This is a genomic window from Nocardioides limicola (genome assembly GCF_016827675.1).
GTDB lineage: Bacteria > Actinomycetota > Actinomycetes > Propionibacteriales > Nocardioidaceae > Nocardioides > Nocardioides limicola.
Genome location: NZ_JAERJA010000003.1, coordinates 402,265 through 459,260 on the forward strand (window position 1 = coordinate 402,265; position 56,996 = coordinate 459,260).

General features: G+C 68.4%; 53 protein-coding genes (1 of these 53 running past the window's edge). 9 read left to right on the forward strand and 44 right to left on the reverse strand.

The window, feature by feature from the left end; genetic code table 11:
- Nucleotides 1-4 precede the first annotated feature (4 nt).
- The 3 genes from JKG67_RS08990 (at nt 5) to JKG67_RS09000 (ending at nt 3,839) form a co-directional block, all read left to right on the forward strand.
- Nucleotides 5-1,834 (forward strand): SigE family RNA polymerase sigma factor, encoded by a 1,830-nt coding sequence (locus tag JKG67_RS08990; RefSeq protein ID WP_203336941.1) that lies wholly within the window; start codon nt 5-7, stop codon nt 1,832-1,834.
- A gap of 144 nt (nt 1,835-1,978) precedes the next feature.
- The gene (locus tag JKG67_RS08995; protein WP_203336942.1) at nt 1,979-2,479 is read left to right on the forward strand and encodes a SigE family RNA polymerase sigma factor; all 501 of its coding nucleotides are present in this window, start codon (nt 1,979-1,981) and stop codon (nt 2,477-2,479) included.
- Entirely contained in the window at nt 2,472-3,839 is a 1,368-nt protein-coding gene (locus JKG67_RS09000; RefSeq protein ID WP_203336943.1) for a hypothetical protein, read from the forward strand. The genes JKG67_RS08995 and JKG67_RS09000 overlap by 8 nt, the downstream gene beginning before the upstream one ends.
- A gap of 96 nt (nt 3,840-3,935) precedes the next feature.
- Here JKG67_RS09000 and sucD read toward each other — a convergent pair whose 3' ends face one another.
- Together sucD and sucC are read right to left on the reverse strand one after the other, a co-directional pair.
- On the reverse strand, nt 3,936-4,820 hold the full coding sequence (gene sucD / locus JKG67_RS09005) for a succinate--CoA ligase subunit alpha (RefSeq protein WP_203336944.1): 885 nt from the start codon (nt 4,818-4,820) through the stop codon (nt 3,936-3,938).
- A 14-nt stretch (nt 4,821-4,834) separates the two neighbouring features.
- On the reverse strand, nt 4,835-5,998 hold the full coding sequence (gene sucC / locus JKG67_RS09010) for an ADP-forming succinate--CoA ligase subunit beta (RefSeq protein ID WP_203336945.1): 1,164 nt from the start codon (nt 5,996-5,998) through the stop codon (nt 4,835-4,837).
- Nucleotides 5,999-6,321: 323 nt separating this feature from the next.
- Here sucC and JKG67_RS19065 point away from each other — a divergent pair, with 323 nt between their 5' ends.
- On the forward strand, nt 6,322-7,284 hold the full coding sequence (locus JKG67_RS19065) for a M23 family metallopeptidase (protein WP_203336946.1): 963 nt from the start codon (nt 6,322-6,324) through the stop codon (nt 7,282-7,284).
- A 36-nt stretch (nt 7,285-7,320) separates the two neighbouring features.
- On the opposite strand, the gene JKG67_RS19205 is transcribed toward JKG67_RS19065, so the two are convergent.
- Nucleotides 7,321-7,428 carry a hypothetical protein gene (locus tag JKG67_RS19205; RefSeq protein WP_372442054.1) on the reverse strand — a complete coding sequence of 36 codons (108 nt, stop codon included), beginning with the start codon at nt 7,426-7,428 and terminating at the stop codon, nt 7,321-7,323.
- A 739-nt stretch (nt 7,429-8,167) separates the two neighbouring features.
- Between JKG67_RS19205 and JKG67_RS09020 the strand changes: the two genes are divergently transcribed.
- Nucleotides 8,168-9,073: a hypothetical protein gene (locus JKG67_RS09020; RefSeq protein ID WP_203336947.1), complete on the forward strand. Its 906-nt coding sequence runs from the start codon at nt 8,168-8,170 to the stop codon at nt 9,071-9,073.
- Nucleotides 9,074-9,093: 20 nt separating this feature from the next.
- Here the strand turns inward: JKG67_RS09020 and pcrA are convergent, their stop codons facing one another.
- The 7 genes from pcrA to JKG67_RS09055 form a co-directional block, all read right to left on the reverse strand.
- Complete coding sequence (gene pcrA, locus JKG67_RS09025; protein ID WP_203336948.1) at nt 9,094-11,442, reverse strand: DNA helicase PcrA; 2,349 nt, start codon at nt 11,440-11,442, stop codon at nt 9,094-9,096.
- Nucleotides 11,442-11,798, reverse strand: coding sequence for a hypothetical protein (locus tag JKG67_RS09030; RefSeq protein WP_203336949.1), 357 nt, complete (start codon nt 11,796-11,798; stop codon nt 11,442-11,444). The genes pcrA and JKG67_RS09030 overlap by 1 nt, the downstream gene beginning before the upstream one ends.
- Before the next feature lie 75 nt (nt 11,799-11,873).
- Complete coding sequence (locus JKG67_RS09035; RefSeq protein WP_203336950.1) at nt 11,874-12,758, reverse strand: RNA polymerase sigma-70 factor; 885 nt, start codon at nt 12,756-12,758, stop codon at nt 11,874-11,876.
- Nucleotides 12,751-13,347: a carboxymuconolactone decarboxylase family protein gene (locus JKG67_RS09040; RefSeq protein WP_203336951.1), complete on the reverse strand. Its 597-nt coding sequence runs from the start codon at nt 13,345-13,347 to the stop codon at nt 12,751-12,753. The genes JKG67_RS09035 and JKG67_RS09040 overlap by 8 nt, the downstream gene beginning before the upstream one ends.
- A gap of 102 nt (nt 13,348-13,449) precedes the next feature.
- Entirely contained in the window at nt 13,450-13,884 is a 435-nt protein-coding gene (locus JKG67_RS09045) for a TA system VapC family ribonuclease toxin (RefSeq protein WP_203336952.1), read from the reverse strand.
- Nucleotides 13,881-14,162 (reverse strand): hypothetical protein, encoded by a 282-nt coding sequence (locus tag JKG67_RS09050; RefSeq protein WP_203336953.1) that lies wholly within the window; start codon nt 14,160-14,162, stop codon nt 13,881-13,883. The genes JKG67_RS09045 and JKG67_RS09050 overlap by 4 nt, the downstream gene beginning before the upstream one ends.
- 38 nt (nt 14,163-14,200) lie before the next feature.
- Complete coding sequence (locus JKG67_RS09055; protein ID WP_203336954.1) at nt 14,201-15,262, reverse strand: NAD(P)-binding domain-containing protein; 1,062 nt, start codon at nt 15,260-15,262, stop codon at nt 14,201-14,203.
- Nucleotides 15,263-15,329: 67 nt separating this feature from the next.
- Here JKG67_RS09055 and JKG67_RS09060 point away from each other — a divergent pair, with 67 nt between their 5' ends.
- Entirely contained in the window at nt 15,330-17,036 is a 1,707-nt protein-coding gene (locus JKG67_RS09060; RefSeq protein WP_307816486.1) for a fumarate hydratase, read from the forward strand.
- Nucleotides 17,037-17,049: 13 nt separating this feature from the next.
- A complete protein-coding gene (locus JKG67_RS09065) occupies nt 17,050-17,598 on the forward strand; it encodes an NUDIX hydrolase (protein ID WP_307816487.1) in 549 nt (182 codons plus the stop codon).
- A 262-nt stretch (nt 17,599-17,860) separates the two neighbouring features.
- On the opposite strand, the gene JKG67_RS09070 is transcribed toward JKG67_RS09065, so the two are convergent.
- The 7 genes from JKG67_RS09070 to JKG67_RS09100 all read right to left on the reverse strand — a co-directional run bounded on the left by JKG67_RS09070 (nt 17,861) and on the right by JKG67_RS09100 (nt 24,980).
- Nucleotides 17,861-18,316 carry a DoxX family protein gene (locus tag JKG67_RS09070; protein WP_203336956.1) on the reverse strand — a complete coding sequence of 152 codons (456 nt, stop codon included), beginning with the start codon at nt 18,314-18,316 and terminating at the stop codon, nt 17,861-17,863.
- A gap of 70 nt (nt 18,317-18,386) precedes the next feature.
- Nucleotides 18,387-19,601 carry a 2-oxoadipate dioxygenase/decarboxylase gene (gene hglS, locus JKG67_RS09075; RefSeq protein ID WP_203336957.1) on the reverse strand — a complete coding sequence of 405 codons (1,215 nt, stop codon included), beginning with the start codon at nt 19,599-19,601 and terminating at the stop codon, nt 18,387-18,389.
- Nucleotides 19,598-21,103 carry an L-piperidine-6-carboxylate dehydrogenase gene (gene amaB / locus JKG67_RS09080; protein ID WP_203336958.1) on the reverse strand — a complete coding sequence of 502 codons (1,506 nt, stop codon included), beginning with the start codon at nt 21,101-21,103 and terminating at the stop codon, nt 19,598-19,600. The genes hglS and amaB overlap by 4 nt, the downstream gene beginning before the upstream one ends.
- Nucleotides 21,100-22,176, reverse strand: coding sequence for a saccharopine dehydrogenase family protein (locus JKG67_RS09085; RefSeq protein ID WP_203336959.1), 1,077 nt, complete (start codon nt 22,174-22,176; stop codon nt 21,100-21,102). The genes amaB and JKG67_RS09085 overlap by 4 nt, the downstream gene beginning before the upstream one ends.
- 115 nt (nt 22,177-22,291) lie before the next feature.
- Nucleotides 22,292-23,578 (reverse strand): DUF445 domain-containing protein, encoded by a 1,287-nt coding sequence (locus JKG67_RS09090; RefSeq protein WP_203336960.1) that lies wholly within the window; start codon nt 23,576-23,578, stop codon nt 22,292-22,294.
- On the reverse strand, nt 23,575-24,291 hold the full coding sequence (locus JKG67_RS09095) for an Abi-alpha family protein (protein ID WP_238998229.1): 717 nt from the start codon (nt 24,289-24,291) through the stop codon (nt 23,575-23,577). The genes JKG67_RS09090 and JKG67_RS09095 overlap by 4 nt, the downstream gene beginning before the upstream one ends.
- Nucleotides 24,291-24,980 carry an Rv1363c family protein gene (locus JKG67_RS09100; protein WP_203336962.1) on the reverse strand — a complete coding sequence of 230 codons (690 nt, stop codon included), beginning with the start codon at nt 24,978-24,980 and terminating at the stop codon, nt 24,291-24,293. Before JKG67_RS09100 ends, JKG67_RS09095 begins: the two co-directional genes overlap by 1 nt.
- Nucleotides 24,981-25,161: 181 nt before the next feature.
- Here JKG67_RS09100 and JKG67_RS09105 point away from each other — a divergent pair, with 181 nt between their 5' ends.
- A complete protein-coding gene (locus tag JKG67_RS09105) occupies nt 25,162-26,568 on the forward strand; it encodes a wax ester/triacylglycerol synthase family O-acyltransferase (protein ID WP_203336963.1) in 1,407 nt (468 codons plus the stop codon).
- 45 nt (nt 26,569-26,613) lie between these two features.
- Here the strand turns inward: JKG67_RS09105 and JKG67_RS09110 are convergent, their stop codons facing one another.
- From JKG67_RS09110 to JKG67_RS09240, 27 genes are all read right to left on the reverse strand, one after another.
- Nucleotides 26,614-27,696 (reverse strand): MCE family protein, encoded by a 1,083-nt coding sequence (locus tag JKG67_RS09110; RefSeq protein WP_203336964.1) that lies wholly within the window; start codon nt 27,694-27,696, stop codon nt 26,614-26,616.
- Nucleotides 27,693-28,805 carry an MCE family protein gene (locus tag JKG67_RS09115; RefSeq protein ID WP_203336965.1) on the reverse strand — a complete coding sequence of 371 codons (1,113 nt, stop codon included), beginning with the start codon at nt 28,803-28,805 and terminating at the stop codon, nt 27,693-27,695. Before JKG67_RS09115 ends, JKG67_RS09110 begins: the two co-directional genes overlap by 4 nt.
- Nucleotides 28,802-29,872 carry an MCE family protein gene (locus JKG67_RS09120; RefSeq protein ID WP_203336966.1) on the reverse strand — a complete coding sequence of 357 codons (1,071 nt, stop codon included), beginning with the start codon at nt 29,870-29,872 and terminating at the stop codon, nt 28,802-28,804. Before JKG67_RS09120 ends, JKG67_RS09115 begins: the two co-directional genes overlap by 4 nt.
- Before the next feature lie 5 nt (nt 29,873-29,877).
- Nucleotides 29,878-30,840 (reverse strand): MCE family protein, encoded by a 963-nt coding sequence (locus JKG67_RS09125; protein WP_203336967.1) that lies wholly within the window; start codon nt 30,838-30,840, stop codon nt 29,878-29,880.
- Complete coding sequence (locus JKG67_RS09130) at nt 30,837-31,895, reverse strand: MCE family protein (RefSeq protein ID WP_203336968.1); 1,059 nt, start codon at nt 31,893-31,895, stop codon at nt 30,837-30,839. The genes JKG67_RS09125 and JKG67_RS09130 overlap by 4 nt, the downstream gene beginning before the upstream one ends.
- The gene (locus tag JKG67_RS09135; RefSeq protein WP_203336969.1) at nt 31,892-33,007 is read right to left on the reverse strand and encodes an MCE family protein; all 1,116 of its coding nucleotides are present in this window, start codon (nt 33,005-33,007) and stop codon (nt 31,892-31,894) included. The genes JKG67_RS09130 and JKG67_RS09135 overlap by 4 nt, the downstream gene beginning before the upstream one ends.
- 4 nt (nt 33,008-33,011) lie before the next feature.
- Nucleotides 33,012-33,842 carry an MlaE family ABC transporter permease gene (locus tag JKG67_RS09140; RefSeq protein WP_203336970.1) on the reverse strand — a complete coding sequence of 277 codons (831 nt, stop codon included), beginning with the start codon at nt 33,840-33,842 and terminating at the stop codon, nt 33,012-33,014.
- Nucleotides 33,843-33,849: 7 nt separating this feature from the next.
- Complete coding sequence (locus JKG67_RS09145) at nt 33,850-34,707, reverse strand: MlaE family ABC transporter permease (RefSeq protein WP_203336971.1); 858 nt, start codon at nt 34,705-34,707, stop codon at nt 33,850-33,852.
- Nucleotides 34,708-34,817: 110 nt separating this feature from the next.
- Nucleotides 34,818-36,026, reverse strand: coding sequence for an NAD(P)/FAD-dependent oxidoreductase (locus JKG67_RS09150; RefSeq protein WP_203336972.1), 1,209 nt, complete (start codon nt 36,024-36,026; stop codon nt 34,818-34,820).
- Complete coding sequence (locus JKG67_RS09155; RefSeq protein ID WP_238998156.1) at nt 36,023-36,238, reverse strand: ferredoxin; 216 nt, start codon at nt 36,236-36,238, stop codon at nt 36,023-36,025. The genes JKG67_RS09150 and JKG67_RS09155 overlap by 4 nt, the downstream gene beginning before the upstream one ends.
- 10 nt (nt 36,239-36,248) lie before the next feature.
- Nucleotides 36,249-37,007, reverse strand: a complete 759-nt coding sequence (locus JKG67_RS09160) for an enoyl-CoA hydratase/isomerase family protein (RefSeq protein WP_203336973.1) — start codon at nt 37,005-37,007, stop codon at nt 36,249-36,251.
- Nucleotides 37,008-37,011: 4 nt separating this feature from the next.
- Complete coding sequence (locus JKG67_RS09165; RefSeq protein WP_203336974.1) at nt 37,012-38,247, reverse strand: cytochrome P450; 1,236 nt, start codon at nt 38,245-38,247, stop codon at nt 37,012-37,014.
- Nucleotides 38,248-38,264: 17 nt separating this feature from the next.
- Complete coding sequence (locus tag JKG67_RS09170) at nt 38,265-39,410, reverse strand: acyl-CoA dehydrogenase family protein (protein ID WP_203336975.1); 1,146 nt, start codon at nt 39,408-39,410, stop codon at nt 38,265-38,267.
- Nucleotides 39,407-41,011: an AMP-binding protein gene (locus JKG67_RS09175; protein ID WP_203336976.1), complete on the reverse strand. Its 1,605-nt coding sequence runs from the start codon at nt 41,009-41,011 to the stop codon at nt 39,407-39,409. Before JKG67_RS09175 ends, JKG67_RS09170 begins: the two co-directional genes overlap by 4 nt.
- Nucleotides 41,008-41,385, reverse strand: a complete 378-nt coding sequence (locus JKG67_RS09180) for a Zn-ribbon domain-containing OB-fold protein (protein WP_203336977.1) — start codon at nt 41,383-41,385, stop codon at nt 41,008-41,010. The genes JKG67_RS09175 and JKG67_RS09180 overlap by 4 nt, the downstream gene beginning before the upstream one ends.
- Nucleotides 41,382-42,545, reverse strand: coding sequence for a thiolase family protein (locus JKG67_RS09185; protein WP_238998157.1), 1,164 nt, complete (start codon nt 42,543-42,545; stop codon nt 41,382-41,384). Before JKG67_RS09185 ends, JKG67_RS09180 begins: the two co-directional genes overlap by 4 nt.
- Nucleotides 42,542-43,342 carry a crotonase/enoyl-CoA hydratase family protein gene (locus JKG67_RS09190; protein ID WP_203336979.1) on the reverse strand — a complete coding sequence of 267 codons (801 nt, stop codon included), beginning with the start codon at nt 43,340-43,342 and terminating at the stop codon, nt 42,542-42,544. Before JKG67_RS09190 ends, JKG67_RS09185 begins: the two co-directional genes overlap by 4 nt.
- Nucleotides 43,343-43,398: 56 nt before the next feature.
- Nucleotides 43,399-44,259, reverse strand: coding sequence for an alpha/beta hydrolase (locus tag JKG67_RS09195; RefSeq protein WP_203336980.1), 861 nt, complete (start codon nt 44,257-44,259; stop codon nt 43,399-43,401).
- Nucleotides 44,256-45,701 carry a wax ester/triacylglycerol synthase domain-containing protein gene (locus tag JKG67_RS09200; protein ID WP_203336981.1) on the reverse strand — a complete coding sequence of 482 codons (1,446 nt, stop codon included), beginning with the start codon at nt 45,699-45,701 and terminating at the stop codon, nt 44,256-44,258. Before JKG67_RS09200 ends, JKG67_RS09195 begins: the two co-directional genes overlap by 4 nt.
- On the reverse strand, nt 45,698-46,729 hold the full coding sequence (locus tag JKG67_RS09205) for an NAD(P)H-dependent glycerol-3-phosphate dehydrogenase (RefSeq protein ID WP_238998158.1): 1,032 nt from the start codon (nt 46,727-46,729) through the stop codon (nt 45,698-45,700). Before JKG67_RS09205 ends, JKG67_RS09200 begins: the two co-directional genes overlap by 4 nt.
- A complete protein-coding gene (locus tag JKG67_RS09210) occupies nt 46,711-48,156 on the reverse strand; it encodes an HAD-IB family hydrolase (RefSeq protein WP_203336982.1) in 1,446 nt (481 codons plus the stop codon). The genes JKG67_RS09205 and JKG67_RS09210 overlap by 19 nt, the downstream gene beginning before the upstream one ends.
- On the reverse strand, nt 48,153-49,928 hold the full coding sequence (locus JKG67_RS09215) for a lysophospholipid acyltransferase (RefSeq protein ID WP_203336983.1): 1,776 nt from the start codon (nt 49,926-49,928) through the stop codon (nt 48,153-48,155). The genes JKG67_RS09210 and JKG67_RS09215 overlap by 4 nt, the downstream gene beginning before the upstream one ends.
- Nucleotides 49,928-50,776 carry an alpha/beta fold hydrolase gene (locus tag JKG67_RS09220; protein ID WP_203336984.1) on the reverse strand — a complete coding sequence of 283 codons (849 nt, stop codon included), beginning with the start codon at nt 50,774-50,776 and terminating at the stop codon, nt 49,928-49,930. Before JKG67_RS09220 ends, JKG67_RS09215 begins: the two co-directional genes overlap by 1 nt.
- 14 nt (nt 50,777-50,790) lie before the next feature.
- Nucleotides 50,791-51,789 (reverse strand): lipase family alpha/beta hydrolase, encoded by a 999-nt coding sequence (locus JKG67_RS09225; protein WP_203336985.1) that lies wholly within the window; start codon nt 51,787-51,789, stop codon nt 50,791-50,793.
- Entirely contained in the window at nt 51,789-53,444 is a 1,656-nt protein-coding gene (locus JKG67_RS09230; protein WP_203336986.1) for an AMP-dependent synthetase/ligase, read from the reverse strand. Before JKG67_RS09230 ends, JKG67_RS09225 begins: the two co-directional genes overlap by 1 nt.
- 16 nt (nt 53,445-53,460) lie before the next feature.
- Complete coding sequence (locus JKG67_RS09235; protein WP_203336987.1) at nt 53,461-54,990, reverse strand: aldehyde dehydrogenase family protein; 1,530 nt, start codon at nt 54,988-54,990, stop codon at nt 53,461-53,463.
- Complete coding sequence (locus tag JKG67_RS09240; RefSeq protein ID WP_203336988.1) at nt 54,987-55,391, reverse strand: SCP2 sterol-binding domain-containing protein; 405 nt, start codon at nt 55,389-55,391, stop codon at nt 54,987-54,989. The genes JKG67_RS09235 and JKG67_RS09240 overlap by 4 nt, the downstream gene beginning before the upstream one ends.
- Nucleotides 55,392-55,474: 83 nt before the next feature.
- On the opposite strand from JKG67_RS09240, the gene JKG67_RS09245 reads away from it, so the two are divergent.
- Nucleotides 55,475-56,996 carry the 5' portion of a GMC oxidoreductase gene (locus JKG67_RS09245; protein ID WP_203336989.1) on the forward strand. It continues 134 nt past the right edge of the window, so the window shows 1,522 of its 1,656 coding nt (coding positions 1-1,522); its start codon is at nt 55,475-55,477; its stop codon lies beyond the right edge, outside the window.

Sequence of the window (56,996 nt, forward strand, 5' to 3'; positions counted from 1 at the left end):
AGTCATGGGTTTCGACGACTTCTACGCGCGTACCCGGTCCGGGCTCCTGCTGGAGACCTACGCGCTGACCGGTGACCTGCCGGCCGCACGCAGCGCGGTCCGTGAGGCGTACGTCGTGGCCTGGCACCACTGGCGCAAGGTGTCCCGGATGCCGGACCCGACCGACTGGGTCCGGTCGAACGCCTGGCATGGCGCGAGCCGTCGGCACACCGCCCGGATCTGGCACCGGGACAGGTCGTTGGATCCGGATCTGAAGGCCACCTTCGACGCCCTCGCCGAACTGTCGTCGGTGGAGCGGCGGATGCTGATGGCGAAGCTCACCGACGTGGAGATCGACTTCGTGGCCCGCGAGGTCGGTCTGACCCGAACCGTGGCGATGAACACCTTCGAGGATGCGGCGGCCCGGTTCGCCCTGCATCGCGACATCGATCGCCGCGACGTGAGCGAGACCCTGGCGGCGCTGGCAGGTCCGGTGGCCGATGTCCGGCTGCCCCGGTCGACGATCATCCGCAGGGCCGGCACCCGCCGGCGGCGGACGCACACCCTGGTCGCCTGCGGTGCGGTGCTCGCGGCGTTGGTCGGCACCGGTGTCCTCGTCTCCGGTGGCGAGGACGCCCGGGTGGTGTCGCTGGCCGCCGATGGTGCCGGGACCGGACCCATCGCCCTGCGCGCTCCGCAGGCCGAACGCCAGCCACGGCTCGCCCGACGCCACCTGCTCACCGCGGAGCAGATGAGCAGGCTGGCCCCCCGTCGGACCTGGCGGGCGACCAGCACCACCGACAACACCCTCGGCGACGGGATCGTGCTGCCGTGCCAGCGGAGTCGATTCGCCGACTCCGAGGGGCGCGGGTCGCTGGTGCGCACCTACCGGGGCGGCCGCTCCGAAGGTGCGCCCCGCATCGACGGCATCGAGATGATCGAACTGTCGGGCTCTCCGGCTGCCGCCGAGGAGGCCTACCGGACCAGCATCAACTGGTACTCCGCCTGCACCGCCGCCGACGTCCGGGTCGAGGCGGTCCACGAACTGAGCGGCGTCGGCAACGAGGCGGCCGTGCTCGTGCTCAGAGAGCGCAACGAGCGACAGCGCGTGCACACGGTCGCGGTGGCCCGCACCGGGCAGATGCTGGTGACGGTCTATCGCGGGGCCGAGGACCGCAATCCCGCCTCCTGGGCGGTGGCCACCACGCTGTCCGCGGGCGTCAACCGGTTGTGCGGCGTGCACGGCGCGGATGCCTGCGGCGGGCCCGCCGAGCTGGTCGAGGTGGACCCCTATCCGGCTGGCGCGTACCCCGGTCTGCTGGCCACCGTGGACCTGCCCCCGATCCAGGGGGTCACCCAGCCGTGGGTGGGCACCGAGGCCCGTGAAGCCGTCCTCAATGTGGCCTCCACCCGATGCGACCGGGCCCGGTTCGATCGTCCGGCCATGTCGGACAACCTGACCCGCTCCTTCCTGGTGCCCGAGGCGCCCCGCCTCCCGGAGACGTTCGGGCTGACCCAGACCATCGCGACGATGCCCAATGCCCGCCGCGCCTCCGCGTTCGTGGCCGAGATCCGGCAGCGGATGGCCGGATGCGGCAGCGAAGAGCTCACCGTCGACGTACGCCGGATCGCGCAACGTGACAGCGGCCGGACCCAGCTGTCGGTCTGGGAGGTGGCGATCGAGGTCTCCGAGGACGAGACCGTCAACTTCCTCATGGCCTTCGGTCGGCGCGGCAAGGATGTCGTCCAGATCGGTTTCGTGCCGGCGCCGAGGGCCACCATCGCGGACCGGGCGTTCGTGGACCTCGCCGAGCGGGCTCTGGTCCGGCTGTCGCAGCGGGACGCTGGCTCCTAGACGCTGGCTCCTGGAAGGGGGCTCGTGGAAGGCCGGGGCCGCTCCGACTCCGCGGAAGAAGTTGCCGCACACTGGCAACCTTTCGGCTGCCACCGGCGTATACCGGACAGTGGCCGAGGTGGCCACCGGACGGGAGGAGCGCGCATGCAGGAGGCTGAGTTCGACGCCTTCTACGACCAGGCCTACCCACGACTGGTGCGGCAACTGGCTGCCCTGATCGGGGACGTGGTCGAGGCGCAGGACTGCGTCCAGGAGGCGTTCGTACGGGCGTGGTCCAACCGGGGCAAGCTGGACGCCTCCGAGCACCCAGAGGCGTGGGTGCGCACCACGGCGTACCGGCTGGCGGTGAGCCGCTGGCGACGCACCGTCCGCAGCCGTCGGACACCCGATCGGGCACTGCAGCAGGTCGGCTACGCGCGGGGCCCGTCCGAGGACCATGTCGCGCTGGTGGCGGCGCTGCAGCAGCTGCCGGCGGCACAGCGTCGGGTGCTGGTGCTGCACCATCTGGCGGACCTGCCGGTCCGTGAGGTGGCCCGCGAGGTCGGGGTCGCCGAGGGCACCGTGAAGGCTCACCTGTCCCGTGGCCGCGCCGCGTTGGCCGCGCTGCTGGCGCAACCCGTGAACACCGGAGGCACCGATGTCTGACCTGCATGGCTTCGATCCCGGGCCCCTGCCCCGCCCCCTGCCCGCCGCCGAGGTCCGCCGTCGCGGCGACCGGCTGCGCCGTCGACGTCGGCTGGCGACCACGGCGGCGACCCTGGCCGCGGTGGCCGTGATCGCCGCCCCCGTGGCCTGGTACGCCGGTGGGCTCAGCAACCAGGCGTCCCCGCCGCTACTCACCGACCCCGTGGAGACCCCGACCCCGACCCCGACCCCGGTGGTCCCCACCCTGGCCGTGGAGCACCTGATCAGCACCGAGGACACCGAGTTCGGGGGCGCCGGTGAGTGGAGCGGGGGCGAGCCGGCGTCCGAGGAGACGCACCTCCTGCACCCGTGCCAGCGCAGCCCCTTCTCCGCGCTGGGGGCCGTCGGCTACGTCGAGGCTGGCTGGCATGTCGAGTCCACCTTCACGCTCACCCAGACGATCGCCGAGTTCGGCTCGTCCGCCGAAGCCCGCGACGCCCGCGACCGGTTCGTCGACTGGCTGCTCGACTGCGAGCAGCCCCATGACGGCGAGGCGCCGGAACCGCTGGACTACACCGCTGGGGAGCTCGTGGAGGTGCCGCTGCCGGTCGACGGGGCCGCACACCTGGTCGACTCGACGTACCGCCTCGACATCACCGAGGGCGGCGAGAGCTTCTCACGGCACCGGATGGTGACCGGTCTGGCGGTCGTCGGGTCCCGGCTCACCGTGCTCACCTCCACGATGCCCGAGGCCGACTACCGCTGGGACCCCACCCAGGACATGGCACTGATGCTGGGCAGGGCTGCGGAGCAGCTCGGCGGGGAGGCCGCGAGCCATCCCTGGGTGACCGCGATCCCGGGTGACTTCCCGATCGACCTGGGTCTGTTCACCGACGGGGACGGTCATGTCAGCGGGCCCTCCCAGGACGCCGAGGGAGCCGACATCCGGGTGGTCTGCGGCGCGGGCAGATACCTGGACCGGTGGCTCGACCGGGTGGCGGTGCGGTCTTCGGGCCCCGAGTACGCCGATGCCCGGGAGCTGCTCACCTTCCCCGACGCCAGGACCGCGCAGGCCGAGCTGGGCGACCTGCGTCGGGCGATCGAGGACTGTCCGACCGAGGGCGCATCCCCCGCCCGGGTGTGGACCGTGCACGAGGGCGCTCAGGTCGGCGAGGAGACGCTGATCGTGTCACGCACCCTCGACGTTGGCACCGGGGAGAACGTCTTCCTGCTCACCCGGTTCGACAACGCCCTCCTGGTCCTCGACGCTGGCGGCGAATGGACGCTGGACAGCACCGTCGACGCCGGGATCGATGACCTGGTGGCACTGGCCGACGCCTTCGCCCCGCACCTGTGCCAGTTCCTGGTCGACGGCTGCTGAGACCCCCGCGGGGGTTGGGCGACCAGGAACGGGACGGCAGCGAAATGGCAGAGGCCGCCGGCAGATCGCCGGCGGCCTCCACAGGTGAAGCGAGTCTCAGCCCTGCAGGATCTCCCGCATCAGCTGGGCAGCCTCGGACGGGGTCTTGCCGACCTTGACGCCGACCGCCTCGAGTGCCTCCTGCTTGGCGGCTGCGGTGCCCGAGGAACCGGACACGATCGCACCGGCGTGACCCATGGTCTTGCCTTCCGGTGCGGTGAAGCCAGCCACGTAGCCGACCACCGGCTTGGTGATGTGCTCAGCGATGTAGGCAGCGGCACGCTCTTCCGCGTCGCCACCGATCTCGCCGATCATCACGATCGCGTCGGTCTCCGGGTCGTCCTGGAACGCCTGCAGTGCATCGATGTGGGTGGTACCGATGATCGGGTCACCGCCGATGCCGATGCAGGACGAGAAGCCGAAGTCCCGCAGCTCGTACATCATCTGGTACGTCAAGGTGCCCGACTTGGACACCAGACCCACTCGCCCGGCTTTGGTGATGTCGGCCGGGATGATGCCCGCGTTGGACTTGCCGGGGCTGATCAGACCGGGGCAGTTCGGACCGATGATCCGAGTGGTTCCCTTCGCCTCGGCGTACGCACGGAACTCCGCGGTGTCGTGCACCGGGACGCCCTCGGTGATCACCACGGCGAGCCCGATTCCGGCGTCGACGGCCTCGATCGCGGCAGCCTTGGTGAAGGCGGGCGGCACGAAGAGCACCGACACGTCGGCACCGGTGGCCGCCATCGCCTCAGCAACCGAGCCGAACACGGGCACCGAGGCGCCGCCGTTGAACTCGACCGACGTACCGGCCTTGCGCGGGTTGACGCCACCGACGATCTGGGTGCCTGAATCGAGCATCCGCTGGGTGTGCTTCATACCCTCGGAGCCGGTCATGCCCTGGACGATGACCTTGCTGTTCTCTGTGAGGAAGATTGCCATTTGTCTCGTTCTCCTCAGGCGTTCGCCAGCTCGGCGGCCTTGTCGGCCGCACCATCCATGGTGTCAACGAGGGTGACCAGCGGGTGGTTGGCCTCGTTGAGGATCCGGCGACCCTCCACGACATTGTTGCCGTCCAGTCGCACGACCAGCGGCTTGGTGGCTTCGTCGCCGAGCTTCTCGAGCGCGCCGACGATGCCGTGGGCGACCGCGTCACAGGCGGTGATGCCGCCGAAGACGTTCACGAAGACCGACTTCACCTGCTCGTCACCGATGATGATGTGCAGACCGTTGGCCATCACCTCGGCCGAAGCACCGCCGCCGATGTCGAGGAAGTTGGCCGGCTTGACGCCGCCGTGCTTCTCGCCGGCGTACGCGACCACGTCCAGGGTGGACATGACCAGGCCCGCGCCGTTGCCGATGATGCCGACCTCGCCGTCGAGCTTGACGTAGTTGAGGCCCTTCTCCTTGGCTGCCAGCTCGAGCGGGTCGGCGTCCTCGATGAGGACGAAGTCCTCGTGGTCGGGGTGCCGGAAGTCCGCGTTCTCGTCGAGCGAGACCTTGCCATCGAGTGCCTCGAGGGTGCCGTCGGCCAGCTTGACCAGCGGGTTCACCTCAACGAGTGTGGCGTCCTCCTTGACGAAGACGTCCCACAGCTTCTTGATGACGTCCTTGGCCTGCTCGGCCACCTCGGCCGGGAAGCGGGTCGCCGCCACGATCTCGGCTGCCTTGGCGTCGTCGACGCCGACCTGCGGGTCGATCGCGACCTTGGCAACCGCGTCGGGGTTCTCCACCGCGGTGACTTCGATCTCGACGCCACCCTCGATCGAGGCGATGCAGAGGTAGTTGCGGTTGGCCCGGTCAACGAGGAACGAGAAGTAGTACTCGTCGGCGATGTCGGCGGCAGGCGCGATGAGCACCCGGTGCACGGTGTGGCCCTTGATGTCCATGCCGAGGATCTCCTCGGCCTTCGCCACTGCGTCAGCCGGGTCGGTGGCGAGCTTGACGCCTCCGGCCTTGCCACGGCCACCGATCTTGACCTGAGCCTTGACGACAACCCTGCCGCCCTGCTCCTCGGCCGCGGCGGCTGCGGCGGCTGTTTCCGTGATCACGGTGCCGATGTTCACCGGCACTCCATGCTTGGCGAAGAGCTCCTTCGCCTGGTACTCCATCAGGTCCACGATTCACCCATTCTTTTGGTATGTGGTGGTTCCATCCACAGGGACCGGGCGAACCAGGTCCACGGGAGTCCTTCCTTCCGCACCTTAGACCCGATCACCCCGATCGGCCCATCGGGGTCGGCTACTGGACGGTATAGGGTGATCGACGTCACGCTGCTCGGGTCGTGGCGCCAGAGTCGTTGTGCCTGACTCGACTGGGCCCATCGTTTCACCTCGACGGTGTTGATCGGTTAGAGTCTGGTTCGCCGTACGTCATCCACACCTGCTGCAGAGGACCCATGGGCAACCACCGCGCGGATCGCCGAGCACCACGGCGACCCTCGGTGTCGGCTGCCCCGGCGAAGGCCGCCGTCTCTGCCTCGCTCAGCCCGGTCAGCCAGAGCCCGGCAACCCAGGGATCGGTCACCCAGCGCCCCGTCGGCCATCGCGCCGCCCGGCCCGCTCCGGCCACCCGAGCGGCCGCCTCGGCCAAGCGGTCGGCCACCCCGGGCAAGCGGGTCGCCGGCAAGCGGGTCGCCAAGCGCCGCAGCCCCCTGCTCGCTGCTCTCCCGTCGACACCGATCCTGGTCGGCGTGGCTGCCCTGGCAGTCTCGGCCACCGGCGCGATCAGCGTCGCCCAGTCCACGTCCCTGGACACCGTTGCCAGCACGAGTGGGCACATGTCGCTTCAGGCCAGCGCCCTTTCCGGCTCGGCGGCGATCAGCCAGGTCAGCACGTTGCAGGAGCGGGCCGCGGCGGTCAGCCGCGACTCACGACGCGACGCCCTCAACGACGCCGCCGGCGAAGAGGTCCAGGAGCAGGCCGAGGCGCAGGCTCGGCAGCGTGACGCTGCACTCACCCAGTTCGCCCGGCAGGCCGAGCAGCATGCCAAGAAGACGGCTGAGAACGCGTGGGTCCTGCCGGTGACCAACTACCGGCTCACGAACACGTTCGGGATGGCCCGCCGCTACTACAGTTCCGGCTACCACACCGGCCTCGACTTCGCGGCCCCGTACGGCAGCCCGATCATGTCGGTCGCCAACGGCGTCGTCACCGAGGCCCGCTACGACGGCGCCTACGGCAACAAGATCGTGGTCACCCTCGAGGACGGCACCGAGATCTGGTACGCCCACATGTCGGCGTACGGTGCCCGCGTGGGCGACAGCGTCCGCGGCGGTGAGGTGATCGGGTACGTCGGCTCCACCGGGCAGTCCACCGGCCCCCACCTGCACATCGAGGTGCGCCCCGGCGCGGGCGACCCCACGGACCCGTACACGGCCTTCCTGGTCAACGGTCTGCGTCCCTGAGCACGTCGACCTCCCGATTCGGCCGCGGGGCCCGCGTCAGAGCTTCTCCACCGGGGCGTAGCGCAGCAGCAGTCGCTTGACCCCCTCGGAGCCGAAGTCGATCGAGGCCATCGACTTCTCCGCGACCCCGTCGACGGCGACCACCGTGCCCAGCCGTCCGCCCTTCGTCCTCCCGGCCCATGATGCCGCTGGAGTGGGGCAGCACGTGCAGGGCGCGGAGGGGTGCGGACACGCAGAAACCCTCCCCTACTGCACCCTTCTCGGGATTCGCGCCCTAGGGTGAGACGAACCATCTCGGGGGCCCACCAGGAGCCTCCAGTAGGAACGGGGATCCTATGCACGCCAAAGCGCTTGTGCCATTCTGCCTGCTCGCACTGACTGCATCGTTGCTGTTGACTCAGCCTGCGTCGGCGTCGGCGTCGACACAGGCTGAGCCTGGAGTTCAACCCGAGAAGTCGTACACCTGCGGACCGGCCTCGTTGCGAAACATGGTCCGTATCCTGAACGGCGTAGCCAACGATGTGTCCGGTCCCGCGGGCGGCGGAAAGCGCCTCATCGTATGACCTTCAGAACCGTCGCGGTGGTGATCGCGACAATGCTTGCGGCCACCGGGTGCGCCGCTGAGAGAGACCCCACCGGCCCTCGTGAGCCTGCCGGAGCCACTGTGTCCCCGAGCGGACAACCGCCCAGCGCCCGGCCCAGTGTCGAGGTGGATTCAGAGACTCAGGGTCGCCTGAGGTCAGGCGAGGGCGCAGGCCTCAAGTGGCGCCAGATTCAGACCACGACCTTGCCATTCCCGCAAGTGAACAAGGTGCGGGTAAGAGGCGATGACGTGGTCTTCGCGTACCCGCAGTCAGGCGACCAGCCCAATTCCATCGGCCACATGGACATCGAGACCGGCGAGTTTCGATCGGTAGCGAAGACGAACTACCCGTCAGGTCTTATCGACTGGCTCGCGATCACCGGCGACCATGTCGTCTACATCGACAGCGAGTCTGTCCCCGACACCTTCGGTGGTGACCCGCTTCGCTGGCAACTGTGGGCAGTCAACCTCCGCACCGGAGAATCGGAGTTGATTGACGAGTCGGGTCCAGCTGGCTCCATGGAGGGCATCGCGCAGAACGCCGACGACGAACGAGTTGTCTGGGTTCGCTGGGCCGATCCGCTAGATCCCCGGAAGGGCATGCGCATCGAGCAGTGGGAACCAGGCACCAAGCCCAGCGTGGTGGCGGCCGATCTCCGGATAAGCAGCGCCACCGTCTATCCATCGACTCACGGGGTCGTCTACCCGTCTCTGTCACGCGGACAGGTGAGAGGAACCAGTCGGCAAGACCTGCACCTGCTCGGCGAGGACGGGGTCTCCACGCCGCTCACTAGCAGCGGCTTGCTCATCGACTTCACGGTCAACGACGACCGCCTGACTTGGACCGAGTACTCAGATCCGCGCAGTGTGGCGGAGCCCGCGGCTGAGCCGTACAAGATCTTCACGCGCAGGCTCGGCGACCCGAAGGCCGAGTCTGTTCAGGTTCAAGAGGGCTACAGCGACGGAAATGCGGTGGCAGGTGAGTCTTTCGTCGCCTGGTGGCCGCAGGGGCGGGGCATCGAAATGGCGGCTGTTCCAGCTTCAGGCGGCACTGAAGCCTCGGTCCCGGACTCCGTCCGCCTCGTGATGCAACGCAATGTCTCGGCTCGGCTCGATACTGACGGTGATCGCTTGGTCTTTGCCTCGACCCTTGGAGGCAACAAGACCCGCATTCACGTCCTGACCGTCCGTGCGACTCGTAGGTGACGCCACGAGCCGGCTGACCCTCACAGCTTCTCCACCGGGGCGTAGCGCAGCAGCAGTCGCTTGACCCCCTCGGAGCCGAAGTCGATCGAGGCCATCGACTTCTCCGCGACCCCGTCGACGGCGACCACCGTGCCCAGGCCGAAGGTGTCGTGCTGGACCCGATCGCCGGGTGACAGTGCCGGGATCGGCCTGGACTTCCTGGCCTTCGCCGTCGCGTCGGCTCGCGCTGCCGCGGCGGTGAAGTTGCGGCGACCCGACGCGGTCGGCGTCCCCAGTCCACGGGGCGCACCGCCTTCGTAGGAGGAGTACGACGGGCGGTTCCACTGGGTCTGCTCGGCAGCGGTCCGACGCCAGTCGACCAGGGTGGCCGGCAGTTCGTCGAGGAACCTGGAGGCGGGGTTGTGCGAGGGGGCACCCCACGCGGACCGGACCACGGCCCGGGTCACATACAGCCGCTCCCTGGCCCGGGTCAGACCCACATAGGCGAGCCGACGCTCCTCCTCGAGCTCGGGCCGGTCCCCCAGCGACCTCGAGTGCGGGAAGATGCCGTCCTCGAGGCCGGTCAGGAAGACGACGGGGAACTCCAGCCCCTTCGCGGTGTGCAGGGTCATCAAGGTGACCATCCCGTTGTCGACGCCGTCGGGGGCATCGGGGATCTGGTCGGCGTCGGCGACCAGGGCGACGCGCTCGAGGAAGTCGTTCAGGTCCGGCGTGACCAGGCCCGCCTCGACGTCGGCCGGGTCGGCGGAGGGGCCGGGCACCGGGTCGTCGGCGAACTCGCGGGCCACCGCCACCAGTTCGGCGAGGTTCTCCAGCCTGGTCTCGTCCTGCGGGTCGTCGGAGGCCTCCAGCTCGGTCAGGTAGCCGCTGCGGTCCAGCACCGTCTCCAGGACCACGTCGGGACGCTCGCCCGCCTCGACCATCTGCTGCAACTCATCCGCCATGTCGGTGAAGCCGCGGATCGCGCTCAGGGACCTGGTGGCTACGCCGGGCGCCTCGTCGGCGCGGCGGAGTGCTTCGAAGAAGCCGATCCGTTCGCGATCGGCGAAGGCCTGCACGCAGGCCTCGGCTCGCTCCCCGATGCCGCGTTTGGGGGTGTTCAGGATGCGGCGCAAGGAGATCTCGTCGGCCGGGTTGGCCAGGAACCGCAGGTAGGCGAGCGCGTCGCGGATCTCCTTGCGCTCGTAGAACCGCACCCCGCCGACGACCTTGTAGGGCATCCCGAGGCGGATGAACATCTCCTCGAAGACCCGGGATTGGGCGTTGGTGCGGTAGAAGACCGCCACGTCACCGGGCTTGATGCCGTGCTCGTCGGTGAGGGTGTCGACCTCTGAGCTGACGAACCTGGCCTCGTCATGCTCGTCGTCTCCCACGTAGCCGACGATCTTCTCGCCGGGGCCGACGTCGGACCAGAGCCGCTTGCGCCGCCGGCCGTCGTTGTGGTCGATCACCGCGTTGGCGGCGTCGAGGATGGTCTGGGTGGAGCGGTAGTTCTGCTCGAGCAGGATGGTGGTCGCGTCCGGGAAGTCGGATTCGAAGTCGAGAATGTTGCGGATGTCGGCGCCTCGGAAGGCATAGATCGACTGGTCGGCGTCACCGACGACCATCAGCTCGCTCGGCGGCAACGCCTCATGGCCCGGCAGGTCGCCCTCGGGGTCAGCGGCGCAGAGTTGGTGGATCAACGCGTACTGAGCGTGGTTGGTGTCCTGGTATTCGTCGACCAGCACGTGCCGGAACCGTCGCCGGTAGTTCTCCCGGACGTCGGGGTGCGCGGCGAACAGGTTCACCGTCTCCATGATCAGGTCGTCGAAGTCGAACGCGTTGGCGGCGCGGAGCCGCTGCTGATAGAGGCGGTACGCCGCGACGTACTGCTCCTCGGTGCGGGTGGCGGGCTCGACGTCATCGGCACCCACGAGCTCGTTCTTGCGGTCCGAGACCCAGTTCAGCACGGCGCGGGGCTGGTGCTGGCGGGGGTCGAGCTCGAGGTCCTTGCAGACCAGCGTCATCAGTCGCTTGGAGTCGGCTGCGTCGTAGATGGAGAAGTTCGACTTGAAGCCGAGCAGCTTCGCTTCCCGGCGAAGGATCCGCACGCAGGAGGAGTGGAAGGTGGAGACCCACATCACCGCGGCTCGGGGGCCGACCAGTTCGGTGACTCGTTCCCGCATCTCGGCGGCGGCCTTGTTGGTGAAGGTGATGGCCAGGATGGAGCCGGGGTGGGCGCCACGCTCAGCGATCAACCAGGCGATCCGCCGGGTGAGGACCCGGGTCTTCCCCGAACCCGCCCCGGCGACCACCAGCAACGGTGGCCCGGCATGGGTGACGGCGGCTCGTTGCGAGTCGTTGAGTCCGTGGAGTAGGTCCGTCGGCATCAGACGTGGGCGGGTGACCACATGACGGCGACCACGACGTTGATCACGGAGATCGCGAGCAGTCCGACGTAAAGGCCTTGGGGGATCCGTGGCTTCCGCAGGTTGGCCATCACCAGGATCAGCAGGATGAGGCCGATCGCGAACTTGACCCCGACCTTGGCGTGGTTGACGTCGCCGTCGCCGGCCTCGAGGAGACCGACCAGCAACAGTCCGGTGAGGAAGGCCGTGCCGACCCCGTCCCGGATGATCCCGGTGATCCTCTTCTCGTCGTCTCGCACCTGGGCGAGCAGGCCACCGATCAAAGCAGCGATGGCGAGGATGTGGATGACGAGGAGGATCAGACGGAGGGTTTCCATGAGACCGAAGGTTATCCGGTCGGCCCGACAGCCTGGGGCAGCAGGCGGGTGAGCGACCGCCACACACCGGCGGACTCACCGTGCCAACTCGGTCTCCTGTCGCGCATGGGCCAGTTTGTGCGGGTTGCGCATCACGAAGATGCGGCTGATGAGCCCGTCCTCGACCACGACACTGACCACGGTGTCCAGCACGCCGCCGATGTCGACGCGCGCCCCGGGGGCGCCATTGAGCACGGCCGGAGCCAACACGGCACCCTCGGGGGCGGCGCGCCTGGCGAAGAAGCTCAGGAAACGGCTGACCACGTCCGCGCCGGCCAGCGGGACCCGCGCAGCGACCACGACCCCACCGCCGTCGGCGATCAGCACCACGTCGGGTGCGAGCACGTCGAGCAGGCCCTGCAAGTCACCGTTGCTGACTGCGGCCAGGAACCTCTCCACCACCTGCTCCTGCTCAGAGCGGGCGACCTCGCGCCGTGGCCGGCGAGCCGCCACATGTTCGCGGGCCCGGTGCGCGATCTGCCGCACCGCGGCCGGTGACTTGCCGACCGACTCGGCGATCTCGTCGTACGGCACGTCGAACACCTCCCGGAGCACGAAGACGGCCCGCTCGTACGCCGTCAACGTCTCGAGCACGGTCAGCATGGCGATCGACACACTGTCGGCCAGCTCCACGTCCTCGGCCACGTCCGGGCTGGTCAGCAGCGGCTCGGGGAGCCACTCGCCGACATACTCCTCGCGGCGACGGGACAGGGTGCGGAGCCGGTTGAGCGCCAGCCGAGTGACGATGCGCACCAGGTAGGCGCGCGGGTCGCGAACCTCGGACTCCTCGACATCCGCCCACCGCAGCCAGGTCTCCTGGACGACATCCTCGGCGTCAGCTGCGGAGCCGAGCATCTCGTAGGCCACCGTGAAGAGCAGGTTGCGGTGCTCCACGAACGCGTCAGTGCCCGAGTCACTCATGGGCAGACTCTACGGCGCCACCGACCTCCGCCATAGGCTTCAACCCGCAGGCTTCGGCGAAGCCGTCCGACTCGACACCGAAGGCGACGTTGCCGCGGGTGGTGAGGTTGGCGAAGGCGATCGCGGCGGTCAACTCCACCAGGGCCGCAGCGCCCAGGTGCTCCAGCAGCACCGCGGCCATCTCGTCGGTCACCGTGGGGGGCGTGTGGGTCATCGCCTCGGCGTAGCCCATCACCTCCCGCTCCAGCGGAGTGAACACGTCCGACTCCCGCCACCGGGGCACCTCGCGGGCCTTCTCGAGGTCCAGGTGCTCGTTGTGAGCCTGGAAGTAGTTGAAGTCCAGGCACCAGGTGCAGCCCACCTGGGCGGCGACCGCCATGTGCGCGAACGTCTTCAGCTGGGCATCGCAGGTGTTCCACTTGTCGACCTTGCCGCCGATCCCGAAACTGGCCATCAGCACCTTCGGATTGTGCCAGTAGACCCCTAGCAAGGTCGGCGCCTTCCCCAGCTTCTTGGTGGCCATCCGCGTGATCAGCCTCCCCTTCAGGCCGGTGATCTCTGCCGGGGGGATACGGGGTGTCTGGGTCATGACTGCTCCTCAATGTGTCGGTTTCGACATGAAGACACCGCCAAGGCCCCGGATGTGACAGAAGGTTGCGCATCGATGAGGTGGCTCATCAGCGGAGCGAGTTCAGACGACCACCACGTCCAAGCCCTCGTAGGTGAGGAAGTCGGTGTCCGTAGTGACAAGTCGCGCACTGGCGGCTACGGCGAATGCGGCCAGGTACGCATCCATCCACACCTTGGGCGAGGACGTGCTCCGGGCGGCGAACCGCATCCAGTGCGCCTCTACACCAGGAGGCTCAGTCGAGAAACTGACGCGAGGGTCTGCGGAGATCTGGGCGAGGGCCACCTGCGCCTCCACGTTGGTGAGCGGCCTGCTGGCGTAGGACTGGAACACCGCCGCGGTGCTGAGCAGGCGAAGCAGGCTCTGCTGCGTCGATCGGCACACCAGCAGGCTGTCGGGCTCCTCGACCGCGGAGAGCCACTCCAACGCCCGCGAGTGGTTGGCATGACCGGACAACGTCAACGCGAGCCACACGTTGGTGTCGACCAGGTGTTTCAACGCGTGTCCCGATCACCTGCGGTCCACTCGGCCTCCTGAGCAGTGAGGATCTCGGAGGCCCGCTGTGGGGTGAGTTCGGCGCCAGCGGTCGCTTCTCCCGTGAGCACCAAAGGAAACGACACCCTGACCTCGTGTTCGGGCCAGACGTAGTCGGGTGCCCCGTGCATCGCGGAGCGGAGGAGTTCCGTCACCACGTCCTTCATCGATCGGCGCTCCTGGGCAGCCCGCACCTTGATCTCGACGATCAGGTCGTCGGGGAGTTCGAGAGTCGTCTTCACGGACCCATATTACCAGGAATATGGGTTTACGGGTCACGCTAGGCCGCGTCCCGCAACCGACGGCGTACGGCGAGTGCGGCGGCCCGGCCGGCTCGGTTGCCGCCGATGGTGCTCGCCGAGGGGCCGTAGCCGACGAACTGCACCCGAGGATCCGCGGCCGCGGTCACGGCCGTCTGTACGTCGCTGCTGCCGGCCAGCAGCGCGACCCCGCCGTGGGCGCTGCGAAGGTGCAGCGGGGCCAGGTGCCGGATCGCGGGCCGGAAGCCGGTGGCCCACACGATCGCGTCGACCGCCTCGAAGCTGTCGTCGGCCCAGCGCACTCCGTCGGCCTCGATCCGGGCGAACATCGGTCGCCGTCGGTCATACACGCCCAGCCGCGCCGCCTGCTGCTCCTGAGGTCGCAACGCCAGGCCGGTGACACTGACCACGCTCGCCGGCGGCCGTCCGTCACGGACCCGCTCCAGCACCTGACCGATCGCGTCCCGGCCGGCGTTCTCGTCGAACTCCTGGCGCCACATCGGTTCCCGGCGGGTCACCCACAGCACGTCGGTGCGCGGTGCCAACTCGCCGAGGAACTGCACCGCGGAGGCGCCGCCGCCGACGACCAGCACCCGCTTGCCGTCGAAGTGCTCCGGACCCGGGTAGTCGACGGTGTGCCACTGCTCGCCAGCGAAGGTCTCCGCGCCCGGGTAGTTCGGGATGAACGGCTGGGTCCAGGTGCCGGTGGCGTTGACCAGCGTCCGGGTCACCCAGGTGCGTTCCCCCGCGTGCACGATCAGCAGGTCGCCGTCACTGGTCACCCGGTCGACCAGGACGGGTCGCACCACCGGGAGGTCATGCTCGCGCTCGTAGCGGTCGAACCAGGAGGCGACGACGCGGTTGGCCGGGGCGTGGTCCCGCTCGGGTGCGGGCGCTTCGGGCAGATCGGCGACGCCGTGCACGTCGCTCATGGTCAGCGAGTCCCAGCGGTGTTGCCACGCACCCCCGGCCCGCTCATTGGCGTCGAGCAACACGTGATCGATGCCGAGACGACGCAGGTGGAAGGAGGCGGACAACCCTCCCTGTCCCGCTCCGATCACCACCGCGTCGTAGATGTGCATGAAGGGTCAACCATCTGGTGGGCGCCGCTATGCCCACCAGCGCGCCGACGGCGTATCCTCAGGCACCGTGGCTGACGCAGAGTTCCGGTACTCCGACCTCCTTCCCACGGGTGCCGACGACACCCCCTACCGCCTGATCACCACCGACGGTGTCGAGACGGTCGACGGGCCCGATGGGCAGACCTTCTTGAAGGTGAGCCCCGAGGCGATCCAGCAGTTGACCGCGGAGGCGATGCACGACATCAGCCACTACCTGCGGCCGGCGCACCTGGCGCAGTTGCGCAAGATCATCGACGACCCCGAGTCTTCGGGCAACGACCGGTTCGTGGCGCTGGACCTGCTCAAGAACGTGAACATCTCCGCCGGTGGCGTGCTGCCGATGTGTCAGGACACCGGCACCGCGATCGTGATGGGCAAGAAGTCCGAGGGCGTGCTCACCGGCGCCGACGACGCGGAGTGGATCAGCAAGGGGGTGTACGACGCCTACACCAAACTCAACCTGCGCTACTCCCAACTCGCGCCGCTGACGACGTACGAGGAGAAGAACACCGGCACCAACCTGCCGGCCCAGATCGAGCTCTACTCGACCCCGGCGGCGCCCGGCAAGGCACCGGAGTACAAGTTCCTCTTCATGGCCAAGGGTGGCGGCTCGGCGAACAAGTCGTTCCTGTTCCAGGAGACCAAGGCGATCCTGAACCCGACCCGGCTGTTGAAGTTCCTGGACGAGAAGATCCGCAGCCTGGGCACCGCCGCCTGCCCGCCGTACCACCTGGCGGTGGTGATCGGTGGCACCAGCGCCGAGTTCGCACTGAAGACCGCGAAGTACGCCAGCGCGCACTACCTCGACAACCTGCCCACCGAGGGGTCGATGAGCGCCCACGGGTTCCGCGACCTGGAGCTGGAGGACGAGGTCTTCAAGCTCACCCAGTCCTTCGGGATCGGCGCCCAGTTCGGCGGCAAGTACTTCTGCCACGACGTGCGGGTGGTGCGCCTCCCCCGCCACGGCGCCTCCTGCCCGGTGGCGATCGCGGTCTCCTGCTCCGCGGACCGGCAGGCGCTGGGCAAGATCACCGCCGAGGGCGTCTTCCTGGAGCAGTTGGAGATGGATCCGGCCCATTACATGCCTGATGCCGGGGTCGCCGAGGACATCGCCGGCGGTGAGGTGGTCAAGATCGACCTCAACCAGCCGATGAGCGAGATCCTCGCCGAACTCTCCAAGCACCCGGTGAAGACCCGGCTGTCGCTGACCGGCCCACTGGTGGTGGCCCGCGACATCGCGCACGCCAAGATCCAGGAGCGACTCGATGCCGGCGAGGAGATGCCCGACTACCTGAAGAACCACCCGGTCTACTACGCCGGTCCCGCCAAGACGCCGGCCGGGATGGCCTCGGGGTCGTTCGGGCCGACCACCGCCGGACGGATGGACTCCTACGTCGACGCGTTCCAGGCCGCCGGCGGTTCGATGGTGATGCTCGCCAAGGGCAACCGGTCCAAGCAGGTCACCGAGGCGTGCGACACGTACGGCGGCTTCTACCTCGGCTCGATCGGCGGCCCGGCCGCACGGCTGGCCCAGGACTGCATCAAGAGCCAAGAGGTCATCGAGTACCCCGAGCTCGGCATGGAGGCGATCTGGAAGATCGAGGTCGAGGACTTCCCGGCGTTCATCGTGGTCGACGACAAGGGCAACGACTTCTTCACCGATCCGTCCGGCGCGGTGACGGTGCCGCTGAGCTCGCTGCAGTCCGCGGGCATCCGGGTGCGGTCGGCTGAGTGATCCCGGCGATGCGGTGAGCCGCTGGGATCGACTGCTGGATCCGGCCGACGCGGTCGGCATGTCGGCGTTCGGCAACACCGACGCCGCCGTGCTGGTGCCCGTGTACGACGACGGGGCGTCGCTGGTCGTCGTCCTCACCGAGCGGCGGGCGGACCTGCGGCGGCACGCCGGTGAGATCTCCTTCCCCGGTGGCCGCCGCGACCCGGGTGAGGACCTGATGACCACCGCCCTGCGCGAGGCCCATGAGGAGATCGGTCTGGACCCGGCCGAGGCCACGGTGGTCGGCGCACTGCCGCCGACGACCACACTCGTGACCCGCTTCCGCGTCTACCCGTTCGTGGCCCAGGTGCCGGCTCGGGACCCGGACGCCTGGCGGCTGCAGGACGACGAGGTGGCGAGGGTGCTGCACCTGAACCTCGACGACCTGCGGGCGGGTCGTCGGATGCGGCCGCTGCCGCGGCTGGGCGTGCCCGTGCCCACCGTCAGCTTCACTGTCGACGGCCACCTGGTGTGGGGCGCCACCGCCCGAATGATCGACGGGCTGCTGCGCCGCCTGGAGTGAGTCCGCGGGTCGGCAGCGCCCTCGGTGATCGAGTGCCGCCGAGCCTGCGAGGCGGTGTGCTGCCTCGGTGATCGAGTGCCGCCGAGCCTGCGAGGCGGTGTATCGAGATCACCAACTCCGCGGACACTCGACCACCGAAGAGTCGCCCTCGGTGATCGAGTGCCGCCGAGCCTGCGAGGCGGTGTGCTGCCTCGGTGATCGAGTGCCGCCGAGCCTGCGAGGCGGTGTGGTGCCTCGGTGATCGAGTGCCGCCGAGCCTGGGTCAGGCGGCGACCTTCTCCTCGGCTCGGGTGCTCGGGCGCGCGATCAGCGCGTCCAGGCTGATCCGGCCGGGGCCGACCGCGGCCAGGGCCAGCGAGGCTGCCGCGATCACGGCGACGAGCTCGTAGCCGCCGTTCTCGACATAGACGCCGAGGCCCTTGTGCACGAACAGGTAGGCGCCCGCCATGTTCAGGGCGACCAGCACCCCGGCGACCGAGGTGAGCAGGCCGGCCAGGATCAGCGCACCGGCACCCAGCTCGATCACGGCCGCGACCGCTGCGGTGAGGTTGGGTGCCGGGACCCCCATCTGCTCGAAGGCGCCGGCGGTGCCGGCCAGCGTGTACTCGTTGAACTTCTGCCAGCCGTGAGCCACCAGCACGGAGCCGACCAGGAGACGAGCGATCAGCAGCGCGGCGTCCTGGACGCCCTGGGGCAGCGGTGAGAAGAAGCGAGACATGGTGAACCTTCCATCGAGAACTGATTGACGGTTCAACCGTAACAGAAGTGGTTGAACGGTCAACTTTGGGTCACGCTCTGCCTCGCTGGACGTCGTACAACACGTATGGGTCGTGCAGGGGCCTCCCCAGCGCCTCCGCGAGCCAGGCGGCGTCCCGGGAGGCGGCCCGCTGAGCCGCGTCGGCCACCGTGTCGCGGCTGAGGTTGGAGGCGAAGATCCCGGCAGCCGACCTGGGCAGGAAGTCCTCGTAGACGATCGGCTTCAGCGCGCCGTCGACCCGGGTGTAGTAGGCAAGATCGGCCGCGTCGAGCTCCTCGTCGGTGTCCGGGAAGGCGTCGATGCCGCCGGAGTCGTAGAGCTCCCGGCCAGCACGGGTCAACGCCACCCCGCGGGCCTCCACCTCGCCGAACCGGACCCGCAGCTCCCCGGTGCCCACCGAGCCGTCCGGCTCCACGAACGCCCGCGGCTCGGCGAGCGCGCGGAACGAGGTCTGCCGCAGCAGCACGTCCGGCTTGTCGGTGCGCGGCGGCCCCTGGATCGCGTCGATCATGGTGATCCCGCGCCGTTGCATCCGGGCATAGAGCGCGTCGATATCGAGCACCCGCGGAGTCAGGTGGTTGATGTGCGTGCTGCGCACCCCGCCGATGTCCGCGGCCACGCTGGAGACAGCCTCGAGCCGCTCATACCAAGCCCGGTCGATCGGCTCGGGCGAGAGCGCGAACGCCTCGGTGGCCAGCTTCAGGAACCGCGCCGCCCTGTCCTCGGACAGGCCTCCGTCGCGTTCGGCCGCGTCGGCCAGCTCGAGCAGTTCGTCGTCGAAGAGCCGGCGCGCGGCCAGGAACTCACCGAGCTCATCGGTGAGCCGCTCGTCGAAGAAGCGCCGGTCGTCGATCACCAGCACCGAGGTGAAGACCCGGAACGGGTTCGCGGCCAGCTCGGCCTCCTCGATCGGCCGGAACGCACACGAGACCACCGGGATCGGCACCGTCGCCTCGCGCAGGTCGTAGAAGCCGACCGGATACATGCCGCAGGCGCCGAAGATCCGCGCCACCTGACCCAGTTCCTCGGCGGTGCCCACCCGGATCGCACCGTGCCGCTCGGCGGTGACCCGGTCGATGCTGCCGAACCGCTCCGCGTCGACGCCGGGCCGGTCCAGCACCTCGGCGTTGATCTCCTCGCACACCTCGACCAAGGTCGTGTACGCCGGGACCTCGGAGCCGTACAACTGCGACAGGCTGCGGGCGAACCGGGCTCGCAACTCGCCAGGGTCGACCCGCTCGGTCATCCGAACTCGACTCCTTGGGCCAGCGGCAGCTCGGTCGAGTAGTTGATCGTGTTGGTGGCCCGACGCATGTAGGCCTTCCACGCGTCCGAGCCGGACTCCCGGCCTCCGCCGGTCTCCTTCTCGCCGCCGAAGGCTCCGCCGATCTCGGCTCCGGAGGGCCCGATGTTGACGTTCGCGATGCCGCAGTCCGAGCCGGCAGCGGACAGGAACGTCTCGGCCTCGCGGACATCGAGGGTGAAGATCGCCGAGGCCAGCCCCTGGGGGACGTCGTTGTGCAGCGCGATCGCCTCGTCGAGGGTGTCGTAGCCCAGCACGTAGAGGATCGGCGCGAAGGTCTCCGCGCGCACCACGTCGGTCTGGGCGGGCATCGTCACGATCGCCGGGTGGACGTAGTGGCCCCCGGGCACCCCCTCGGCCTCGACGCCGCCGGTGAGCACGGTGCCGCCGTCGGCACGGGCAGCCTCGATCGCCTTGGTGAACGCGGCGGCGGCGTCGGCGTCGATGAGTGGCCCCACCAGGGTGCCGGCGTCCAACGGGTCGCCGATCGGTAGCGTCTGGTAGGCGGCCGCGAGCCGGGCCACCAGATCGTCGAGGATCGACCGGTGCACGATCAACCTGCGCAGGCTGGTGCACCGCTGTCCGGCCGTGCCCACGGCGGAGAAGGCGATCCCGCGCACGGCCAGGTCCACGTCGGCCGACGGTGCGACCAGGGCTGCGTTGTTGCCGCCCAGTTCGAGCAGGCTCCGTCCCAGCCGAGCGGCCACCCGCGGGGCCACCTGCTTGCCCATCCGGGTCGATCCGGTCGCCGAGACCAGGCGCACCCGGGGGTCGTCCACCAGAGCCTCGCCCACCGGCACGCCGCCGAGGATCACCCGGCACAGCCCCGCGGGCGCACCCACCCGGCGTACCGCCTCCACGACCAGAGCCTGACAGGCGAGCGCGGTCAGCAGCGTCTTCTCCGAGGGCTTCCAGACCACCGGGTCACCGCAGACCAGGGCCAGGGCTGCGTTCCAGGACCAGACCGCGACCGGGAAGTTGAAGGCGCTGATCACGCCCACCACACCGAGCGGGTGCCACTGCTCCATCATCCGGTGCCCGGGGCGCTCGCTGGCGATGGTGAGACCGTGCAACTGTCGCGACAGTCCGACCGCGAAGTCGCAGATGTCGATCATCTCCTGGACCTCGCCCAGCCCTTCGCTGCGGATCTTGCCGGCTTCGATGGTGACCAGAGCGCCCAGATCGTCCTTGTGCTCGCGCAGCAGCGTGCCGAGCTCGCGGACCAGCTCGCCGCGCACCGGCGCCGGGGTGGTCCGCCACTGCGCGAACGCGGCCTCGGCGCTGTCGATGGCGGCGGTGACCTCGGCTGTGGAGTGCGCGGCGACCCGGCCGATCTCGGCCCCGTCGATCGGTGAGCGACAGATGAGTTCTCCGTCGGCGTCGAAGGGATCGGGGGCGCCCAACCGGGCCAGGATCTCGCGGGCCTGCGCGGCGACGTCACTCATCGCAGTTCATCTCCTCGTTCCTCGAAGCGTCGTCCGGCCTTGGTGGCCAGTAGGTCGGTCAGGGCGATGTCCTCCTGGCGGATGAAGCCGGCCGCGGGCAGGGTGCCGTTGGCGACCAGCTCCACCACCGCGACGGCCGAGGATGCGGTGGTCCAGGAGATCGCGCGCCATCGGCGGCCGCCGATCTCGCAGGGCATGTAGCCGCGCACGTACATCTCCCGGAACAGCTGGTCACCCTTGTGGCCCTCGACGGCGGCGAAGAGATAGACGATGTCCTCGTCCACCGGTGGCTTCGCGTCGACCAGCAGCCGGCCGGCGAGCTCGCGCTGGTCGCGCAGCCCCAACTCGTCGAAGAGGAACCGGATCTGTTGGAAGTGTCCCGGATACCGCAACGTCTTGTAGTCCAGCCGCCGCACCCGTCCCTCGTACGTCTGGCACATGGTGCCCAACCCCCCGGAGGTCAGCGCGGCCTCGAGCTCGATGCCACCGATCACCACCCGCTCGGTCTCCGACATCGCCGGGACCATCTGCCGCTTGCCGCTGCGCACCACCTCGCAGTCGTTGAGGTACTCGTTGACCACGCCCTCGGGCGACCAGTTGAAGGCGTAGCCGAGCAGTCCGGTGGGGTGCCGCGGCAACGCTCCGACCTTGAGCTCGATGCTCCGGATGTCGTCGAAGCCCGCCGCCAGGGAGGAGCCGACGATCCCGATCAGGCCCGGCGCCAGGCCGCACTGCGGCGCGAACGCCGTCTCGGTGTGGGTGGCGGCCAGTTCCAGCACCCGGTTGGTGGTCGGCACGTCCTCGGTCAGGTCGAAGTAGTGGGTGCCGGTCGCGGCCGCAGCCTCGGCGACCGCGATGTTCAGGTGGTAGGGCAGACAACTCACCACCGCATCCGCGTCGGCCAGGGCGCGCCGTAGCACGGCCTCATCACCGACGTCCAGTTGTCGGGCGTTGGCTCGCGCCGCCGCGTCGTACCCGGTCACGGTGAAGCCGGCGTCGGTGAGCGCGAGCGCCACCAACTCTCCGACCTTGCCGAGACCGAAGACTGCTACATGTTCGATGTGACTCCCCATGGGCCCAACGTAGCGTTGTCTGACAATCTTGCGCCACCACCCCCCGTGGAAGGGGTCAGCCCGCTGACCTGGAATGCCTCACAGACCCGCGCCAGCGGGGATCCTCCTGGCTGCATCATTGAACCGGCTGTGAGAGAAGCTCGACCATCAGAACCTGCAGTTCGCCGACGCCGAAACCAAGCATCGCGCCGACCATGACCATCATCATCTCGTCATCTTTGAAGACCGGCCGGAGGATGCCTTCGTACTCCTCCGGGGTGAGGAGATTCATCTTCTCGATGATCAGGTTCTCGATGTCGAGCGCACGCGTTGCGTAGTCCTGCGCCTCAGCCATCGTGTCTGGGAGCCGGTCGATCAGGAGCTGGACCACCCTCTCCTTGATCTCGCGGTAGCGCCGCGTTCCGATCGCGAGGGTGAGTACGGGCCGGGCCAGTCCGGCCTCGGCGTCGATAGCGGCATCGACCTCCTTGGCGACGACCGCGAACAGCCGATCCGCCGTATGGCCGCGCAGGATCGCGTCGAGAAGTACGTCGGCAGAGAAGATGTCGTTCGCCAGCAGTCGAGCATAGTCGCGGGTGACCTGCTCGCGTTGAGCGTGCAGCGTGCCGTGCACCGGGATGAACCCGAAGAGCTTGCGCTTCTCACGCGGCGTGAAGATCAGGTTGAGCGCGAGCCAGTCACTGAGAAACCCGGTGATGCCGCCAAAGATCGGCATGATCCAGCGATTGTGGTAATAGCCCCACGCCACCATCTGAACGCAGCCGATGGCGAGTCCGAAGTAGATGCCGCTGCGCCGGATGAACTGCATCGCCGCGCCACCCAGGCCCTGCATGAGTCGATTGAGCTGCTCCTTGTTGCGAACCAGCACCGTGACGGCGACGTACTGCAGATCCACGAAGCGCGACAGGTCGGCCCGCATCTCCTCCAGCAGGTTGTCGATGACCCGCGGCGCGACGGCCTGCACCCGGTTGCGCACCATCTCGCGGCCGCGCGCAGGCATCGAGTCCCACAAACCTGGCCGGATCTCCTCGAGCAGCTCACGCGCCATCTCGTCCGTGGCGCGGAGCAGCGGCTCGCGCAGTTGGGCAACCGCGTCGCTCGGGTCGATCCTGTCAAGGATCTCCTCGGGCCGGAGCAGCTTCTCCTGCAGCATGTGGATGGTCAGCGCAGCGGTCTTCCCCGCACGTCGAGGTACCACGCCCTGCCACCCGATCGGCCCTAGTCCACGGAACTCGATCGGCCAGTAGAGCATCTTGAGCGCGACGAGTTTGGTTCCGTATCCGATGACCGCAGCGACCAGAGGTATCGACAGATAGATCAGCCAGTTGACCTCGACGTCGGCGACGATCAGCTCCCAGGGCCGCCCTCCGGGCAGCAGCGCTGCGGAGATCTGCGCGGTCATACCGCGCCATCCGTGACGGCCGCCCACAGCTCGCGGCCGAGCATCGAGAGTCGGAGTGTGCGGCGCTTGACTCGAGCGCCCATGGCGCGGCGGGAAGCACGCTTGATGGCGCCGAGCACCGCCATGTCGGCAGCCAGTATCTCGTAGTCGTCCTTCATCAACACGTCCTCGGCGCCGATCTCCACGAGCCCCAGTGACAACAGGTGACCCACATACTGGGGCGTCAGGTGCGGCAGCGCGAGGTTCGCAGTCCGGCCGACCAATGACATGTTCTCCAGGACGGCTACCGCCGGCTGCCGCCCCATCGAGCGCCGCAAGACATCCACAAGCGGAGAGGACGAGCCATCCGACAGAGCGCTGATGATCCGCGCCTCGTCAGGCACCAGTTGGTCAAGGATCTTCGCGAAAAGCTCGTGCCGACTCCCGGTGGTGGTCTGGTCGTTGGCCCGATCAAGAAGACCCCTCATCGCGTGGTCGAGCCGTCCATCGCACGAGTTCTCGACCGACGATGCCGGCAACCGGCCGGGCAGCGCTCGCAGCTCCGGCACCCCGTCGTCGACCCGGATCCCCAGCCGGTCCTCGACTTGCTGTTCACACCAACCGGCCATCCCGTTCGTCACGGCGGCTGCGACCCGGAGCGTCGCCGCCGCCCCGCTGACGAGCACACCGGCGCCGAGCCCCGCGACAGCTCGCACCTCGGCAGGCAGTCCCATCACGGCCGCGCGATCTTGCTCACTAGCCATTGGTCGCCCGAGCGGACCACGGTCATCCTCATGGCGACCCGGTCGATTGATTCTCCGTCAGTGGAGGTGCCCTTGACTGTCTGGTCCACGAAGAGCAGCACCACTGCCTCGTCTTCAGAGGCAGATCGGACAGCGGCGTCCACCACGGTGGCCTCGACCTGGACCTCGGTCCGTTCGACCACCATGCGTAGATCTTCGTTCGTCTTGGCGAACTGGTCGGCGAAGTTGCCAGTAGCCAGGCCATTCACCTTCTCGACATACGAATCAAGGTCGCGGTGGTCGTAGCTGGCCACCACGACCGCGTGGCGCTGCGCAGCGTCCAACGCCTGCTCGCGCGCCGACTCCAGGTCCTGGACCTGCTTCCACTGCCAGGTCGCCCACCCGGCGGTCAGCGCGAGGAAGACGACGACAACAGCGGTAGCGATACTCCCCCAGCCGAGTCGGGAGCGGATCGGGCCCCAGGGAGCAGGCTCAGAGTCTGGGCCGGCCGCGTCCTTGCCCGTCCCCTGGGCAGCGGCGGATTCCACCGCGCCATCGCCCGCCTCGCCGGTGGCGGTAGTGGTGTTCTTCATCGGGTTGCCTCGCTTTCGGCGATGGGATCGCTGTTGATGTGAGCTCAGCAGTTGCTCGCCTGCCGGGGCTACGGCGGCCGGTCGCATGTGTCCGTCACCAGCCGCTCTGCGTCACCGGCCGCCTCGTCCGGGCAGGATCCAGAAATCATTGTGCATCTTGACCGGCCGTACGGTCAACTACCAATTAATTCTCGTCTCGACACTCGGCCAAAGGTTGACCGTACGCCCGGTCATCCCGTCTACTGGTTCAGACAACCAAGGAGGCGGCGTGAAAAGAGCGATGTCGGCACTCGATGCGGCGTTCATCCAGGCAGAGCGCGAAGAGGCACCCCAGCACGGGGCGATCCTGCTGCTCCTTCGCAAGCCCGAGGGTGAGTCCGCGCACTATCTGGCGGAGTTGGCTGCGTGGATGCGGGAGCACCCCGTGACCGCCGAGCCCTTCAACTACGTGCTGAGCGCTGGACTGGGCCGGAGGCTACGCCCGAGTTGGACCATTCTCCCGTCCGAGGATATCGAGATCGACTACCACTTCCGCCACTCCGCGCTTCCGCAACCCGGCGGAGAACTCGAACTGGCGACCCTTGTCTCCCGACTGGTCACCCATCCGGTCAACTTCGACCGTCCGCCGTGGGAACTGCACCTCATCGAAGGCCTGGAGAACGACCGGTTCGCGATTCTCATGAAGATGCATCACGCGATGGTCGACGGTGTGTCGGCCCTCCGGATGCTCAGGAACTGGCTCAGCGAGGATCCACTCGAACGCGAACGTGCCCCCCTGTGGGCACATCAGGTGGTGCGGGAGAAGGCCGTTCGGGCTCCGATCGCGCAGGTCCCGCCTGCCGTGAGTGATGGCGTCGCTCGCGCCGCGCGAGCCCCCCTATCGATGGCGAGCAGCGTCGGCCGGGCGCTCGCCGCCGATGTCAGCGCCGTCCGCGATCCAGACCAAGCGCTGGTCTCGCCGTACTCGGCACCTCGCACCATTCTCAACGGCCGCGTGACCCAGCGGCGACGGGTGGCAACCCAGCGACTGCCGATCGACAGGTTTCAGGACCTCGCTCGCAGCACTGGTGGCACCCTGAACGACGCGGTCGCCATTGTTCTCGGCACCGCGATGCGGCGCTATCTCCAGGAGCTCGACGAGCTCCCGGAGAGGCCGCTCGTCGCGGGCGTGCTCACCTCGCTGCGAGCGACGATGACCGAGCGGGCCGCAGCCGAGGCCAGCAACGCGATCAGCATGCTCTTCGCTGACCTGGCCACCGAGATCGACGACATCAGTGACCGCGCGGACCGGGTGATCGCGTCCACCAAGGCCGGGAAGGAGCACCTCCTCGGTCTCAAGGGCCACGCGACGGCCTACAGCAGCCTGATGCTGGCGCCCTTCGTCCTCGGCAACATGACCGGGACCGGTCATCGCTTGCCGCCCCTCCAGAACGTCGGCCTGTCGAACGTCCCCGGCACCAGTTCGGCGCTGTTCCACAACGGCGCCGAGGTCGAGTCGCTGCACGCAACCACCATCGTCGGCAGCGGCGGTGCGCTCGTCGTCACTGTCACCAGCTGGGGCAGCAACCTGTGCTTCACCGTGACCGGTTGCCCCGACACGGCGCCGCACTGCCAGCGGGTGTCGGTCTATCTCGCCGACGCCCTCGACGAGGTCGAGAAGGCGCTGGCTGTCTGAGCGCTGGCTGTCTGAGCGCCGGCGCTGCTGCGGGTCGGTTCCTTCTCAGTCGGCGTGGTTCGTGCCTCGCCAGACCTTCCCTGGCTCGGCGCAGCGGAGCCCGAAGGGCGGCGGCACGACCGACAGGTCGTTCGTGGAACGCCACTCGTCGGGCGGGATGTAGCCGCGTTGGCACACTGCGGGATTCACGTTCAGTGAGAGCCCGAGGTAGGACCTACCTCCCCGCGAGACCGCCTGGACGGCGGCGACGTCGTACGGCGCGATGGCCAGGCCCCATGCGATCTGATGGAGGTGATCTCCGGTGATCGCGTTCACCGCCAACATGTTCTCCAGGAACGCAGGCGTGACCAAACTCAGATCGTTGATCAGGCCAGTGAGCGTGCGCGCAGCAGGCGGCCCGGTCGTGAGCACCGTCCGGATATCCGCGTCGCTCTCCCGCAGGGTTGTGGTCAACAACGCGAGGTCGTGGGAGAACGACTGGAACTCTGAACCGCCGGCCACTTGGGTCGTGAGGACGGTGCGGGTGTTCGTGAGCAGTGACAGGGTGACGGGCAGGTTGGCGTTCGCTGCATCCACGAACATGCTGGCACCGTCGAGAAGGCGCTGCAGATCGCCTCCGGACCCGCGGAACGCGACCCCGAGTTCATGGACGACCGTACGCAGATTCCCTATGTCGACTCCCGTCGCGAACCTGTCGATGGTGAGGATCAGATCTTCCTCGGCGAGCGGGATGGTGGTCTGGTTGCGGGAGATCCTGTCGCCGTCCTCAAGGTAGGGCGGCCCGCTCCTGGCGGGGACCAGGTCGACGTACTGCTCCCCTACGGCCGACCGGTTGTGGACATTCGCCCTGACGTCGGCCGGGACCTGCCACTTGTTGCGGATGGTGAGTTCGGCGATCACCCCGTCGTCGGAGAGTGCGACGTCGGTGACCCGCCCGACCGGCACTCCACGGTAGGTGACCTCGGCGCCGACGAAGGCCCCACCGGACTCGACCAGGTCGACCTCGACGACGTAGGTCTGCGACAGAAGCTTGTCGGTGAGCTGGGCGTACCGCGCGCCGGTGTACGCCACCGCCACGAGCGACAGCACGAAGAAGATCGCGAGGCGTTGACGGATCTGGGCCCTCACGGGACACCTCCGAGCAGTAGGTCCAGCAGGTCGCCGAGGATGTCGGCGGGTGGCAGGGTCGGCACGCCGGGACCCGGAGCATCCCCGGGCGGCGGGGACGTCGATCCAGCGCCCCCGCCGAGGAGGTGCACGAGGTCCTGCTGTTTGATCTGGAGTTCGAGGTCGAAGTTGAAGTAGTCACCCTGGAGCGCTTGCAGCCCCTCGGTCGGGAACGGGAACGTGAGCAGGTACTCCAATGCCTGCGGGATGCTCTCGCCGGACGCGGCGAGTTGAGTGAGCACTGGGTCGAGGGTCCGCAGGTTCTGCAGCAGGCTCACTCGGGTCCGGTCGATCGTGGTCGTGGCGACATCGGAAAGCCGTGAGGTGGCGGTCAGCATCTCGACCAGTGCCTCATGCTGCTCGGAAAGGATTCGGAGCGAATCCGGGATGTCGGCAAGGGCCCGCTCGATCGTCTCCTGGCCCTCGGCCGCCGAGGATGAGAGTCGGTCCAGCCCGTCGATGGCATCAGTGATGGCGACACTGTGCCGATCAAGGGTGGCAGTGAAATCCGTGAGTTCGGCCAGCAGCGCACGGTACTCGCCCTCGCGTCCCTCGAGGGCGTTGTTGAGCTCGGTGGTGATGGTGTGGATGCGGTCGATTCCACCGCCATTGAGCAGAAGCGACAGTGCGCCGAGCACCTCCTCGACCTCGAATGAGCGACTGGTGCGGTCCATCGCGATGAGCGCGCCGTCTTCGATAGCGCCGGTCGGCTCGTCGGTCACGGGTGGCGACAACTCGACGTACTTCTCACCCAGCAGGCCGGTCTGTCGGATCGCGGCGACGGTGTTGGCGGGCAGGTCGACGTCACTGCGGATCCGCATCGTGACCTTGGCGTTCCAGCCATCCCGCTCGATCGTGTCGACCACCCCCACACTCACGTCGTTGACCTTGACGGTTGCCTGGCGGGCCAGATTCAGGACGTCGGCGGTCTCCACTGTGATCGTCCATGGGTCGTTGCCGAGGTCAGGACCACCGGGTAGGGGGACGTCGGAGAGACCGGCGAATCCGCTGCAGCCGGAGGCCAGGAGCATCCCGGCAAGGGCGACCACGAGAGGAACGCCGCGTCTCATCCGAATGCTCCTGCCAGGAGCTTCTGCAGTTCGTCGCAGGCCTGGTCCGGTTGCGGAACTCCGTGGCTCTGCAGGGTGTCGCACAGCAGGCCGCCGATGTCGCGGAGCAACTCACCCTGGTTGGCGCGAGCACGAATGGACTGGTGCTCCGGGTCCCACGACCGAGCCATGTTGCTGGCCGCGGAGGGGAACACCTCCAGGAGGCCGATCAGCGATTCTCGTTCCGCCGCCAGGGCACCAGCGATCGTGGTGAGGTGCTCGATGTTGACAACGAGGAGGTCGCGGTTGTCCGTCACGAACGCCTCGACCACGCTGAAGGCTTCGGCGAGCGCGGCGAGAGCCTGAGACAGTGCCTCGCGCTCGGCGCTGAGGAAGGCGGAGACGTCGGCCATCTGCTGGTTGAAACGCTGGACCTCCTCGTCGTTGGCTGCCAGCGAGGCGGTGAAGCGTTCCAGGTGTTGTACCTGCGAGAAGAGGTCACCACTGGTGTCACCGACGGTGGTGGCCGCGCCCGAGAGGTTGGCGATCACCGACCGCATGTCATCGCCCTGACCACGCAGGGTGTGAGCACCCACGTCGAGCAGCCGATTCAGTGCGCCCTCGTCGTTGGCGCCACGCGGGCCGAGCGCCGTGAGCAGGTCGTTGGTGACCGAGAAGACCTCGTCGAGCTCGATCGGCACCTGGGTGTCTTCTTCACCGATGACCGCTCCGTCGACGAGCACGGGCCCGTCCCCGTCGTAACCCGGGGCCAACTGGACGAATCGGTCGGCGATGATCGACGGCGAGATGATCACCGCCTTGGCATCCGCAGGTACGCGGTAGTCGCCGTCGTACACCAACTCCACGCGGACTCGCTCGCCTTCTGGCTCCACCTTCGTCACCTTGCCGATCACCACACCCATGAGGCGCACCTCCGAGCCTTCGTAGACACCGACGGTGACCGGGAAGTACGCCGTCACGTGGACTTTGCCAACGGTGCGCATCTGGACGCCCCACCCGGCGAGCACCAGGACGACGATCGCGAGGATCACGTTGCGCCGGTTGAACAGATTCCTTGAGATCGCCATGGTGATCAGTTCCCGCCTCTGTCGACCGAACTCGGTAGCCGCGGGATGACGACATCGAACCACGGTCCGCTGCCCACGACGTTGTTGAATGTTGCGACGTAGTTCTCCGAGTTCCGCACAACTTCGCGCAGCTTCTTCTGGTGGTTGGACAGCATTCGCGTGATCGACTCGAGTTCCCTGAGGGCGGGTGTCAGTGCCTCCTGGTTGTCCTCGACCAGGCCGCGCAACTCCTCGGCCAGGGCCTTGGTGTTGACCAACAGCGCATGAACAGCGTCCTTACGACGCTGGAGCTCTGCCAACAGGAGGTTCGACGCCTTGATCAGGTCGACGACATCGTCGCGACGGCGGTCAAGCACGCCAGCGGTCGTGTCCGCATGCCTGAGCAGCTCCTTGATCTCACGATCCCGGGACGCAATCACCTCGCTGAAGCGCGACAGCCCCCGCAGCGCGCTACGCACCTGCGGACGAGAGTTGCGGAACGTGTCCGCGAGAGCGTCCAGCGAGGCGGCAAGCTGTTCGGTATCCACTTGGGCGGTGACCTCGGTAAGGTCCTCGAATGCCTCGACAACGTCGTAGGCCGGTGTGGTCCGCTTGAGTGGAATCGTTGCCCCAGCGTCGAGTGGGCTGCCCCCGTGCGGCGTCACGTCAAGGTACTTCAGGCCCAGCAGACTGCCGACGGCGATCGCGGCGCGCGTGGTTTCGCCCAGCTCGATCTCGGACTCCATCTCGAAGTCGATGACCACGTGGTCGAACTCGATATCGATCGACTTGACCCTGCCCACGGTCACGCCCGCGACCTGGACCCTGTCGCCGACACGCAGTCCGCTGGCATCGGAGAATTCTGCACTGTACGAGGTCTGGCCGGGCCCGATCAGCGGCAGGTCGTTGATGCGCATGGCCATGGTGAACAAGACCGTGCACAGCACGAGCCCGGTCGTCGCCACCCTCTTCGGGCTGCGGCCGTTCATCCGTCACACCTCTCCGCTGGGTCGTGAACCGAAACTGTTGACAGCTCGTTGAACAAGAAGTCGAGCGCAGTCACCCCCGGCGATGGATCGAGGTTGACCCGCAGGTCGCACAGGTAGAAGTTGAACCACGATCCGTAGGAGCCGGACCGCGTGATACGCGCCAGCTTCTCCGGGATCTCCCGAAGGATTCGCCGCAGTGCCTTGCGCGAAACGGGCTGGTTCAGCGCGGACACCAGGCGACCGAGCTCCTCGATGTCGCGACGGAGGGCAGGGCGCATCTCGTGCAGGAGCGAGGCGGTGGCGTCGGCCATGCGGTCGATGCTCTCGATCGAGTCGCCGATCGCCTGCCGGTCCTCGGCAAGACCGCTCATGAAACGGGTGAGTTGGATGACCAACTGGTTGAGTTCGCTCTCACCCGAGTCGAGGGTTCCGAGAACCTGGTTGAGGTTGTCGACGACCTTGCCGATCACCTCCTCACGGTCGGCGATCGTTGAGGTAAGGCTGGCGGTGTGTCGCAACAGTTGGTTGACGTTCGGCCCCTCGCCCTGCAGGGTCGCGATGATCTCGTAGGAAAGGGTGTTCACGTCGTCAGGCGAGAGCGCGGCAAAGAGCGGCTTGAATCCGTTGAAGAGATCGTTGAGGTCAAGGGCGGGCGAGGTGCGGCTCACCGGGAGGGTCGCACCCGGTTCGATCGGGTCGCCATCGCCGCGCTGCAGGACCAGATACCGATCGCCAAGGAGGTTGAGGTACCGGATCTCAGCCCGCGTCTCGTCGGTGAGCTGCAGGGCCTCGTCAGCGGTGAAAGTCACCACCGCTCGGGCTTCCTCATTGACCTCTACCTCAGAGATCCGTCCGACCACGACGCCGGCGACCCGAACCTGATCGCCCGGTTGGAGCTGGCTCGCACTGGTGAAGACCGCACGGTACTCCTCCTGCCCGGAGGCCCCGAACGGGCGGATCGTGGCGACGACCACCACCGTGGTCACGGTCGCGACCACGAGGAAGATCGACAGGCCGATCCCCGCCCTGATCGTCCTGATGTCGCGCACGTTCACGGGACCACCGCCTTTCCATCTGCGTAACGGCCGCCGTCGTCGAACCGGGGCATCACGACGTGGGGCTGACCATCCGCTCCTGGCATGCCCGCACAGCTCGGACCGGGGGGAGCCCCGAACTCCGGGGCGTCCGGCTCCTCGTACCCCGGGTACTGCAGTCCGAGCACCGAGTAGCTGTGCAACTTGCCGTTGCGGAACGCCGAGTTGAACTCGCTGTTCGCGAGAACCAAGCCATCGAGCAGGCACGGGAACGAGGGCGCATAGCGGGCCAACGTCCGCAGAATCGGCTCGGTCGTCCGGTTCAACTCGACGATCCCGTCACCGTCGCGGTCCAAGAACGCCTTCATGGTCTCGCTCAGCGTCGTGACGTCGCCGACGAACTCGGCGAGTTCGTCCTCCAGTTCAGCGACCGTCCGGCCACTGAACGAGACGTTCTCGAGCACCGTCAGCACGTCGTCCATGGAGGCGCCGTAGATGTCAGACACCGAGGCGAGCAACCGCAGGTCCTCGATGAGCAACGGCAGGTGACTGCGGAAGTCGCGGAGCAGCCGCACCGTCGCCTCGACCGTCTCGCCCAACTGCTCCCCTCGACCCTCCAGCCCCTGCGCCATCGCCTGCAGGGTCGAGGACAGGTCCTGCGGCGGTACTGCTGTCAGCAGCGGCTGCAGGTTGTCGAACGCCTGCATGATCTCGACCGCAGCCGCGGAGCGGTCCTCCGGGACGACGGCCCCGGCCCTGATCGGACCGGCTGTGCTGTGCTGGGGCACGACGAGTTGGACGTACTTCTGCCCGAAGAGTGTCGTCGGCAGGATCCGTGCCTCCACGTCTGCGGGCACCCTCTCGGCCTGGTCCTTATCCAGGGACAGCGTCAGCACTGCACGACCATTCTCCTGCCTGACGTCCACCACGCGGCCCACCAGTGCTCCGCGCATCCGCACGTCGGCATGGGGATTGAGCTGGAGGCCAGCGCGCTGGGTCTCGACGCTGATGTCGACCGTCGAGACGAACGCCTTCTGGTAGATGGCGACTGACAGCCAGACGAGGAGGAGAAGGACCCCGAGCAGGATCAAGCCCTTGATCTCCAACTGCACATCACTCTGAGATCGCTGCATCGCACTACCCCGTGATCCTCACTGTTGTCGTCGAGCCCCAGATCGCGAAGCTGAGGAAGAAGTCGGTGACCATGATGGTCACGATCGAGAGACGGATGGCCCTGCCCACTGCAGAGCCCACGCCGGCTGGTCCGCCGGTGGCGTTGTAGCCGTAGTAGCAGTGGATCAAGATGATCACCACCGAGAAGATCATCACCTTCAGGAACGACCACAGGACATCCTCGGGAGACAAATACTGGAAGAAGTAGTGGTCGTAGGTCCCGGTGCTCTGGCCGAAGTAGAAGGTGATGACGACGCGGGTCGCGACGTACGACGTGAACAGCCCGATCGCGTAGAGCGGGATGACCACGATGAAACCCGCGACCATGCGCGTCGTCACCAGGAACGGGATCGACGGCACCGCCATCACCTCGAGAGCGTCCACCTCCTCGCTCACCCGCATCGCGCCCAGTTGTGCCGTGAAGCCGCACCCGACCGTCGCAGCGAGGGCCAGGCCGGCGACCAGCGGCGCCGCCTCACGAGTGTTGAAGTAGGCCGACGCGAACGCCGCGAAGTTGGCAGCTCCCAGCGACTCGAGTGCGGCGTACCCCTGCAACCCCACTTGGGTGCCGACGGCATACGAGAGCGCCACCATGACCCCCACCGTCCCGCCGACCACGGCCAGACCTGCCGACCCGAACGCGGTGTCGGAGAGAATCGCCCATACTTCGCGTCGGTAGTGCCGCAACGTCCTCGGCGTCCACCGCGCCGAGGTGACGTAGAAGTCGTACTGGTGACCCAGGTCGCGTAGTTGGGCTCTCGGACCACGCATCATCCGGCGGACCGTGTCGCTCATCGCCATGTCAGCCTCCACCTGGCGGGTAGATCTGGAAGTAGACGCCCGTGATCAGGAAGTTCACGAAGAAGAGCAGCAGGAAGGACACGACGACCGCCTCGTTGACGGCCTGCCCGACACCCCGCGGACCTCCTCCGGCCCGCAAGCCCTTGAAGCAGCCCACGAGGGCCGCGAGCACACCGAAGATGACGCCCTTGATGAGGCTCGAGATGACGTCGGGGACGGTGGCCAGACTCTTGAACGAGTCAACGTAGACCCCCGGCGTACCGCCCTGCAGGATCACGTTGAACGTGTAGCCACCGGCAATGCTCACCGCGATGACCATGCCCGTCAACGCCAGTCCCACCAGTGCGCCGCCCAGGACGCGCGGCACCACGAGTCGTGGGATCGGGTCGATGCCGAGCACCTTGAGGGCATCGATCTCCTCACGGATCGTGCGAGCGCCGAGGTCGGCGCAGATCGCGGAGCCAGCCGCGCCGGCGAGCAGCATCGCCGTCGCGAGCGGTCCGACCTCCCGCACCAGCCCGTTGACCGTGGCGCCTCCACTGAGTGACTGGGCACCCAACTGCTGGATGAGGCTGCCCACCTGGAGGGCGATGATCGCGCCGAAGGGGATCGCGACCAGCGCAGTTGGCAAGATCGCGACCTTCGCGATGAACCACGCCTGATCGATGAACTCCCGTGACTGGAAGGGTCGCCGCGGCACGGCGCGGATCACGCTCCACACGAAGAGGAAGAACTCGCCGATGCCGGTGTACGCCGCACCCAGCGGGCCGTCCTTGCGTGGTGGGCGCTCCGGGCGCCGGTTGACCGCCGGCACCTTGGGAGGCGTGGCCGTCGCCGAGGGCTTCGCGCTCTCCGTCATCGAAGTCTCCTGGTCGTCATTTGCATTCCGACCCTCCACCGGCCCCTCCGCGGACCGCCCGACACCACTGTATGACCGTACGAGCGGTCAGTCAATGGAAGCGCCAGATTTCACCGGCGCGAATCGGCGAAGGCGAGTCCGTCCTCCCACGAGGCCGCGGCGCCGATCAACCGGCGGTACTTCATCGTGTGCGCGGGATAGCCGACGCACAGCGCACCGGCGAGGCGACTGCCGCTGCGAAACAGAGCGACGAACCTTCCCTCCGCCGGGTCCCCGGTCACGACGGTGACGTGATCAGCAGTCGGAACACCGACGAACTGGATGCGCCTGTCGTACCAGTCCGACCAGAAGTACGGCACGGTGCGGTACTCACCACAAGCACCGGTGACGGCATTCCGCGCTGCGATTGCCCCCTGCTCAGCGGCGCTGGTCCAGTGCTCCAGCCGCATCTCGACGTCGAAGTCCCGGTTGAACCAGCGTGCGACATCGCCAGCAGCGTAGACACCGGGGAACCCGGCGCTGAGCGTCGCGTCGCAGACGATGCCGTCCTTCAGTTCCAGGCCCGAGCCCTCGAGCCATTCGGTGGCCGGGTCGGCGCCGACGCCCACCACCACCAGGTCCGCGTCGAACGACGAGCCGTCGGTGGCCTCGACGCGCAGGCCTGTCGAACCCTGATGGATGCCCTGCACGCCGACTCCGCAGCGCAGGTCGGTGCCGTTCGCCGCGTGCAGGGCGCTGACGGCGCCCCCCATCTCGGGGCCGAGCGCACGCTCGAGTGGCACCTGCGCAGCCTCGAGCACGGTCACCGACAAGCCGCGTTTCCGCGCGCTCGACGCCACCTCGGAGCCGATGAACCCGGCGCCGACCACCACGACCCGACCGGCCAGGTCGAGCGCCTGACGGAGACCGCGCGCGTCGTCCAGCGTGCGCAGCACGTGCACGCCGGGCAGTCCCTCGAGACCGGGGAGGGTCCGTGCGGTGCTGCCGGTGGCGATCACGAGCTGGTCGTAGCGGATCTCGCCGCCGGCGGTGGCCACCAGCCGAGCAACCGGGTCGAGAGCGGTCGCGCGGGTGCCGAGCCGCAGGTCAACATCCAGGTCTGCGAAGTGCGACGGGGGCTGGTACGTCGGCTCAGGCGCGGAGTCGTCCTCGAGGAAGGCCTTCGACAGCGGTGGGCGGTCGTAGGGAAGGTGTGGCTCGTCCCCCACCAGGACGATCTCGCCGGTGAACCCGTCCCTGCGCGCCGCCTCGACGGCGCGGAGTCCGGCGAGGGACGCACCCACGACGACAAGACGACCGCCGCTGGATCCACTGCTCATGGCCTCAGCCGGAGCGCAGCAGTGGGGCACGCCAGCACGGCGGCCTCGACGTCTGCGACCTCAGCACCGTCCACGGCGTCGCGGAGCACGACCAGCTCGCCGTCATCGTCGATCTCGAAGAAGTCCGGAGCCACGGACTCACACATTCCGATCCCGGTGCACTTGGTCCGGTCCAGCTCGATCTTCATCAGTTGGTCCTCACTGAGCTTCATCAGTTGCTCCTCACAGGGCACGGCGGTTGATCAGGTCGGTGACGGCCGCCAGCGCGTGGGGCCGGGACAGCAGGGCGACGACGTGGTCGCGCTCGTGGAGTAGCTGCTCGCGCACGGAGTGCCGAGCGAGGTCGTCGACGAGCCGCCGAGTGGCAACGGCCGCCTCCGGGTCGTGCGCCAGCCGGCGAGCGATCCCGACCGCCTCGGTCATCAGGGCGTCGTCGTCGACACAGCTCCAGATCAAGCCCCAGCCGGCCGCCTGCTCGGCGGTCACCTTGTCGCCGGTCACAGCCATGCCGAGCGCCCGGGCTCGCCCGGCGCTGAGCGTCGCGAAGTAGGCGCCCGCCAGGTCGGGCGTGAACCCCATCTTCCGCACCTGCGGCATGACGAAGTACGCCGAGCGCGCGGCGACGGTCACGTCCGCCATCAGCGCGATCCCCACTCCACCGCCGAAGCAGAGGCCGTTGACCGCGGTCACCACTGGTTTCGGGCAGTTCCGCACCGCCTCCGCGAAGGCGAGGGCGACCTCGCCCAGGCCCTCGCGCGCGTACTCGATCACGTTGTCGGCGTCGTACGCGCGCAGGTCGGCGCCGGCGGTGAACGCCGATCCCGTGCCGGTCAGCACCAACGCGCCAGTCGACGCGTCGGCGCCGCTCGCGCGGAAGGCTTCGGTCAGCGCCTCAAGGTCGGCGAACGACATCGCGTTCATCGCCTCCGGCCGCTGGAACCGGAGCACCGCCACCCCGGACTCGACTCGGGTCTCGATCATCGCCTCAGCCCGCCTGCGCATCAACGGTGCGCATCATCCGCACCGGGAGCTCGGTGATGCCATTGACAAAATTGGAGCGCAGCCGGACCGGCGGCCCGGTCACCTCGATGGAGTCGAACGCATCCAGCAGCTTGGACAACAGCACTCGCGCCTCGAGCCGGGCGACGGCGTTGCCGAGGCAGAAGTGCTGCCCGGTGCCGAACGCGAGGTGGGGGTTCGGCGAGCGGGTGATGTCGAACCTATCCGGCTCGTCGAAGACATCCTCGTCCCGGTTGGCCGACGCGTAGCTGATGACGACCTTGTCGCCGGCTCGGATCTGCTGACCCCTGAGCTCGTGGTCGGCCACCGCAGTGCGGCGGAACTGGAGGATCGGCGGATGCCACCGCAGCACCTCCTCAACGGCACGCTCCAGCAGGTCGGGGTTGCTCCGCAGCAGCGCGAACTGGTCAGGATGCTGTGACATCGTGAGGACGAAGCCGTTCAGCAGGTTGCGCGTGGTCTCGTTGCCGGCGATCACCAGCAGCTGGAAGAACCGGTCGAGGTCGTCGTCGCTCAATCGCTCGCCGTCGACCTCGGCGTTGACGATCATGCTCCATACGTCGTCCGTCGGGTTCGCGCGCTTCTGCTGCGTGAGGTCGTGCGCGTAGGCGAAGAGTTCCATGAACGCCGCGACGTACGACGAGCGATCGCCGGCGGCCGGGTCATCGAACCCGACCATCCGGTTGGTCCAGTCGAACAGCAGGTGCCGCTCCTCGGACGGGATGCCGAGGATGTCGGCGAGCACGAACAGCGGCATCTCCGCCGAGAACCGCGGCACCAGGTCGAAGTCCCCCCCTTCTCCGAGGTCGGCGATGACCCGGTCGGCATGGGCGTCGATGGAGTCGAACATGCCCTTGACCGTGCGCGGTGTGAACGCGCGGCTGATGATCTTGCGGATCTGGGAGTGGTCCGGCGGGTCGAGGTTGAGCATCATCTGCTGGATAGCGGCCAGGTTCTTCGGGTCGAAGTCGCGTACCGAAGTGCCGCCCACGTGCGAGCTGAACACATCGGGGCGCTTCGACACCTCGACCACGTCGGCATGCCGCGTCACGAACCAGAAGCCTGGGCCGCCCTCGAAGTCCGCAGCCGGTGCCTCAGGGCACCAGACCACCGGCTCGTCGCGACGAAGCTTGCCGACCGCGTCGTAGGGAAAGCCGTCAGCGTAGGTGTCGGGGTTTCCCAGATCCGGGATCGTCTTCATTGCTTCCTCCTGTTTGCTCACCCGTCGAGCCCGAGGCTGCGGGAGATGAGTTCGTTCATGACTTCGGTCGCGCCACCGCCGATGCCGAGCAGGCGCCCGTCACGGAAGTGCATCTCGACCTCGGACTCGCGCATGTAGCCCATGCCTCCGAAGATCTGGAGCGCCTGGTTGATGGTGTGGTCTGCTGCGGCCACTGCGGTGTTCTTCGCCATGGCGACCTCCGTGCTGACCCGCTCACCGGCGACGTACTGCTCGGCGACGTGGTGCACGAAGATCCGCGCCGCCGTGACCTGGCGTGCCATCTCGGCGAACTTGTGCCGGATCACCTGGCGCTGAGCGAGGGGCTGGCCGAAGGTGATCCGGTTGCGTGCCCAGTCGATCGCCAGGTCGAGGCTGCGCTGAGCCATCGCCACGCCCTGGACTGCCATGGTGAGGCGCTCGGAGTCGAATCGCTGCATGATCTGCACGAAGCCGGATCCCTCCTGCCCGACCAGGTTTGCCGCCGGCACCCGCACGTCGGTGAACGCCAGTTCGGCCGTGTCCGAGCAGTGGCAGCCGAGCTTGTCGAGCTTGCGACTCACCTCGAATCCCGGCGTACCCTTCTCGATCACCAGCAACGAGACCCCCCGATGAGGGTCGTCGCCGGTGCGGACAGCGGTGGTGATGAAGTCGGCCCGCAGGCCGGACGTGATGTAGGTCTTCGACCCGTTGACGACGTAGTGGTCACCCTCACGCACGGCCTTGGTGCGCAGCGAAGCGACGTCCGAGCCGCCGCCGGGTTCGGTGACGGCGAGGCCGCAGATCTTCTCGCCGGCCAGCGCCGGCTTGACGAACCGAGCGATCTGGTCGGGGTCACCGGCCGCCGCGATGTGCGGGGCGCCGATCGTGTGGCTGTGCAGCGCGCCGCACAGGCCCATGCTCCCGCCGTTGCCGATCAGTTCCTCCACCGTGACCAGGAAGTCGATGAGGTCACCGGCACCGCCGGCGGCCTCCGGGAATCCCAGCTCGAGCAGGCCGAGCTCTCCAGCCTTGCGGTGGAGCTCCCGCGGCACCAGGCCGTCACGCTCCCAGTCGGCCAGCTTCGGGGCGATCTCCTTCTCGGTGAAGTCCCGCACCATCGCCCGTAGGCTGACCCGCTCGTCCGTGTTCCAGATGTCTGTCATGTCAGAGCCCCCTTGGCCCAGCGGTAGTCGACCTTGCCGTTCGCGTGTCGTCCGATCCGGTCGACACGGATGAAGTCCTTGGGCACCTTGTAGCCCGCGAGGCTGGCGCGGCACCCGGCGCGGAGGGTCTCGTCGCTGACCTCCGCGGACAGCTCGACCAGGCCGACGACCTCCTGACCCCACCGCTCCGACTCGCGGCCGAGTACGACGGCGTCGACGACACCGTCGAGCGCGCGGAGGACGGCCTCCACCTCGTCGGCGAAGACCTTCTCGCCGCCGGTGTTGATCGTGGTGGCCTCGCGGCCCAGGAACTCGATGGAGCCATCGGCGAGCCGTCGCGCACGGTCGCCCGGGACCGAGTAGCGCCGACCGTCAACGTTAACGAACGTGGCGTTCGTCTTCTCCTCGTCCCCCAGGTAGCCGAGCGGGATGTTGCCAGTGGAGGCCATCCAGCCGACTTCGTCGGACCCGGGCTCAAGGAGCCGGGAGCGGTCGTCGGAGAGCACGGTCACCGAACCGCGCCCGTCGAAGCGCTTGCCCTCGGACTCACGCCGGGCGTGCACGCCGCTCTCCGAGGAACCGAGCATGTCGGTGATCCGCAGCCCCGGCACCAGCTCCTTGAGCCGGTCCTTGAGATCGTCACGCAGGGCGGCGCCAGCGTTGACGAGCAGTTGCAGCGACAGCTCGCGGGGCGCATGCTCGAGCTCCTGCACCAGCGGCGCGCCGAACGCGTCGCCGACGATCATCAGCGTGGTCACCTGTTCTTTCGCGCAGGTGTCGAGCAGGGTGGCTGCGTCGAAGCGGCTCGGATCGGGCTGGAAGACGACGGTTCCGCCTCCGAGCCAGCCCCCGAGGGCGATCCCGGCACCGGCGCCGTGCATCAGCGGCGGGGCCGGCAGGACGCGGCCGCGCATCGTCAGCGCGCGCTGGACCGCCTCGTCGACGGACTCGATAGGGCTTCCGTCACGTCGCTTCACGCCGAACGGTCCGTGCACCATGTCGCCGACCCGCCAGATGACGCCCTTGGGCATCCCGGTCGTACCGCCCGTGTAGAGGAGGTAGTGGTCGTCAGGGCTGGTCGACGGAGCGCCCTGGGCCGGGTCGGCCATGGCGAGGGCTTCTTCGTAGTCGAGGGCGCCGTCCAGCAGCAGCTCGCCGCTGGCATCGGCGACCTGCACGAGCAGCGGCTGAGCGTCGAGCCGGGGCAGCACCTGGGCGACCATGGGCGCGAAGGTGGCGCCGTAGACCAGGGCTGCGGGCCGAGCGTCGGAGAACAGGTACTCGAGCTCGTCCGCGGTGTAGCGGTAGTTGATGTTGAACGTCGCGAGCGAAGCCTTGTGCGCCCCGAGCAGAGCCTCGAGGTACTCCGGGCCGTTGTGCAGCAGAATGCCGAGATGGTCCTGGCCGGTCTCCCAGGGCCACCGCTCTGCCTCAGGGGCGCGACGGCCGAGGCTGTGGCCTCGCAGGACAGCGGAGAACCGGCGGGTGCGGTCGGTTGTCGCCGCCCAGGACCAGGTGCGGTCGTGGGCGATGATGCACGGCTCGTCCGGAAGAGCATCCGCGATCGCCTCGTGGAGCGTGGCGAGGTCGAGCTGGGTCATGCCGGGACCTCCTCGAAGACTGGAAAGCTCTCGCCTTCCTCCGGGTGCCGGAACGCAACCCGGACAGGAAGCCCCACGGTCGGGGACTCTGCGTTGACCCGCGCGTAGAGCCACGGGCCCTCATCGAGCTCCACGACGCCGATCGTGTAGGGAACCCGGTAGGCCGGATGCGGAGCCCGGTGCACGACCGTGTAGGACGCGAGGAGACCTGTTCCCTCGGCCTGAACCCACTCGAGGTCGGTGCCGGCGCACGTCGTGCACACGACGGCTTCGGGAGGGAGCGCCTGGCGACAGCCGATGCAGCGGCGGATCACGAGCCGGTCCTCGGCCGCTGCGTCGAAGAACGCGGCGCTCTTGTGGTCGCGCTCGATCATCGTGCACCTCCGAGGACGAGCGTCGCGTGGTGCTCGAGGACTCCGCCGTTGCCGCTGACCATGACCACGTCGGTCTTGTCGACCTGGCGTGCGCCGCCCTGGCCACGCGCCTGGACAACCGCTTCGACCACGGGAGTGAAGCCGGTGAGGTAGTACGCCGACAACTGGCCGCCACCGGTGTTGCACGGTAGCGAGCCTCCGGGGGCGAGGTGGCCCTCGGCGACGAACGCCCCGCCTTCACCCTTGGGGACGAAGCCGTAGTCCTCCAACGTCACCAGGACCGTGTAGGTGTAGCAGTCGTACAGCTGGAGCAGATCGACGTCACCCACGTCGACGCCGGCCATCTTCAACGCCGCGGGGCCGGCGTCCGCTGCGCCCGTGCGCAGCCCGAAGTCCGAGTCGCGGTGCATGACCCGGCCGGGGTGAGCCTGACCCCAGCCGAGCACCTCGACCGGTGGCTGCGCGAGATCGGCCGCTCGCTCCGCCGACGTCACGATGACCGCGGCCCCGCCGTTGGAGACCAGGCAGCAGTCGAAGAGACGTAGTGGCTCCGCGACCAGCGGAGACGCCTGGTGCAGCTCGAGAGTAAGAGGGTCGCGGAATTGGGCAGCGGGGTTGTCGGCTGCCCAGGCCCGTTGCCCGACGGCAATCGCTCCGAACTGCTCACTGGTCGTTCCGTAGGTCGCCATGTGCCGCTGCGCGGCGAGAGCGTAGAAGAGATTGGGTGTCACCGCACCGATCTCGGCATGGTAGGCGGCAAACCCGGTCGGGCGCGCGCGAGGCTTGCCGAAAGCGTCCCGCGCAGAACCCTTCGGCTTCAGCGGGGCGTCGGCGAAGACGCACGCAACCGCACTCGCCTCGCCGTTGGCGACGGTGGCCGCGGCGTGGGCGATCATCGCGGCAGGGCTGGCGCCGAGTGCATTGAACTCGGCCAACAGCCGGAGGTCGGTCAGGCCGAGCACCTTTTGGAGCGATAGCTTGGGCGCACCGGATACGCCGGCCGAGACCAACAGGCCGTCGACTTCGGTGAGCGGCAGGCCCGCGTCTACTGCGGCGAGGCGCACCGCCTCGGCCGCCAACTCCGTGGCGCTCCGGTCATAGACCTTGCCGACGTCGGTGAGGCCAAGGCCGGCGATCGTCGTACGATTCGCGATGCTCATCGTCCGCTCCATTGCGGTTGCCGCTTCTCTGCGAAGGCCCGCGGGCCCTCATTGGCGTCATCGGAGCGCATGATCGCCGTGATCTCGCGATCACTGGCCGCCCACGCTTCCGCGGTCCAGTCGGAGCCGAGCGCGTGGCCGTGCTGGATCAGCCTCTTGCTCGCCTGGACCGCGAGCGGCGCATTGCGGGCCACTGCGTCCGCCAGTTCGAGCGCAGCGTCGAGCACCTGGTCGTCAGCCACGACACGGTTGACCAGTCCCCAGCCCAGCGCTGTCTCTGCGGTGATCGGCTTGCCCGTGAGAGCAGCCTCCATCGCAATCGCCTGCGGGACCCGCCGGCCGAGTCTGAGCAGTCCTCCGCCGGCAGCGATGATGCCGCGGCTGACCTCCGGCAGGCCAAGCTTGGCGGACGCGCCGACGACCGCGAGATCACAGGCCAGCATCATCTCCGTTCCGCCGCCGAGCGCGTACCCGTTGACTGCCGCGATGAGTGGCTTGTCGACCATCCGGCGCATGAAGCCGCCCCAGCCCCGCTCCCGCTGGTGCGGCGCCTGCAGGGACCGACCGGCTGCGACCTCCTTGAGGTCGGCGCCGGCGCTGAACGCCCGCCCCGCGCCCGTGAGGATGCCCACTCTCAGCTTCGGGTCGCGCACGAGTTCGTCGATGCACTCCTCCATCGCAACCGACATCTCCGCGTTGACGGCGTTCATGACGTGCGGACGGTTCATCGTGATGATCGCCACGTGACCCTGGCGGCTCATCAACACAGTCGGTTCGCCGGTGTCCACCGTCGTCATCGGTCCCTCCCTCACACTGTGGTCTCTTGTGAACAAGAGTATGACCGTACGGGCGGTCAGTCAAGTGATGCTCGCCCATCCCGGGCGTTGAGCCAGGCGACCACGTCATCGAGCACTACCTCACGCTCCGGTTCGTTGTAGATCTCGTGGTAGAGACCGTCGTAGACCTTGAGCGTGACATCGCCCGACACCTGCCCGGCGACCGCACGTGAGCCCGACAACGAGGCGACCTCGTCCGCCGAACCGTGCATCACCAGCAGCGGCACGTCCAGCTCGGGCAGCCGCGGTGTCACCGCACCCGCTGCAGCGAAGGCCTCTCCGCCGACCCGCGCCAACACCTTGCCGCGGTAGTTCAGGGGGTCGGTGTCATAGGCGTGCCGGGTCTCCGGGTCGCGGCTGACGAGATCCACGTCCAGCGGCTTGAGCACGCCGACATCGGGGGCAATCCGCGACAGCACCTTCGCCGCCAGCCGTTGGGCGCGCGAACCCACAGCGAGGTCAACCGGCGGCGCGGAGAGCACCGCCCCGCGCACGGGGTACGGCCTGCAGCCGACGCCGGTCAGGTAGTGAAGGACCGTCATCGCGCCCATGCTGTGCCCGATCAGGAACACCGGCAGCCCGTCGTACCGTGCCACGGTCGACCGGACGAACGCCTCGAAGTCGGTGACGACGTAGGCCAGCCGGCCGAAGTTGGACCGCGGCTGCCCCGCCGAGCGACCGTGCGCACGATGGTCGGGGGCGTACGCGGCGTACCCGGCCGCGTTCAGCCGGTCAGCGACGTGCGCGTAGCGACCGCCGTGCTCGGCGTAACCGTGCGCGATCACGACCACGCCGACGGTCTCACCGTCGGGTAGCCAGCCCTGCCAGTACTGCTGACCGCCGGAGCCGGCGACGTACCCCTCGACGTGATGGCTCATGCCACCCTCCCCACGGCGAGGACCTCGTCCAGGCCCTCAGCGAAGCACTCCATCAGCACGACGTGGTCGGCAACCGCGGCGCCATCGATGTTGAACCCGAAGCAGCAGGTGCCGACGTGCGAGCACATGCCGACCATCACGGCGACGCCCGGCAGCGGCGCGAAGGCGAACAACCGCTCGACGGCCGCCCCCGCGACGTAGGTCTGGTGGCGTACGCCGGGCACGTTGGACGCCGACAGGTCGACGGTGGCGCCGAGCTGGCTCAGGCTTGCGCCCACCCCCGACGGCAGTCGATTGGCCACCGGCGCCACCAGCCCGATCGCCGCAATCGCGGGCTCGGCGCGCACCGACAGCACCTGGCCGCGGATGGCGGCCATCCGCTCCACCGGGTCCTCGATGCCGACCGGACCGGCGAACAGGGCGCCTGCGAACTTGTTGCCGCCCATCGGGTCGCCGGGCCGGCGCAGAGAGACCGGCATCGCCATCGGCAGCGTCGTCACCTCGACCCCGTGCCGCTCGTGGTAGTGGCGCAGGCCGCCGAGCAGACTGGCCACGAAGGCGTCGTTGACCGAGCACCCGGCCGCCTTGCCAGCCGCGCGGAGGTCCGCGAAGGCGCACTCCAGCGTGCCGAACCGCCACGTCGTGCCGGTGCGTCCACGAAGCAGCGGCGACGGCTCGGCCGGTCCGGGCGTGAGCACCCGCCGCAACGAGCCGACGTAGCGCACCGCCACACCCGCCGCAGCGCGTGGGTGTCGGGCCACCACCCGGCCGGCACTCAGCAGGTCGCCCGCCGCGGCGGGCAGGCGCCGTACCTGGTCCCCGACCTCCTCAGCAGCCAGCCTCACCGGGTCGGTCGATACGCCCCGTGCCAACTCGGGCACCGGCGGCTTCGGAGTGTGCTTGCGCGTGCGGCTCTGCACCAGCGAGAAGAGCTGGATACCGCCCATGCCATCGGTGAGCGAGTGGTGCATCTTGAGCAGCAGTGCGGCCATTCCGGCCTTGCCACTCAGACGGAGGCCGGTGACCAGCACCGCCTCCCACAGCGGCCGGTCACGGTCCAGCGGGGCGAGCGCAAACGACTCGGCGTACGCCAGCAGCGCAGGCCACGAGCCGTCGTCAGGGGCCGAAGTGCGGCGCAGGTGGTAGTCGAGCGCGAACTGATCGTCGGGCACCCACGCCGGCGGGCCCACCGGCACCACGGGCTCCAGCACGCGGTCCCGAAACCGTGGCACCAGCCGAGTGCCCCACTCGTGGGCGGCGACCAACCGGTCCCAGTCGGGCTCGCTGTCCAGCAGCATCATCATCACGCCGGTCGAGGACATCACCGGGTGCCGATCGGAGCGCCACATCAGCGTCTCCAGCTCGTTCATCCGTGGCTCGCGGCCCCACGTCGAGGCGACCGCCCACGCCTCCTCCGGCGTGAGCGCACTCAGGTCGATCATGCGCCCTCCCCGTGCACCTCATGGCCGGGCCGCTGCTGCAACAGCCCGCGGTAGGCGTCGGCAACCGGCTGACCGTGGTTGAGCACGGCGTCCATCTCGGCCGCGATCGGCAACTCGACACCCCGCTCGGCAGCGATCTTGGTGACGACCGACGAGGTCTTCACCCCCTCGGCGACCTGGCCGAGCTCCGCGCACACCTGCTCGACCGTCTTGCCCGCCGCGAGTCCAAGCCCGACCCGCCGGTTACGGCTGTGCGGGCTGGTGCAGGTGGCGATCAGGTCGCCCATACCGGCCAGGCCGGCGAAGGTCTCGGCTCGTCCACCGAGCGCGACACCCAGCCTGGTCAGCTCCCGCAGCGCGCGCGTGATCACCATCGCCCGGGTGTTGTCGCCGGCGTCCAGGCCGTCACCGATGCCGGTGGCCACGGCATACACGTTCTTCAGCGCTCCGGCGATCTCCGCTCCGATGACGTCGTCGGTCGTGTAGACCCGGAACCGGCTGGTGTGGATGACCCCCTGCAGCAGCTCGGCGGTCTGGTGATCGGGCATCGCGATGGTCGCGGCCGCGGAGTAGCCCTGCACGATCTCACGCGCGATGTTGGGGCCTGCGAGAACGCCAGCCGGATGCCCGGGCAGGACGTCGGCGACCACCTCGGTCATCCGCTTGCGGGTGTCCTGCTCCAGGCCCTTCACCAGGGACACGACCGGGATCCACGGCCGTACATGGGCGGCGACCTGCTCCAGCACGGACCGGAACGAGTGCGACGGAACCCCCATCACCAGCACGTCCGCGCTGGCCACCGCCTCGGCCAGGTCAGCCGTGGCACGCAGGCCGGGGGCGAGCCCGAGGTCGCCGAGATAGCGCGAGTTGGTGTGCTGGGTGTCGATCTCGGCGGCCGTCGCGGGGTCGCGCGCCCACAACGTCGTCGGGGTGTTGCGGGCCGCGGTCGAGGCGACCGTCGTTCCCCACGATCCACCGCCCAGCACCGCTACGGTCGGGGTCCGCGCCATCATGCGCCTCCTGGCCATCTGTCGAGCGTGGAGACGAACAGGTTGCGCACGTGCGCCACCTGGTCGTCGAGGTTGTCGGGGGTCCAGTCGGTCGTCGGGACCGGATCGAGGACGGCGACCTCGACGGTGCCGGGGTGGATGATCGGCGAGCGGCGCCAGTTGAGCTCACCGGCGTTGCGCAGCACGATCGGCACCATCGGTACGCCTGCCTGCATGGCGAGGTGGAAGCCGCCCTTCTTGAACCGCTGGACTGTCGAGGTCGGCGTTCGCGTGCCCTCCGGCATGATCGCGACCGAGGTGCCCGCACGGATCCGGTCCACGAGCGCATTGACGTCGCGCTGGGCCGACTCCGGGTCCGAGCGGTCGATGAACGCCGGGTCCAGGAGCGCTCCGACCAGGGCGCCGCGCGGGTCGTAGCGTGCCTCCAACTTGGCGACACCGGTGAAGTCACGGCGCAGGAGCGAGGCCAGCACGATCACGTCAAGGCCGCTCTGGTGGTTGGCGACGAACACGCACGGCCGCCCTCTCCACAGGTTCTCCTCACCGAGCACGTCGACCTTCACGCCCGCGAGAGCGAGGGCCAGGTCGCTGCCGATCGCCATCCCGGCGTTCACTCCGAACCGCTTGTCGCGGTTGAGCAGCCCGACTGCCGCGCCCAACCCGACGCCCACGTTGAGGCCGACCATCGCGGCCGCAGTGCCGGCAGCCGCGCGCACCCCCGTCTTGTGCGGAGCCCGGAGCAACACGACCGGCCAGCCGTGCAACTGCGCGGCGCTGGCCAGGCCAGGGTGTGGGTTGAGGGCGTGCGGGGTGCCGACGCTGGAGAGGAAGGCGACGTCCTCTGCGCCGTTGGCGTAGGCAAAACTCGCGGGCAAGTCGACGTCCCGTTCACGGGCGAACGCCCGTACGGCGGCCGCCTTCGGCTCGCCCCACAGCATCGGTCCGGCCAGCTCGCCGGTGAGTACGCCGTCCTCTGCCACCAGTTCGGTGCACAGGATGTGACCGATGCCGAGGTCCCGCGCGACCGGCGCGATCTGGTAGCGGGTGGCCGAGGATGCCACCGCCACCGTGTGTCCCTTGCGTAGGTGGGCCGCCACGATGGCGCGTGCCTGCGGGCGCATCGTGCCGGCGATCTTCTGTACAAAGAGCCGCTCGCCCAGCTCGACGAGCAGATCCTCCGACTGGCCGCACAGACCGTCTGCGACGATGCCGCCCACCTTGCTCGGGTCGCCACCCAAGGTGCCGTCCAGGGAGGCGAGCAGGATCTGGGCGAACTCCTTCGGGCTGACGTCGCCGCGACGTAGCCGGTCGGCGTAGAACGGCCCGGCGGTGTAGCCCTCGACCAGAGTTCCGTCGAGGTCGAAGAAGGCGCCGATCTCGGGTCCGTCCGGCGAGGCCTCGATCCGGCTGATCAGCTCCCGCACGCCCAGCGCCGCCACAGTCATCTGACGCCGCCGTCCCTCGGGGCGGCCGCCCGATCGGCGATCCGGCGTACCCGGGCGCACGCGAGGAGGACCTCGCCGTGCAGATCGCGCCGCGCCGCCGCGGACGACGGCTCGTCGACCAGGCCGCGATGTCGCGCCATCCGCAATGCGGTGCGGAACAGCTCCATCGATACCGACTCCTCGCTCGCGATCCTGCGCTGCAGCGCCCACTGCTCGCCGACTCGCACGCACTCGGCGAGGAACTCACGCTCGTCGACAGGGCCGTCCTGGGCGGCCAGCCGGTCGGCGACCACCAGGTAGGAATCGAGATAGGGCCGCAGCACCAGGTGGGCGAGCAGCGGCTCCGCGCGGTCCAGCAGCGGTCCTGCGTCCTCGGCGGTCGCGGAGGCCAGCGCGTCCGCGTCGACGCCGAGTAGCCGAGCCTCGTCGACGAGCTCGGCCTCGAACTCCTCTCGCGAGGAGAAGAAGAACTCGAACTTCAGCAGGTCGCGCAGCCTCAGCGCCTCGGAAAGGACCACCTTGCGCGGGTCACCGCCGACCTCGGTCGCGGCCTGCAGTCCGACCTCTGCGATGGCCCGGTCGACCAGGATGTGGATCGCGGAGTTGCGGTAGAACGCCGCGACCAGGTGCTGATCGGCGCCGATCGCCCACACCGGCTCGGTGCCGCCGTCGTGACAGGTCAGGACGCCGGAGCCGACGAGCTCGGCGAGGGTGCGTCGGATCGTGGCCGGGGCCGTCAGGTCGGCGGCCCCGGCCACCGGCCAGCCACGCTGTTCGATGTAGGTGGCCAGCGGGCGTAGCGTGCTCAGCACCTCGGCCAGGGTCAACGCGGCGTCGGCACCGAGCAGCGCCAGGTTGACCACAGCCGTCGCGGTCACTGGCGTTGCACGATTGATCCGGTGCGAGATCTCCACGGCCAGCCGCTCAACCACGCGACCCTCGGCACCATCGGCACCATCGGCGCCGAGCGTCTCGAGCCGCTCTCGCAGCGGCAACGGCTCACCGAAGTCTACGTAGGTCCGCCCCAGTCGCTGGCTCTGCTGCCGTGCCAGGCGGGCCAGCCAGCGCACGTCCTCGGGCCGCTTCTTGCCACCACGCGCCTCCGCGGTCATCAGGCCGACCTCGTGCAGCTGGTCGTACTGGATCGAGACCGGCACCACATACACCTCTGGTCCGTCGGCCGCATGCACGGCGTCCACGACATAACGGAGGATGCCGTACATGGGTGGTCGCAGCTTGCCGGTGCGGGTCCTGCCCCCCTCGATCGACCAGGCCAGATTGCTCCGGTTCTGCACCAGGTGAGCGATGTAGGCACGCAGCACGAACCGGTAGACCGGCAACTCCCTCGTCGCACGCCGGACGAAGATCATGCCGGTGCGACTGGCGAAGCTGCCGAGTGGGAAGAAGTTGATGTTGTTGCCGCCGAAGGAGTAGATCGGCGAGACGCCCCGCGAAATGAGCGCCTCGGGATAGGCCCAGGCGTCCAGGTAGGAGCGGTGCGCGGGCAGGAAGACCAGAGAGTGTTCACGGTCCAGCTCGCGGATCGCGGCCACCCTGCCGTCATCGACCACGAGGTCATGCGCGCGCAGCATCCATCGGCCGAAGCGCTGCCAGGCGCCCGTCATCCGGTGGTCGAAGCTGGCCGACATCTCGTTGAGGTAGGCCGCCGCTTCGGACCGTACGTCGTCCGGGACTCGGCCGAGCGAGGTCGCCAGAGCCCGCAGCCCGCGCTCGAAGGCGGGGGCGGACATCAGGTCGTCGGGGGCGCTCACTATTCCACCCGCCTCAGCCGGTCACGATCACTGCTGCCGCCGTCGACGACCGTGGTGACCTCCAGGATCGTTCTCACGACCAGCGCCGGATCGTCGTACATGGGAACGTGCCCGACGCCGGGCAGCTTGATCACCTCGGCGCCGCTGACCTTCGCTGCTAGCGGCGCACCGAACGTCCGCCACGGGATCACCCGGTCGCGCCGCGACCACGCGAGCCGCACCGGCACCGACCCCGGATCGAGCGCCGCGAACGGCCCCTCGGCGAGTACCCCGCGCAACAGGGCGGGCGCGATCCGGCAGCTCCGCGCGTCGAGCACAAGGTCGTCGACCGGAATCCGCTCACCGTGAAGCAAGATCGGCAGCATCAGCCCCCGCCGACAGGCCCGCACTTTCAGCAGCCTGACCGCTCCCGGCGCCAGCAGAGCCCGTCGCCCCACCTCGATGGCGCCAAGGACGCGCTTCGCCATCCACGGTGAGGGAATGTGTCCGGCGGGGCTGAACCCCACGACGGACCTGGCCCGACCCCGCCTGGCCAGCTCCAGCGCGACCGCGCCACCCAGGGAGTTGCCGGCCACATGCACATCCTCGAGCCCGGCATCGTCGAGGTCCCGCTCGACGTGGTCGGTGATGGTCCGGAAGCTGACTCGCTCCCCCGGCCCAAGCTCCGGCCCGCCTCGGTGCCCGGCTAGGGTCGGCGCGAACACCTCGTGCCGCGCGGCGAGGGCGGGGAGCACGGGGCGCCATGCACGCCACGACGAGCCGCCGGGATGCAGCAGCACCAGCGGCGTCCCGGCACCACCGCGGTAGTGGCGGGAAACCTCGGGAGCAGGGTCTCGATCGGACAGCACCCGTCTCCCCATCCTCAGTCGGCGTAGTCGGGCAGGGGCGGTTCCGCGGTCACCTGCGGCGCGGTGACCAGCCCGGTCAGCGCATGGCCGCCACCAGAGGCCAGGCCGAGGGCCATGCCGACCAAGTCGATCCGCGGCATGAACCGGTTGAGGCACAGCCCGAGCCGATTGGTGAGTCGCGACGGATCCGCAGGCCCGGGATGGGTGAGCGCGTCGATGGTGAGCGCCCAGGCCACGCTATCGGCGACGATCGTGGCGTGTTCCACCACACGGAGGGGGCATACCGACTGCACCGAGATGTTGCTGCCGCCCGGGATGTGGCTTCCCGCTGGTTGCGGGAAGACGATCTCATCGAACGTGGTGTAGATGCTGGTGTAGGACGGGCCGACTGGCAAGCCGCCTTCATGCAGCCGGTTGATGTAGGTCGAACCGAACCGCACCTGCCACGCGATCGCGGCGCACGAGCCCGATGCACAGACCACGTCTCCGAGCCGAGTGCCGGTCACACCGGGTGCGAGGCCGATGTAGTCGTCAACTGCGGCCCGCACGTCCGGCCAGAACGTCATCGCCCACAGCGGATGCGAGCCGCCCTGACTATGGCCGATCACCGCGACCTTCCGTCCGGACAGCTCGCGCGCCTTCCGGATCGCGTAGACCATGTAGTCGGCCTGGTTGTAGACGCTCACCAACGATCGATCTGCCAACTCCACGGTGCAGACACCGAACCCGGCCTCGGGCAGCGCTCGTTCATATCCCCAGCCATACGTCTCCTTCACCGTCATTCCGGTGCCGGGCACCAGCACCACGGTCTTGCGTCCCTTGATGTCGGGCGTGCAGTTGACCGCCCGGTCCAGCACTGCGACCGATGTCTGGTAGGGCGGGCCCGGCAGACCGGGTGGGCTGGGTGGGCTGCCGGGAGGCCCGCCATCTCCGGCGGAAGCGCTGGGGGAGGCAAGCAGCACGACCGCCATCGCCGCGCCAACGAGGGCGGAAAGGAGCCGCCTCTGGGGCATCACGCCTCCGTCGAGGCATACAAGCTGTCGATCTCCGCGGCGTACTTGCGAGTGATCGGGCGTCGCTTGAGCTTCGAGGTCGGGGTCATCTCGTCGCCTCCCGGCAACCAGTAGTCCGGCAGCACGGTGAACCTCTTGATCTGCTCGATCCGCGAGAGCTTCTCGTTGCCGGCGTCGACGCTCGCCTGGATCTCAGCCAGGACGCGCTCGTCCTTGACCAAGCCGGCCGGGTCGGCATCCAGCCCCAGCTTCCCGGCATAGATGGCAGCCACCTCGGGGTCGAGGGTGATCAACGCGACGTTGTAGGACTTGCCGTCGCCGTACACCAGCGTCGGCCCGACCAACGGCGAGCCAGCCGAGATCGCGCCCTCGATGTTGCTGGGCGACATGTTCTTGCCGCCGGAGTTCACGATCAGCTCCTTCTTGCGGTCCACGATCTTGAAGTAGCCCGCATCGTCGACGACCACGACGTCCCCGGAGTGCAGCCAGCCGTCGGCGTCGATCGCCTCGGCCGTCCGCTCCGGTTCGTTCCGGTAGCCGCGCATGAGCCACGGCATCCGGACCAGCAGCTCTCCGTCGTCGAGGACCTTCGCCTCGGCGCCGGGTGCGATCTTGCCGATGGTGCCGATCCTGGCCTCATCCGGGGTGGTGCCGGTGCCGAGCATGCACTCGGACATGCCCCACATCTCCACCACCGGCAGACCGAGCTTCTGCATGAAGGCATGCACGTGGGGTGGGATCGCGGCGGCGCCCGAGAGCGCCCACTTCAGCCGGTCGAAGCCGATCTTGGCCCGGACGGCGTCCACGACCTGCGGCACCCCCGCCTCGAAGGCCGCAGCCAGCTTCTCGTCGGCACCGAGCTGAGCTTCCACGCCGAACTTGAGCTTCTCCCAGATCCGGGGCACGGCGGCGAAGGTCGTGGGCCGCACCTGCGGGAGCACCTGGGGCAGCTGGGTCGGGTCAGCCACGCTGGTGACCTGTGCGCCCTTGACGAACGCGTAGTAGTGGCAGAAGAACCGGTCGGCCGCGTGACATGACGGCAGATAGGAGATCGTCGAGTCTCCCGGCTCCAGGGGCCAGTACGTCTCCAGGGAGTCGATCAGCCGCAGCACTCCCCCGTGCGTGTGTTCCACGCCTTTCGGATTCCCGGTGGTGCCGGAGGTGTAGATCAGGCAGAGTACGTCTTCGGGTTGCACTGCGCGCCAGGCCGCCGCGAAGTCGAAGTCGTCGGTTGGCTGCAGTTTGTCGAGGTCGCCGTTCTCCACGACGAGCAGGTGGGCGAGCTCCACACCGGACGCCTTGATCCGGTCAACGAACTGCTGCTCAGTGACGACGATCTTGGTGTCTGCATGGGTGAGCAGGTAGTTGATCTGCTCGGCTGAGTTGGTGTTGTAGCCGGAGTACGTCGTGGCGCCGAGGTGCGACGCGGCCACCTCGGTGAGATTGAACTCGGGGCGGTTGGTCAACATCGACATGAACGTGTCGCCGCGCTTCAGCCCGAGAGCGGCCAGGCCGCCCGCGATACGGCGTACCTCGTCGCCGTACTGGCGCCAGGTCAGGCTGATGCTGTCGTCGGGGTTGCGCAGCGCGAGCTCATCGGAGTGGGCGGCGACGGTCTGCTGGAACGCCTCGGGGAACGTCGTGGGGTTGGACATCGAAATCTCCTGGATATCAGTTGGGAGGGGTGCTGAACAGAAGCCCGTAGGGCTTGGCGTCGACCCCGCCGGAGAGGTCGAACGAGATGAACTTGGGCTCGGTGTACTCGTCGAGGGCGCGGGGGCCGCCCTCGCGGCCGAGCCCGCTCTGCTTGACACCGCCGAAGGGGTACTCCGGCGGGGCGATGTGCCAGTCGTTGATCCAGACCATGCCGGCCTCGAGTTCCTCGGCGACGTCAAACGCGAGTTGGGCGTCCTGCGTCCAGACCCCTGCGGACAGTCCATAGTCGCTGTCGTTCGCGATGGCGATTGCCTCCTCCACCGTGTCGAATCTGATCACGGACACGACCGGTCCGAAGATCTCTTCCCTGGCGATTCTCATGTCGTTGGTGACGTCGGTGAAGACTGTCGGCTCGACCCACCAGCCCTTCTCGAACTGGGGGCCGGACGGCACGCCGCCCCCGCACGCCAGCGTCGCCCCCTCGGCCTTCCCAGCCTCGACGTAGCCCAGGATGCGGTCGCGTTGCGCCTCGCTGTAGACGGGCCCCAGGTCGGTGTCGTAGTCGAGCGGGTCACCGATGACCAGTGTCTTGATCCGCCGCACCATCCGCTCCACGAACTCGTCGTGGATCGCGCTCTGCAGCAGCAACCGCGTGCCGGACTCGCAGCCTTGCCCGGAGTGGGCGAGGAAGGCGAAGAGCGAGCCGTCGACAGCAGTCTCGAGGTCGGCGTCGTCGAGAACGATGTTGGGTCCCTTGCCGCCGAGCTCGAGGGTGATCTTCTTGACGTTGCCGGCAGCGGCCCGCATGATCTCCTTGCCGACTGCGGTCGATCCCGTGAAGCCGATCTTGCGGACGTCGGGGTGCTCGGCGAGCCGGGCACCCACGATCTCCCCCTCCCCGGTGATGACATTGAAGACGCCCGGCGGCAGTCCTGCCGCTTCGAACTCCCGGGCCAGTTCGATGAGCATCAGCGGTGCGTGCTCGTCAGGCTTGATGACCACGGTGTTGCCCGCTCCGAGCGCGGGAAAGACCTTCCAGACCGAGAGGACGAGCGGGATGTTCCAGGGCACGATCGCGGCGCAGACTCCGATCGGCTCGCGTCGGGTCTTCCCGGCAGCCAGGACGGGATGCAGGTTTGGCCCCCCGGACTCGAACTCGTAGCGACCTGCGAGCTCCGCGAGGTACTGCATGTGCCCGAGCGACGCACCGAAGTGGAACGGCTCGCACATCCGGATCGTGGCGCCGATCTCCTGAGCGTGCAGGAGGGCGAGCTCCTCGGTGCGCTCGGCGAACCGTTCGGTGACCCGCTGGAGGATCGCGGAGCGCTCCGCCGGCGACGTACGGCGCCAGGTGCCCTCCTCGTGCGCCGCCTTGGCTGCGGCGACGGCACGGTCGGCGTGCTCGAGGTCGCCGCGGGCGACCGTGGCCACGAGCTCCTCGGTCGCCGAGCTGCGGATCTCGTACGACGCCCCGGTGTCGACCCACTCCCCGTCGATGTACATCGAGAAGTGCGGCACGTCAGCCGTAGTGTTCTTGCCGCTCATGACTGCGCCGCGTCCTTCTCGGCAACCAGCTGCTTGTAGAGCGGGAAGACCGGCTTGGCTGCCGGCAGCAGTTTGAGGATCTTGCCCACGGGGCCTCGGGTCTTCGCCTCGCCCTTGGCCATCCCGACGGTGGCGTTGTACTCGCCCCGCCAGAACTTGTTGGCGTTGTCGGCCGACATGCTGATCGTCACGTCCGACTTGACGTCGCACTCCCCTTCGATGACCTCGATGCCGCCCGGGTCCAATCGAACGGTGAGGATCGCAGAGGGATTGGAGTAGTCCAACCGCAACGTGACGCCGGCTGCGCGCAGCTTGGGTCCGACCTTCTCGTCGCTGTCGGCGAGCCGGAACGCACCCCCGATGTACTTGTAGACCTCGTCCGCGTCCGCGAAGTATGACATTGGGCCTCCTCAGAACCGACTCTGCACGTGTGACTTGCGTCATCATATTGACTGACCGCCCGTACAGTCAATACTCTGAGTCCATGACTTCCAACGATCTCGACTACGACTGGATCGTGATCGGCTCAGGATTCGGCGGCAGCGTGGCCGCACTGAGGCTGGTCGAGCGTGGCTACTCGGTGTGCGTCCTGGAATGCGGGAACCGCTACGCGACCGAGGATCTGCCGAAGACGGCGTGGGAGGTGCGCAAGTACTTCTGGATGCCGCGGCTGGGCCTCCGCGGCATCCTGCGGCTCACCCCGTTCAAGGACGTGTCGATCATCAGCGGGGTCGGCGTCGGCGGCGGCAGCCTGGTGTACGGCGAGACCCTCTACCGCGGCACCGAGCGGTTCCGCGACGAGGTGAGCAGGGCGCTCGGGGAGCCGACCGACCTCGACCCCTACTACGACGTCGCCGAACGGATGCTGGGTGTCACTGACAACCCTCGGCCGAGCTCGCGTGACGAGATGGTTCTCGCCACCGCGGCGGACCTCCATCTGGATCTGGAGCGCTTCCACCCCACGCGGGTGGGCGTGTTCCTCGGCGAGCCTGGCAAGACCGTGCCGGACCCCTACTTCGGCGGCGAGGGCCCCGACCGGGCCGGGTGCGTGTTCTGCGGCGAGTGCATGGTCGGTTGCAAGCACAACGCCAAGAACACCCTCGACAAGAACTACCTCCACCTCGCCGAGCGCCGCGGCGTAGAGATCCACCCTCAGCGCATGGTCACCGACGTCCGACCGGCCGGAGTGGACGATGGCTCCGACGGTTACCTGGTGACGTCCGAGCGCGCCGGCGCGTGGGTGCGGAAGGACCGGAAGGTGCTCCGCGCGGCTGGAGTCGTTGTCGCGGCCGGACCGATCGGCACGAACCAGCTGCTCGCAAGCTGCAAGGAGCGGGGAACGCTCGCTGCGCTCAGTGACCAGCTCGGCCACGAGGTGCGCACCAATGCCGAGTCGATCGGGGCGATCACGCTGCGTGACAGGTCGGCCGACATCGGCGACGGCTTGAGCATCACCGGCAGCCTGTGGCGCAGTGACGAGATGCACTTCGAGAGCGTCACCTATGGCGGCAAGGCCGACTCGATGGGGCTGCTCTTCCTGCCGATGACCGGTGCCGGGAGCCGGCTCACTCGCCCACTGAAGCTGCTCCTGCAGATCCTGCTGCACCCCATCGACTTCCTGCGCGCCTCCAACCCCAAGGGCTGGTCCACACGCTCGATGGCGTTCGGGGCGATGTGGAACCGTGATGGCGCACTCCAGTTCACACGCAAGCGTCGGCTGCGGGGCGGCGTACGCCTGCAGACGCACCAGGACCCCGACAACCGCAACCCGACGATCATCCCGGAGGTCAACGAGTTCCTCGCGGCGATGGCGAAGAAGTACGACGCGATCCCGCAACTGTGGGCCACCGAGGCGTTCAACATGTCATTCACCGCGCACATCCTGGGCGGCGCAGTCGTCGGCACCGATCCCGCCACGGGCGTCGTCGATCCGCACCATCGCGTGTTCGGCTACCGGAACCTCCTGGTGACCGACGGGTCCGCGATGCCCGCGAACGCGGGTGTCA

Coding starts and splice junctions, on each gene's coding strand:
- JKG67_RS09125 (WP_203336967.1), bottom strand. CDS start 30,840: ATGAACGGCCGCAGCCCGAAGAGGGTGGCGACGACCGGGCTCGTGCTG.
- hglS (WP_203336957.1), bottom strand. CDS start 19,601: ATGACCGAGCGGGTCGACCCTGGCGAGTTGCGAGCCCGGTTCGCCCGC.
- JKG67_RS09160 (WP_203336973.1), bottom strand. CDS start 37,007: ATGATCGAGACCCGAGTCGAGTCCGGGGTGGCGGTGCTCCGGTTCCAG.
- JKG67_RS09170 (WP_203336975.1), bottom strand. CDS start 39,410: ATGACAGACATCTGGAACACGGACGAGCGGGTCAGCCTACGGGCGATG.
- JKG67_RS09020 (WP_203336947.1), top strand. CDS start 8,168: ATGGACATCGAGACCGGCGAGTTTCGATCGGTAGCGAAGACGAACTAC.
- JKG67_RS09195 (WP_203336980.1), bottom strand. CDS start 44,259: ATGAGCCATCACGTCGAGGGGTACGTCGCCGGCTCCGGCGGTCAGCAG.
- JKG67_RS09135 (WP_203336969.1), bottom strand. CDS start 33,007: ATGCAGCGATCTCAGAGTGATGTGCAGTTGGAGATCAAGGGCTTGATC.
- pcrA (WP_203336948.1), bottom strand. CDS start 11,442: ATGCCGACGGACCTACTCCACGGACTCAACGACTCGCAACGAGCCGCC.
- JKG67_RS09040 (WP_203336951.1), bottom strand. CDS start 13,347: ATGACCCAGACACCCCGTATCCCCCCGGCAGAGATCACCGGCCTGAAG.
- amaB (WP_203336958.1), bottom strand. CDS start 21,103: ATGAGTGACGTCGCCGCGCAGGCCCGCGAGATCCTGGCCCGGTTGGGC.
- JKG67_RS09095 (WP_238998229.1), bottom strand. CDS start 24,291: ATGGGACTGCCTGCCGAGGTGCGAGCTGTCGCGGGGCTCGGCGCCGGT.
- JKG67_RS08990 (WP_203336941.1), top strand. CDS start 5: ATGGGTTTCGACGACTTCTACGCGCGTACCCGGTCCGGGCTCCTGCTG.
- JKG67_RS09055 (WP_203336954.1), bottom strand. CDS start 15,262: ATGCACATCTACGACGCGGTGGTGATCGGAGCGGGACAGGGAGGGTTG.
- JKG67_RS09180 (WP_203336977.1), bottom strand. CDS start 41,385: ATGATCGAGCGCGACCACAAGAGCGCCGCGTTCTTCGACGCAGCGGCC.
- JKG67_RS09175 (WP_203336976.1), bottom strand. CDS start 41,011: ATGACCCAGCTCGACCTCGCCACGCTCCACGAGGCGATCGCGGATGCT.
- JKG67_RS09000 (WP_203336943.1), top strand. CDS start 2,472: ATGTCTGACCTGCATGGCTTCGATCCCGGGCCCCTGCCCCGCCCCCTG.
- JKG67_RS09070 (WP_203336956.1), bottom strand. CDS start 18,316: ATGTCTCGCTTCTTCTCACCGCTGCCCCAGGGCGTCCAGGACGCCGCG.
- JKG67_RS09140 (WP_203336970.1), bottom strand. CDS start 33,842: ATGAGCGACACGGTCCGCCGGATGATGCGTGGTCCGAGAGCCCAACTA.
- JKG67_RS09185 (WP_238998157.1), bottom strand. CDS start 42,545: ATGAGCATCGCGAATCGTACGACGATCGCCGGCCTTGGCCTCACCGAC.
- JKG67_RS09030 (WP_203336949.1), bottom strand. CDS start 11,798: ATGGAAACCCTCCGTCTGATCCTCCTCGTCATCCACATCCTCGCCATC.
- sucD (WP_203336944.1), bottom strand. CDS start 4,820: ATGGCAATCTTCCTCACAGAGAACAGCAAGGTCATCGTCCAGGGCATG.
- JKG67_RS09120 (WP_203336966.1), bottom strand. CDS start 29,872: ATGGCGATCTCAAGGAATCTGTTCAACCGGCGCAACGTGATCCTCGCG.
- JKG67_RS09100 (WP_203336962.1), bottom strand. CDS start 24,980: ATGCGACCGGCCGCCGTAGCCCCGGCAGGCGAGCAACTGCTGAGCTCA.
- JKG67_RS09225 (WP_203336985.1), bottom strand. CDS start 51,789: ATGCCCCAGAGGCGGCTCCTTTCCGCCCTCGTTGGCGCGGCGATGGCG.
- JKG67_RS09150 (WP_203336972.1), bottom strand. CDS start 36,026: ATGAGCAGTGGATCCAGCGGCGGTCGTCTTGTCGTCGTGGGTGCGTCC.
- JKG67_RS09165 (WP_203336974.1), bottom strand. CDS start 38,247: ATGAAGACGATCCCGGATCTGGGAAACCCCGACACCTACGCTGACGGC.
- JKG67_RS08995 (WP_203336942.1), top strand. CDS start 1,979: ATGCAGGAGGCTGAGTTCGACGCCTTCTACGACCAGGCCTACCCACGA.
- JKG67_RS09090 (WP_203336960.1), bottom strand. CDS start 23,578: ATGACCGCGCAGATCTCCGCAGCGCTGCTGCCCGGAGGGCGGCCCTGG.
- JKG67_RS09035 (WP_203336950.1), bottom strand. CDS start 12,758: ATGAGTGACTCGGGCACTGACGCGTTCGTGGAGCACCGCAACCTGCTC.
- JKG67_RS09235 (WP_203336987.1), bottom strand. CDS start 54,990: ATGAGCGGCAAGAACACTACGGCTGACGTGCCGCACTTCTCGATGTAC.
- JKG67_RS09200 (WP_203336981.1), bottom strand. CDS start 45,701: ATGATCGACCTGAGTGCGCTCACGCCGGAGGAGGCGTGGGCGGTCGCC.
- JKG67_RS09205 (WP_238998158.1), bottom strand. CDS start 46,729: ATGGCCAGGAGGCGCATGATGGCGCGGACCCCGACCGTAGCGGTGCTG.
- JKG67_RS09085 (WP_203336959.1), bottom strand. CDS start 22,176: ATGGGGAGTCACATCGAACATGTAGCAGTCTTCGGTCTCGGCAAGGTC.
- JKG67_RS09240 (WP_203336988.1), bottom strand. CDS start 55,391: ATGTCATACTTCGCGGACGCGGACGAGGTCTACAAGTACATCGGGGGT.
- JKG67_RS09230 (WP_203336986.1), bottom strand. CDS start 53,444: ATGTCCAACCCCACGACGTTCCCCGAGGCGTTCCAGCAGACCGTCGCC.
- JKG67_RS09155 (WP_238998156.1), bottom strand. CDS start 36,238: ATGAAGCTCAGTGAGGACCAACTGATGAAGATCGAGCTGGACCGGACC.
- JKG67_RS09190 (WP_203336979.1), bottom strand. CDS start 43,342: ATGACGACGGTGGACACCGGCGAACCGACTGTGTTGATGAGCCGCCAG.
- JKG67_RS09115 (WP_203336965.1), bottom strand. CDS start 28,805: ATGAGACGCGGCGTTCCTCTCGTGGTCGCCCTTGCCGGGATGCTCCTG.
- JKG67_RS09145 (WP_203336971.1), bottom strand. CDS start 34,707: ATGACGGAGAGCGCGAAGCCCTCGGCGACGGCCACGCCTCCCAAGGTG.
- JKG67_RS09210 (WP_203336982.1), bottom strand. CDS start 48,156: ATGACTGTGGCGGCGCTGGGCGTGCGGGAGCTGATCAGCCGGATCGAG.